The organism is Streptomyces zaehneri (assembly GCF_032248645.1).
Taxonomy (GTDB): domain Bacteria; phylum Actinomycetota; class Actinomycetes; order Streptomycetales; family Streptomycetaceae; genus Streptomyces; species Streptomyces coriariae.
Genome location: NZ_JASTTJ010000011.1, coordinates 1 through 57,671, shown reverse-complemented (window position 1 = coordinate 57,671; position 57,671 = coordinate 1). Strand labels below are relative to the sequence as shown.

Below are 57,671 nucleotides of genomic sequence, written 5' to 3'. Positions count from 1 at the left end.
GCTGCTGACGGCGATCATCGGTGTCGGCATCGGCGTCTCCACCATCACCGCCCTCGCCAAGGCGCTCGACCTCGGCGACACCACCTCCACCCTCGCGTTGATGATCGGCCTCGCGGTCGGCATCGACTACGCGCTGTTCATCGTCTCCCGCTACCGGAGCGAGCTGGCCGAGGGCCGCGACCGCGAGGAGGCGGTCGGCCGCGCCACCGGCACCGCCGGCTCGGCGGTGGTCTTCGCCGGGCTCACGGTCGTGATCGCCCTGGCGGGCCTCGCGGTCGTCAACGTGCCGATGCTGACCAAGATGGGCCTCGCGGCGGCGGGCACGGTCGTGGTGGCCGTCCTCATCGCGCTGACCATGATCCCCGCGCTGCTCGGCTACGCCGGCAAGCGGGTCAGGGCCACGGGCGACAAGCGCAGGTCGACCGGTGACAAGACCGGTGCCGGCACCGGTGAGAAGGGCAAGCAGGCCAAGCAGGCCAAGCCCGGTCCGGGGGTCCGCTGGGCGAGCTTCGTCATCCGCCGTCCGGCCGCCGTGCTGCTGCTCGGCGTGGTCGGGCTGGGCGCGATCGCCGTCCCCGCCACCCAGCTGGAGCTGGGCCTGCCCGACGACGGCTCGCAGCCGACGTCCACGACGCAGCGCCGGGCGTACGACCTGCTGTCGGAGGGCTTCGGGCCCGGCTTCAACGGACCCCTGATGATCGTGGTCGACGCCAAGAACAGCGACGACCCCAAGGCGGCGGCCACCAGCGTGACCGACGGGATCAAGGACCTCCAGGACGTCGCGACGGTCACCCCGGCGATGTTCAACAAGGCCGGCGACACCGCCACGATCACCGTGATCCCGGGCTCCAAGCCGTCCTCGACCCAGACCGAGGACCTGGTGCACGCCATCCGTGGCCAGGGCGCCGACGTCAGGGCCGACACCGGCGCGCAGGTACTGGTCACCGGCACCACCGCCATGAACATCGACTTCTCGCAGAAGCTCAACGACGCGCTGATCCCGTACCTGGGCCTGGTCGTCGGCCTGGCCTTCCTGCTGCTGATCGTGGTCTTCCGCTCCATCCTGGTCCCGCTGAAGGCGGCCCTCGGCTTCCTGCTCAGCGTGCTCGCCGCGCTCGGCGCCGTCGTCGCGGTCTTCCAGTGGGGCTGGCTCGGCGGCCTGATCGGCGTCGAGGAGACCGGCCCGATCATGTCGATGATGCCGATCTTCATGGTGGGCGTGGTCTTCGGCCTCGCGATGGACTACGAGGTGTTCCTCGTGACCCGGATGCGGGAGGCGTACGTCCACGGCGAGAGCCCGAGCCAGGCCATCGTCACCGGCTTCCGGCACAGCGCCAAGGTGGTGGCCGCCGCCGCGATCATCATGATGGCCGTCTTCGGCGGCTTCATCAGCTCCACCGAGTCGATGATCAAGATGATCGGCTTCGGCCTGGCGATCGCCGTCTTCTTCGACGCGTTCATCGTGCGCATGGCGATCGTGCCGGCGGTGCTGGCGCTGCTCGGCAAGAAGGCCTGGTGGCTGCCGAAGTGGCTGGACCGCGCCCTGCCCAACGTGGACGTCGAGGGCGAGGGCCTGAAGACCCAGGCCGACGCCGCCTCGTCCCGTGACGGCGACGAGGACCGGGAACTGGTGCGCGCCTGACGTACCGGTCCACCGCACAAGACCGCCGGTGAGGGTTCCGTGGGGACGGGGCGCCCTCACCGGCTTCTTTTCGCGGTCTGCCACCGGCCTGCCACCGGTCGGCCGAGGCCGTCGTCTACGGTGTCCGGGTGGCTCACCGCATCGGCGCTCTGATCTCGTCCTTCGGCGTTCTGGTCAGCGTATTGCTGCTCGTCCTCGCCGTCCGTGAGTACCGCGACGGGGCATCCGCGCTGTGGATCGGGGCCGGAGCCGCGATCCTGCTCAGCGCTTCGTGCGTGCTCGCGCGGGACGTACGACGGCTCCGCGCGGGCCCGGCGTCGTGAGACGGGACAACTCGCTCGCCTGCCCCGTACACGCACCGCTAGCGTGCCGTGCATGACGACGACAGTTGCGCATCCCCGATTCGCCGAGGCACTGCACGACCTGGGCCTCGACCAGCTGCACGCCCGGGTCCGCCGGTTCCCCGAGGCGACCAGGACCGCCGCCGAGGCCGCCGCCGCGATCGGGTGTGAGCTGAGCCAGATCTGCAAGTCGCTGATCTTCGCCGCGGACGGGGTGCCCGTGCTGGTGCTGATGGACGGCGCCTCGCGCGTCGACGTGGAGCTGGTGCGCCGGGAACTCGGCGTGGCGAAGGTGACCCGGGCCGCCGCCGACGTCGTACGGGAGACCACCGGGTACGCGATCGGGGGTGTACCGCCCTTCGGGCACCGGACGCGGACGCGGGTGCTGGCCGATCGCAACCTCCTCGCGCACGACGTCGTGTGGGCCGCCGCCGGGAACCCGCACGTCGTCTTCCCCATCGCGCCCCAGGACCTCGTAGAGAAAGCCGACGCGACCCTCGTGGACGTGCGCGAGCGCACGGCGTGACCCCGCTGGTCACCGCGGCCGTCCTGGTCGCCGCGATCACCCACGCCAGCTGGAACGCCATCGCCCACCGGATCACCGACAAACTCGTCGGGTTCACGCTGATCGCCGGCGGAGGCATGCTCATCGGGCTCGCGCTCGTGCCCTTCACCGCGTTCCCGGCGGCCCGCGCGTGGCCGTACCTGCTGTCCTCCGCTCTCATCCACATCGCGTACTACGTGCTGCTGATGCGGTCGTTCCGGCTCGGCGACTTCGGGCAGGCCTACCCCATCGCGCGCGGCTCCGCGCCGCTCGTCGTCACCGTCCTCGCCGCCGTCTTCGCACACGAGGTGCCGGACGGCTGGGCGGCCGCCGGAGTCGCGCTGTCCTGCGCGGGGCTGACCGGCGTCGCCCTCTGGGGGCTGCGCGGCCGACGGCCCCACTGGGCGGCGATCGGCGCCGCGCTGGCGACCGGGCTGACCATCGCCACGTACACCGTCGTCGACGGACTGGGCGTCCGCGCCTCCGGGTCCTCCCTGGGGTACATCGCCTGGCTGATGGCCGTACAAGGGGTCTTCATCCCGGCGTACGCGGTCCACCGCTGGCGCGGGGAGACCCTCGGCGTGCTCCGCCCCTACGCCGCCCTGGGCCTGCTCGGCTCCGCGCTGTCCGTCCTCGCGTACGCCCTCGTCCTGTGGGCGCAGACCCGCGCCGAACTGGCGCCGATCGCCGCGTTGCGCGAGTCGTCGATCATCGTCGGAGCGGCCATCGGCGCGGTGGTCTTCAAGGAGCGGTTCGGCGCGCCCCGGCTCGTGGCAGCCGGACTCCTCGTCGTCGGTATCGGCCTGATGCTGCACACGGGCTGACCCGCTCGCCCACTCCTCCGCCCGCCCGTCCGTCCGCTGTTCCGTGCTTCCGTCGTCCGGTGCCCGGCTGGTCAGGGTGAAGTCATGCCCGGGACAACGGCGTTCGGCCCTGACGATCTCGACTCCTACCTGAGGAGGATCGGCTGGGAGGGGGAACGCCGTGCCGACGCGGCGACCCTGCGGGGTTGCACCAGGCACGGCTGCTGCCCCGCCGAAACCCACGTCGGCCAGGTACGGCTGCGGATCGCCCCGACGGAACGCGGCTGCTGCCCTGAGCCGACTGGGTGCGTTCGTCCGTTCTCGGGAGCACCCTGGAAGGAGAGTCCCGGAGGTGACCTCATGACCACTATGCACACCACTGTCGGATGGCATGTCGAGCTGGAGTTCGAGGAGGACGGTCGGCACACGCGCGCGGTGGCGCTGGTACGCCTGCCCGACGGGACCGAGATCAAGACCCACGGCCATGCCACCCGGCACAACGTGGACGTCGACCAGCCACGGGTCGGCGAGGAGATAGCCGGTGCCCGCGCCCTCAACGAGATCGCCATGCAGCTGCTGACCAAGGCCCATGTGGAGATCGACGACGACTCGGGCCACAGGTCTCACTCGATCAACGTGTGAGATGCGTGAAGCGGGCGAGGCATGCGATACGCGTGCGATGGGCGCGAGGCCCGTAAGACGCGTGTGACGCGACGCCCGTAAGACGCGTGTGAGACGTGTGGGCGTCAGCGCTCGGCGGCCAGGGCCGTCCGCAGCGCTCGCAGCAGTGACTGCGCGCGCGGGTCCGCCGTCACGCTCGTCCGGAAGCCGTTGGTGACATAGCCGAAGGCGACGCCGGACTCGGGGTCGGCGAGACCGAGTGCGCCCCCGCGGCCCGGGTGGCCGAAGGAGGTGGGGGACAGCAGTGGGGACGCGGCTCCGTGCAGCATGGGGCCGAGGCCGAACCGGGTGTTGACGACGAGCACCCGGTCGGGGCCCGAGGACTGCTCGCCGCGGGCCAGTTCCACCGTCTCCGGACGCAGCAGCCGCACCCCGCCCGCCACCTCGCCGATCAGCGACGCGTAGAAGCGGGCCAGGCCGTCGGCGGTGGCGATGCCGTTGGAGGCGGGGAGCGCCGCCGCCCGGTAGGCGGGGTCGTTCTCGTCGGGCATCGGGGTGATCGCGGCGAAGGCGCGGCGGGTGAGGGAGGCGGGATCGGCGTAGGCGGCGGTGACGGCCGGCTTGGGCCGGGTCTTCAGCGCCCCGCTCGGCGCGGGCGCGTCCACCTGCCCCACGCGCCCCACCCGCGCGCGCTGCGCCCGTGGCAGCCCGAGCCACAGGTCTGCCCGCACCGGGCCGGCGATCTCGTCGGCGATCCACTCGCCGATGGTCCGACCGGTGATCCGCCGCACCAGCTCGCCGGTCAGCCAGCTGTACGTCTGCGCGTGGTACCCGTGGTCCGTTCCGGGCTCCCAGGCCGGCGCCTGCGCCGCCACCGCCGCCGCGCCGAGGTCTGGGTCGGCGGCCTCGGCGGGTGTCAGCGGCCGGTCCAGCACGGGGACGCCCGCGCGGTGCGCGAGCAGGTGCCGGACGAGCGTCCGCTCCTTGCCCGCCGCCTTGTACTGCGGCCAGTACGCCCCCACGGGCGCGTCCAGGTCCAGTTCCCCGCGCTGGTGCAGCAGCAGGAGCGCGACGGCGGCGACGCCCTTGGTCGCCGACCGCACGATCTGCGCGGTGCCCTGTTCCCAGGGCGCCCCGCCGGCCGCACCGACCGCGCCGTCGACGTCCCGCGTGCCACCCCACAGGTCGACGACCTTGTGCCCGTCCCGGTAGACGGCCACCGCCGCGCCCCGGTCCCCGAGCACCTCGAAGTTCCGTACGAACGCCTCCCGGACCGGCTCGAAGCCCTCGGCCACCGCACCGCTCACGTTCACGCCCGCACGCCCTCTCGGAGATCGCCTTCGACTCCCGGGGGAACACCCCTGGCCAGCCTGCGATTCCTTCGTTTCACTAGCCGAGAATGATCGTTACATCGATGTTGCCGCGGGTGGCGTTCGAGTACGGGCACACCTGGTGCGCCGCGTCGACCAGCTTCCCGGCGAGTTCCGGGTCGAGAACGGGGAGCGAGACGCTGAGCGCGACGGCGAGCCCGTAACCCTTGGTCTTGTTGGGGCCGATCCCGACCTTCGCCGCCACCGTGGACCCGGTGAGGTCGAAGCCGGCGCGGTTGCCGACGAGGATCAGCGCGTTGTGGAAGCAGGAGCTGTAACCGGCGGCGAAGAGCTGTTCCGGGTTGGTGCCGTTGCCGTCGCCGCCCAGCTCCGGCGGCATCGCCACCTTCAGCTCGATCTGGCCGTCCTGGCTGGTCACGTATCCGTCGCGGCCGCCGTGCGCGGTTGCCTCGGCGACGTATGCGATCTTCGTCGGACGGGTGTCGACGGTGTCGACGGTGTCGACGGCGCTGCCTTCGGTCACGGCGGGACCTCCCCCGGGAACTTGCCCAATAACCTTGCCCAATTACATCGTGCACAAGGTACCGGCTGGTAGGTAGGCGCTCGCTTGCCAGGGGGGTCGTAACCGTGGGTAACTCCAGGCGTGGGGCGACCGCCGGGCCGTCGCCCGGCAGCCGTGTCGCCATCGCGGAGCAGCCGTGAGGCTCAGTCGGATCCAATCCGGATCCAGTCGGATCCGGATTCAGTCGGATCCGGATTCAGGCGCACTCAGCGGGTGCGGTCCGCCGCGCCCTGTGCCCGTTCCGCGAGCTCCCACAGCTCCTCACGCAGCCGCGTGACCTCAGCCGTCCCGAGCCCCGTCGTCGCGAGCAGGGAGGCGGGCACGCGCTCCGCGCGCCCCTTCAGTTCCTCCCCGCGTCCGGTACACGCGACGAGCACCGAGCGCTCGTCCCGCGCCGAGCGCTCCCGGCGCACCAGCCCCGCCGTCTCCAGCCGCTTCAGCAGCGGCGACATCGTGCCGTAGTCGAGGCGCAGGGCCGACGCCAGCTCCTTGACGGTCGTCTCACCGCGCTCCCACAGGACAAGCAGCACGAGGTACTGGGGGTAGGTGAGCCCCAGTTCGTCCAGGAGCGGCCGGTAGGCGGCGGTCACCGCCCGCTGGGCCGCGTACAGCGCGAAGCACAGCTGCTCGTCGAGGAGCGGCGTGCCGTCGGCGGTCGGTGCCTCGTTCGTCACGCGCCCATTGTTCACGCGCCCATTGTTCACGCGCCCATTGTCGCGGAGCGCGGGTCGAACCCGAAGGGCAACTCCAGGCGATGGGCGCGCATGAGGGCGTCGTCGGCGAGCAGGTCGCCGGTCCGGCCGTCCGCGGCGATCACGCCCTCGCTCAGGATGAGCGCGCGCGGGCACAGCTCCAGGGCGTACGGCAGGTCGTGCGTGACCATGAGCGCGGTGACGTCCAGCGACCGCAGGATGTCGGCCAGTTCACGGCGCGAGGCCGGGTCGAGGTTGGAGGACGGCTCGTCCAGGACGAGGATCTCCGGTTCCATCGCGAGCACCGTCGCGACGGCCACCCGGCGGCGCTGGCCGAAGGACAGGTGGTGCGGCGGGCGGTTCTTGAACTCCGCCATGCCGACCTGTTCGAGGGCGTGGTCGACCCGCGCCTCCAGGGCGGCCCCCTTCAGCCCGGCGGCGGCCGGCCCGAACGCCACGTCCTCACGGACCGTCGGCATGAACAGCTGGTCGTCCGGGTCCTGGAAGACGATGCCGACCTTGCGGCGGATCTCGGCCATGTGCTGCTTGCCGACGGGCAGTCCGGCCACCGTCACGGTGCCCGCGCCGCCGGTCAGGATGCCGTTGAGATGCAGCACGAGGGTCGTCTTGCCGGCGCCGTTGGGGCCGAGCAGCGCGACCCGCTCGCCTCGCGCGACGGAGAAGTCCACGCCGAACAGCGCCTGGTGGCCGTCGGGATAGGCGAAGGCCAGCCCGGCCACTTCCAGGGAGGGCGAGGGCGTCACGGAAGGCGTCACGGCGTCAGTCACAGGGACCATCCCAACACGCAGACCAGAAGAGCGACGAACGGGAGGGTCAGTGCGTACGACCACTGCGCCCGTGACGCGGTCACCTCGTCGATCACCGGCATCGAACCGGCGTACCCCCGGCTGATCATGGCCAGATGCACGCGTTCGCCGCGCTCGTAGGAGCGGATGAACAGCGCGCCCGCCGACTTCGCGAGCACCCCCCAGTGCCGTATGCCGCGCGCCTCGAACCCGCGCGACTCGCGGGCGATCCGCATGCGCCGCATCTCGTCCGTGATGACGTCGCCGTAGCGGATCATGAAGGAGGCGATCTGCACGAGCAGCGGGGGCAGCCGCAGGCGCTGGAGGCCGAGGAGCAGTTCACGCAGCTCGGTGGTGGACGCCAGCAGTACGGAGGCGGCGACGCCCAGGGTGCCCTTCGCGAGGACGTTCCAGGCGCCCCACAGGCCGTTGACGCTGAGCGACAGGCCGAGGACGTCCACCCGCTCGCCCTCCGCCACGAACGGCATCAGTACCGCGAACGCGACGAACGGCACCTCGATCAGAAGCCGTTTGAGCAGGAAACCGGCGGGCACGCGCGCGTGGCGTGCGACGAGGGCCAGCAGGACCGCGTACAGGCCGAACGCCCACATCGCCTCCCGCGGCGTCGACACCACGACCACCACGAAGGCGAGGACGGCGGCGAGTTTGGTGTGCGGCGGCAGGCCGTGCACGGGCGAGTGCCCGTGCCGGTAGAGCCGGTGTGCGTGTCCCGCGCCCATGACGTCAGACGTTCTCTACGGCCGTCGGTGACACGTCGTCGCCCGTCCGGCGCCTGCGCACCGCCCAGAACACCGCGCTGCCCGCGACGACGGTCGTGCCGACGCCGATCACGCCCGCGAGGCCACCGGACAGACGGGCGTTGGTCACGTCCTCGACGCCGTAGTCGGCGAGGGGGGAGTCGGCGGACGCGTGCTCCTCGGCCTTCTTGTCGATGCCCTTGTCTGCGGCGACCTTCTCCAGGCCGTCGGGGTTCGCGGAGGCGTAGAAGCTGACGAAGCCGGCCAGGACGAGAGAGGTGACCAGGCCCGTCACCCACAGCGTGCGCCGCGAGGTGCGCGCCGCCACGGGTGTGCGCGCGCCGGCCGGCGTCTCCTCGGCCGTCGGGGCGTCGACGAGTTCGCCGTGCACCCGCAGCCGGAGCTTCTGCCGCAGATCGCGCGCGCCGTGGACGAGATCCGGCCGGACGGCGACGACGGCGCCCACGGTCAGCGCGGTGATCACGGCCTCGCCGATGCCGATCAGCACATGCACGCCGATCATCGCGGTCGCCACCTTGCCGATCGACACGTCGGTGGTGCCGCCGATCCAGTAGATGAGCGTGAAGGCGACGGCGGCGGCGGGCACGGACAGCACGGCGGCGACGAAGGACGCGGCCGTGACGGCCCGGCGGCCGCGCGGCAGCACCTTCACCAGGCCGCGGAAGACGGCGTACGCCACGACGGTCGTCACGATCGCCATGTCGGTGATGTTCACGCCGAGCGCGGTCAGACCGCCGTCGGCGAAGAGGATGCCCTGCATCAGCAGGACCACGGACACGCACAGGACCCCTGTGAAGGGGCCCACGAGTATCGCGGCGAGCGCGCCGCCGAGCAGGTGGCCGCTGGTCCCCGCGGCGACCGGGAAGTTCAGCATCTGCACGGCGAAGATGAACGCCGCCACCAGGCCGGCCAGCGGCGCGGTCCGGTCGTCCAGCTCGCGGCGCGCGCCGCGCAGGCTCACGGCGATGGCGCCGGCGGCGACGACCGCGGTCACGGCGGAGGTCGGGGCGTTGATGAATCCGTCGGGTACGTGCACCCGACGATGATAGTGGCTTAATGCGAACGGTTCGCAAGAGCGAGAAGATTGTCTCTTCGGGCTTGCGGGTTCGCGGGTTCGTGGGGGCGCGCCTGGCCCGCCTGGCTCGCGGCGACCCCGTGACGGGGTCATGCCGAATCCGTGTATCGCACATGTGAGATACGCCTGCGCGGAAGGGCGCAATCCGCAAAATATGCGACATTGGAAGGGGAGTGGACGCACAGCTTCCGCACAGGTCACGCTGCGTGAGAGGGTCGGCCGATGTCCGTAGTCGAACAGTACGCGCGAGCCCACATCGTCACCGACGCCGATCTGGCCGAGGAAGAACGCACTGCCGTACCCGTCGTCCTGCGCTACGACCCCGAGGACCCCCGGTCGGTCCGCGTCGGGCTGCCCGACCGGCGGGAGTGGACGTTCTCCCGCACCCTGCTGGAACAGGGGCTGCGCGCCCCGACCGGGACCGGCGAGGTCCGGGTGTGGCCGTGCGGGCGCGTCCAGACCGTCGTGGAGTTCCACTCCCCGCACGGCGTCTCGGTCGTCCAGTTCGAGTCGAAGACGCTGCTGCGGTTCCTGCGCCGCACCTACATGGCGACGGCGCAGCAGCCCGTCACGCACTAGGCGGGCGTGCCGGGCCATGTACCGGCGGGCGTTGCGGACTGTGTTCCGACGGGAGTTCCGGCGGGTGTTGCGGTCGGGGTGTCAGTCGCCCAGGCGCAGCAGTGAGGCCACGATGGGTCCGGCCGTGTCGCCGCCGTGGCCGCCGGCCTGGACGACGCCCGCGGCCGCCAGATCGCCGCGGTAGGCGGTGAACCAGCCGTTGGGCTTGTCCTGGTTGTCGACCTCGGCCGAGCCCGTCTTGGCGCCGTAGTCGGGGCCCAGACCGGACATCGCCTCGGCGGCGGTGCCGGCCGCGGCGGTGTAGCTCATCAGCTCGCGCAGCTGCGACAGCGTGGACGGCGACATCGTGCGCGAGGCGGTCGCCAGCGTGCGGTCGTCCACGGACGGGGCGACCAGATACGGCTGGTGGAAGGCACCCGCCTTCACGGTGGAGGCGACCGACGCCATGTTCAGCGGGTTCATCCGCACCCCGCCCTGACCGATCAGCGACGCCGCCATCTGGGCCGCCGACTGCACCGGAACCGAGCCGTCGAAGGACGGCACGCCGATCGCCCAGTTGTTCATCGACAGGCCGAAGACCTGCTGCGCCTGCTTGGTCAGGCTGTCGTTGTCCAGGTCGGGCGCCTGGCTGATGAAGGCGGTGTTGCAGGAGCGCGCGAAGCTCGCCTTGAAGGTGCCGCGGGTGATCTGGAAGTCGTCGTCGTTGTGGAACTTCCAGCCGCCGTACGTGAACGTCTTGGGGCAGGGGTGCACCTTGTCCGCCGACGCCAGGTCCTTCTCGATGAGCAGCGACGAGGTGATGACCTTCATCGTGGAGCCGGGCGCGAGCGAGCCGTTGAACGCGGTGTTGAAGCCGTGGCTCGCGTTGGCCACCGCGAGGATCTCGCCCGTGGAGGGGCGCATCACGACGACCGACGAGCGCGCGGTCTTCGCCACCTGCTGCTCGGCGGCCGCCTGGAGGGTCGGGCTCAGCGTGGTCTTCACGGTGCCCGGAGTGCCCTTGCTGAGCTCCAGCAGCGTCTTGTCGGAGGCCTTCTTCGCCTTCGACGCCTTGCCGCGGACGACCTGGAGCTCCACGCCGGCCTTGCCGCCCGCCTTCTTGCCGTACTTCTCCCGCAGACCGTCCAGGACCGGCTCGAGGGAGGGGTACTCGGCGGCGGTGAGCTCGCCGCCCGCACTGTCGACGGCCTTGACCGGCGGGGTGCCGGACTCGCCGGTGACGAGCGTGTCGCCGTCCTGGAGGTCCGGGTGGACGACGGACGCGTGCCAGTCGACCCGCGCCTTGCCGTTCTCGGGGTCACGGACGACGGTGAGGGCGCTGGCGTACGTGAGCGGCTTGCTGACGCCCTTGTACTTCACCGTGCCCTTCACGGAGAACGGCACCTTGGCGCCGGCGGCCTTGCCCGCGGTGAAGGTGGCGCCCGTGACGTGGGCGTCCTTGGTGTAGCCGGTCAGGAGGGCGGTGGCGGCCGCCGGGTCGTCCGTGGCGGCGGCCGCCCCGGACACCTTGCCCTGCTGCCAGGCGGTCAGGAACCGGGCGGCCGTGGTCTTCGCCTCGGTCGCCGACGGCGCGTCGGCCCTGACCCGCGGCACCTGCGTGCCGTTGGCCGCGGCGGCCGAACCCTCGTCGGCCGCCGCTCCGCCCCCGTACAGCGCGTAGACGCCGATGCACGCCCCGCCGACCACGACGGCGATCATGCCGCCGGCGACGGCGGGCCGCCGCTTCTTGCGCCGCTCTTCGACACGCCTTCTCTTGCCCACTGCCAGATCCTCCGGATCCCCAGGGGCCTCCCCCCAGCCCCGCTGCCCTCGTTGCCCTCACTGACCCCAACGACGGCTACCACCCTAGAGTCCCGTCCTGTGAGGGGTGACGTCATGTGTGACGTCAGCCACCGTTCCGTCAGCCACCGTTCCGTCAGCCACCGTTCCGTCAGTCACCGTTCCGTCAGTCACCGGCCCGTCAGTCACCGTTCCGGCGGTCACCGGCCCGTCGGTCACCGTTCCCGCGGCCACCGTGACGTCGGTCACCGTCCCGCCGGCTCAGCCCGCCCGCAGCACGTCCACGACGACAGGGCCGGACGCGTCGACTCCGTGACCGCCGTCCTGGGTCATCGCGGCGGCCGCGACATCGCCCCGGTACCCCGTGAACCAGCTGTCCGACCTGTTCTGCCCGTCGACCTCGGCGGAGCCGGTCTTCGCACCGATCCGGCCGCTCAGTCCGGCCATCACCTCGGCCGCGGTGCCGCTGGTCGCGGTGCGGTTCATCATGGAGCGCAGTTGCTGCACGGTGCTCGACGACAGGCCACGCGCGCGTGCCGGTTCCCGGCCGTCGAGGCCGAGCGGCACGATCACCGGCTGCCGGAAGGTGCCCGTCATCGCGGTCGCCGTGACCGACGCCATGTTCAGCGGGTTCATCTGGACCTGGCCCTGACCGATCAGGCCGGCCGCGGTGTCCGGGCCGCCGGCGGCCGGCACGGAGCCGTCGAAGGACGGGATGCCGGTCTGCCAGTCGAGGCCGATCCCGAACCGGTCCCGGGCCTCGTTCGTCAGCGAGTCGACCTTCACCTCGTCCGCGAACTTCACGAACGCCGTGTTGCAGGAGCGGGCGAAGCTCTCGGCGAGGGTCGCGTTCTCGTTGGGCTTCATGCCCTTGATGTTCTGGAAGGTCTGGCTCTCGGAGACGGCCGAAGGCGGACACGGCGCGGGGCCGTTCGCGGTGGTCAGCCCGTTGTCGATGAGGGTGGCCGCGCTGACGATCTTCATGGTGGAGCCGGGCGCGACCTCTCCCAGGAACGCGGCGTTCCAGCCGTCCGTCCGGTTGTTGGCGACCGCCAGCACCTCGCCGGTGCTCGGCTTGACGGCCACCACCGACGACTGGTTGTACTTCTGCACCGCCTTCTCCGCGGCCGCCTGCACGTCTGCGCTGAGGGTGGTGGGCACCTTGCCCGCCTTGCCCTCGGCGAGAGTCAGCAGCGGGGTGTCGGCGGTGTCCTGGGCGGCGTGTCTGATCGCCAGCTCGACGCCCGCCGTCCCGCCCGCCTTGCTTCCGTACTTGGCGCGCAACTGGTCCAGGATCGGCCCCAGGGAGGGGTACTTCTCCTTGGTGAGCACCTTGCCGTCACGGTCCACGGCCTCGATCGACGGCGCCGCCGACGAGCCCGTGACCAGGGTGTCGTCCATGGACTTCAGCTCGGGGTGGACGACCGAGGGGGCCCAGTCCACCAGCGCCTTACCGGTGGTGACGCCCCGGACGACCGTCACCCTGCTCCGGTAGGCGAGCGGCTTGGACTTCCCCTCGTACGACACCGTCGCCTTGACCGAGAAGGGCACGCTGTCGCCCACCGCGGCGCCCGGTGTGATCTTCACGCCGGTGATGTGCGCCGCCTGGCCGTACGAGGTCAGCAGCGGCTCGGCCTTCGCGGCGTTGTTGGTGAGACCGGCGGCCGCAACGGCCTGCCCCTTCTCCCAGGCCGCGAAGAACCTGGCGCTGGTGTCCTTCACCTCGGATCCGCTGGGCGGCCCGGTCTTCACGGCCACCGGCTCGCTGCCCCCCGGCCCGTCGCCCCCGCCCCCGTTCAGCGCGTTGACGATGTTGAAGGCCCCGTACCCGGCCCCGCCCACCATCACCGCGAAGACCGAGCCGACTATCGCTGCCTTGGCCCCCTTGCGCATGTGCGCCCTCCCCGTTGTCCCCGTCGCCGCCCTCGTGGGCGTTTCTGAACGCGTTCAGAAATTTCTTCTCAGGCTCACAGTAAGCGGAAAGGGTGGCGCGTGGGGCGCGAGTTTCCGCAATCGTTAGGCCTGTACATCCAGCCACGTACGTGAACGCCGGTCGTCGACCGGGATGGCCTGTCTGTCGGTGTGACGCCCCGGGAGTCCCGCATGTCGCGCCGATGAAGGTCGATCGGGCGTGCCGTCCGCCTTCGGTCGGGACCGTGTATGCCCCTTGGGTGCCGCCGTGCGGCGCGCCGCCCGCTCCTTGGGGGCCGATCTGACGGCTGAACGGACCGTGCCGCACAGGCGGCACCAGTCGCTGCGGCGCGCCTCTGCATGCGGAGGGACGCGCGGCCGGAGTCGGAGTCGGCGCGGGCGCGGCCGCGGTGCGGTCTTGCCGGGGCGGAGTGTTGTGGGTGGGATGGGGCAGGAACAGCATGCGAAGTGGGCGATATCCGGCAAGGGGGGACTGGTGCGAGATCCGCTATCGGGGGACGGCACGCGTAATCAGGTGTCGGGCGTGGGTGCGGGTGCGGTACAAGGACGGGACTTCCAGGGCAACACGATCCATCTGCATTCCGGCGGGGTGCAGACGCCGAGGCCTCGTCAGTTGCCGCGTGACGTCTCCTGCTTCACGGGGCGGCACCGTGATGTGGCGGCTCTCGACTCACTGCTCGACGAGTCGGCATCGCGGTCCGTCACCATGATCGTCTCCGCTGTCGCGGGGGCGGCGGGCGTCGGGAAGACGGCGCTCGCCGTCCACTGGGCGCATCGGGTGAGGGATCGGTTCCCTGATGGGGATCTGTACGTGAATCTTCAGGGATATGGCTCGAGCGAGCCGCTTCGGCCCGGGGACGTGCTCGATGGATTCCTGACCGCCATGGGTACGGCGCCCGAGCGTATCCCGCGGGATGTCGAGTCGAGGGCGGCCATGTTCCGCACGCTGGTGGACGGGCGGCGGATGCTGATCGTTCTCGACAACGCCAACAGTGCCGAGCAGGTGCGACCCATGCTGCCCGGTTCACGGGGGCCGCTGGTCCTGATCACAAGCCGTAGTCGGCTGGCTGGGCTCGTCGCCCGTGACGATGCGTTCCGAGTCGACCTGGATCTGCTGGCCCCTGATGAGGCGAGCATGCTGCTGGGCAGGATCGTCGGCCCGGACCGCGTTGCCGCCGAGTCGGAAGCGGCCATGCGCATCGCCCGGTTCTGTGCGCACCTTCCACTGGCGCTGCGGATCACGGCCGAGTATCTGGCGGCACATCCGCGTAGGCCGCTCGCCGAATTCGCGCAGACTCTCGCCGGTGAAGACGACCGGCTGGACATCATGGCCACCGGCGATGACGAGACGACTGCGGTGCGCAACGTGTTCTCTTGGTCGTATCGCGCCCTTCGCCCTGAACTTGCCCGTACCTTCAGGCTGTTGGGTCTGCATCCCGGTCCTGACATGTCCGTCGACGCCATCGCGGCGCTGTGCGGTACGGGAACGGTCGCCACGCGCAGGCTTGTCGACGGAGTGGCGGCCGTGCACCTCATCGAAGAACCCGTCGACGGCCGCTATCGATTCCACGACCTGCTGCGGGTCTACGCCGGTGAGTGCGCCATCGCGGACGAGCCGGGGGTGGCCCGTGAGGAGGCCGTGGAGCGAGTACTCCTGTGGTATTTGCACGCCACCTCGGCGGCCAGGACCGTGCTCACGGTCGGCCGGCCCCGGAGCCCGTTCATGTTGCCCTCCGCATTCGGCCTCCCACCTGCTTCCGTTCCCGTGTTCACCGGTCACAAGGAGGCGTTGGCATGGTGTGATGCCGAACTGGCCAACATGGAGGCGGCGATAGGGCAAGCCGCAGAGCAAGGTCGCGACGACGTGGCTTGTTGGCTGCCTGTGGTACTTCAACCCTATTTCCAGCGCCGAAATCCCTTCCGCGCTTGGATCGCCACGCATACGGCCGGTCTTGCCGCCGCCCGGTCGGTGAACGACTCTCAGGCAGAGGCCGAACTGAACCGGGGCATCGGCGGCGCCTATTACTACCAGGGCCGTTTCGAGGAATCGTACGAGCATCAGCGCCGGGCCCTCGACGGCTATCGGGCGCTGGGCCGGGAAGGGGAGATCGTACTGGTCAACCTGGGGAGCGTCTGCGCCGCTCTGGAACGATACGACGAGTCCTTCGCCCATCTCCGAGAGGCGCTCGGCGTATCCCGGCGGAGCGGTCACCGCAATGCGGAGGGATTCGCTCTCCAGAGCATGGGGTCGACCTACCAGCGGCTGAACAGGTTCGAGGAGTCGGTGCCCTACTGCCGGGACGCCGCCGAGGTGTTCCGCGAGACGGGTGACCGTTTCGGTTTCGGTATCGCTCTCGCCCGGCTGGCCTATGCCCTTTTGCGGCAGCGTAAATTACCGGAGGCGATCGACCGCTTGCGGCAGGCGCTCGGCAATTCCCGGGACATCGGGGACCATCCTGGCGAGGCGTGGATCCTCGAGACCCTGGGGGCCGCCACGTACGAGATCGGCCAGAAGGATTCGGCACTGGAGAACTGGCGGAACGCGCTCCGTGTCTACGAAAGGCTGCTGGACGACGACGGCGCGGCCCGCGTCCGTACGCAGCTCTCCGGTCCCGTGGTCCCGCTGACCACTCCGCTTCCGCGCCTATGAGGCACCCGGTGGCTCGGGCGGGGCGACAGGAGGGTGCGCGGGGGCGGATCCGGTGACGAACGAGTTCCCGGAGAAGTTCCTGCCTTGCAGCACCGGCCCGTGAAAGGTGCCTCCGCTGATGGCGTTGTGCGTGCCACCGGCACCCGCATCGACGAGCTTCGCCTGCTCATGCCATCGCTGTAGCGCCAGGTGGAAGTCTGCGTCCACGGCCGCCCGTACCGCCAGCACGGTACTGAGTGCCTGAGCCAGGGTCGGATCGCCTGGCGTTCGAACCAGTCGCGCCAGTTCGGCTTCACCCGAACTCACTGCCGGAGCACCAGGGTCCTCGGCTCCTCGGAACGGACGCCGCACCAGCGAACCGAGGCCGGCCCACACTTGCCGACCGATTTCCCCGCCGGCGCCACCCGCCAACGCCGCAAGCAACCCCACCGACACCGGATCCACGCCGCACCGCCTCTCGTATCTGGCATTCACCACAAGTGGACCACCCTGGGGTAGAGGGCATGGCCCATTCCGGTCATCTGCCGGGTGAAGAGGTCGCGAGGGCGGGTGCGATCGAGCGGTGCGCCGGAATCCGCGGTGACCATGGCCCCGGGCCGTCTCCGAAGCCCCTGGGGCGGCCCGCAGAGGTCGTCGACGGCCAACGATGCCCACGACGACTGAATGTTCGCCGTGGGCACCGTGACGGGTCGGCCCGGCTAGACCCAGGTGTCCAGCCACATCCGTGATCGCCAGTCGTCGATCGGGATCGCCTGGCCGGTGTACAGGGGCCAGAAGTAGATGAAGTTCCAGGCGATGAGCAGGACGAGGACGCCCGCGCCGGTGGCGCCCGCCACGCGGCGGGTGTCGCCGGCGCCCGGCGGACCGATGAGCGCGCCGATCATCATCGCCACCGCCAGGCACAGGAACGGCAGGAAGACGACGGCGTAGAAGAGGAAGATCGTGCGTTCCTGGTACATGAACCACGGCAGGTAGCCGGCCGCGATGCCGCAGACGATCGCGCCGGCGCGCCAGTCGCGGCGCAGGAGCCAGCGCCACAGGACGTAGAGGACCGCGAAGCAGGCCGCCCACCACAGCAGGGGCGTGCCGATCGCGAGGACCTCGCGGGCGCACTTCTCGCCCGCGTCCGTCGGGCAGCCGTCCTGGCCCGGGGTGGGGGACTCGTAGAAGTACGAGACCGGGCGGCCGAGGACGAGCCAGCTCCACGGGTTCGACTGGTACGTGTGCGGCGAGGTGAGGTGGGTGTGGAACTCGTAGACCTCGTGCTCGTAGTGCCACAGGCTGCGCCACCAGTCGGGGAACAGCCAGGTCCAGTTGCCGCCCTTGCCGTCGGTGGCCGCCCAGTTGCGGTAGTAGCCGCCCTTGCCGTCGGTGGCGGACAGGATCCAGCCCGTCCACGACACCAGGTAGGTGACCAGCGCGACCGGGACCGTGGCCAGGAAGGCGAAGCCCGTGTCGCGCTTCAGCACCGCCAGGTACGGGCGGCGGGCGCCCGCCACCTTGCGCGAGGCGACGTCCCACAACACCGCCATCAGGCAGAACGCGACCAGGATGTACAGGCCGTTCCACTTGGTGCCGATGGCCAGGCCCAGCATCAGACCGGCGCCCCAGCGCCAGGGGCGCCACCCAAGGCGGGTGGTCTCCGCGATGTGCGGGTCGGGGCGGCAGCGGCCGTCCGCGTCCAGGGGGAGCGCGGCGGCGAGTCTCTCGCGTGCCTTGTCCCGGTCGACCACCAGGCAGCCGAACGCCGCCAGCACGAAGAACATCAGCACGCCGTCGAGCAGCGAGGTGCGGCTCATCACGAAGGCGAGCCCGTCGACCGCCATCAGCGCGCCCGCCAGGCAGCCCAGGAAGGTGGAGCGGAAGATCCGGCGGCCGATCCGGCACAGCAGCAGGACACTGAGCGTGCCGAGCACCGCCGTCATGAACCGCCAGCCGAACGGGTCGAACCCGAAGAGCAGCTCGCCCAGCCCGATGACGTACTTGCCGACCGGAGGATGCACGACGTACGCCGCGTCCGACGGGATCGTGACGTGCCCGCCGGAGGAGAGGATGACGTCGTTGGCGTTCTTGTCCCAGTTGACCTCGAACCCGCGGTGGACGACCGCCCACGCGTCCTTGGCGTAGTACGTCTCGTCGAATATCACCGCCTTGGGGCTGCCCAGATGCCAGAACCGCAGCACGCCCGCCAGCAGCGTGATCAGCAGCGGACCACCCCACGAGGACCAGCGCGCGATCCGGTCCGCCCGCTGGTGCGAGATGCCCAGCGCCTGCCACAACCGGGGGCTGGGCTGCGCGAACGGCGGCACCAGCCGCTCCCGGACGTCGGCGGAGGGCTCCGCGGTGTATCCGAAACGGCGCAGCCGTTGCTGCCACGACGGCCGCTGGTCTGGCGGTGTCTGGCCCTGCCGGTAGTCCGTGGAGTCCATGGAGGACGCGGTACTGGTCACCGCGCCATCGTAGGGAACAGGTCTGTGTGAGTCCCGTGCATGGGCCCCAACCGGCCTGGTCGATCGAGTGGGGCCCCGCCCTGCGAGGATGGAAACGTGACAGCTACGCCCGGAATCCTCGTTCTCGCCGGTACTCCCATCGGTGACGTCTCCGATGCCCCGCCCCGTCTCGCCGAGGAGCTGACCGGCGCCGATGTGATCGCCGCCGAGGACACCCGCCGGCTGCGGCGGCTGACCCAGGCGCTGGGGGTGACGCCCAAGGGGCGTGTCGTGTCCTACTTCGAGGGGAACGAGTCCGCCCGTACCCCCGATCTGGTCGCGGATCTGGTGGGCGGCGCGCGGGTGCTGCTCGTCACCGACGCCGGGATGCCGTCGGTCTCCGACCCGGGGTACCGGCTGGTCGCCGCGGCCGTCGAGCGGGACATCCGCGTCACCGCGGTCCCCGGTCCGTCCGCGGTGCTCACCGCGCTGGCCCTGTCCGGGCTGCCCGTCGACCGGTTCTGCTTCGAGGGGTTCCTGCCGAGGAAGGCCGGCGAGCGGCTGTCCCGGCTGCGGGAGGTCGCCGGGGAACGCAGGACCCTCGTGTACTTCGAGGCCCCGCACCGGCTCGACGACACCCTCGCCGCGATGGCCGAGGTGTTCGGCGCGGACCGGCGGGCCGCCGTGTGCCGGGAGCTGACCAAGACGTACGAAGAGGTCAAGCGCGGCCCGCTCGGCGAGCTGGCCCAGTGGGCGGCCGAGGGCGTGCGGGGCGAGATCACCGTCGTCGTCACCGGGGCGCCCGAGCGCGGACCCGAGGAGCTCGACGCGACGGAGCTGGTGCGGCGGGTGCGGGTGCGCGAGGAGGCGGGCGAGCGCCGTAAGGAGGCCATCGCGGCGGTGGCGGCGGAGGCGGGGCTGCCGAAGCGCGAGGTGTTCGACGCGGTGGTCGCGGCGAAGAACGCCGGGGGCCTGTGACGGGCCGTCGGCAGCCGTTCCGTGACGGCCCCCGCCGGGGATCCGTGACGGTTGTCGCCGCGGATGTGACGGTTGTTGCCCGGGTGCTGTGAAGGGACTCACACCCCCTCTGAGCAGGGCGCATGTCGTCTGAGCGTGCGCCCCATGTGCGGGCAAAGGGCGCCGGGCGTTGTGGCAAGGGACGCCCAAATCGCCTTCAACAGTGCACAGGTCGGGTGCATTCGCTCCGGGCGAGGCGTCCACTGGATGACGGGACTTGAGCGGTCCCACCAGCGGACACCAGGAGCGGTCATGAGTGAGACCACAGGGCAGACCGGCCTCCGCGGCGGCGCGAGCGCCGTCGTCAACGAGTCGTACTCCTTCGCCTGCATGCGCTGCGGGCACGGCTGGGAGCAGGCCTTCGAGATAGAGCACCACACCGACGCCGAGGGTCACGAGTTCGTCCTCTACGTGGCGGACGGGCGGGTGGTGCCGTCGCCGCTGAGCCGCCCCGCGTGCCAGAACTGCGACGGGCACGTCGTGCGCATCATGCGGGCGGGGCAGGTCTCGTCGGTGCTCAGCGCGGCCCGGCAGCACAAGGCGTCCCCGGCCGGACCGGTCCAGGCGCCGGTCCCGTCGGCCGAGGAGCCGTCCGACGCCCGGCCCGACGGGCGCAAGGCGCCGGAGCACCACCACTGGCACCTGTCCGACCTTCTGCACCCGTTCCGCAAGGCGAGCTAGCCGGGCGGGCCGGTCGCCCGCCGAGGAGGGCGCGCCCCCTTCCGTAGGATCGGGGCATGCCTTCGAACGCCGACAAGAACGCCGACAAGAACGCCGCGCCGCCGCTTCCGGCCCCCCTCGGGGTGCCGGTCGCCGACTCCCACACCCACCTCGACATGCAGTCGGGCACGGTGGAGGAGGCCCTCGCGAAGGCCGCGTCGGTCGGCGTGACGACGGTCGTCCAGGTCGGCTGCGACGTACGGGGCTCCCGGTGGGCGGCCGAGACGGCGGCGGCCCACGGCAGCGTCCACGCCACGGTCGCCCTGCACCCGAACGAGGCGCCGCGCATCGTGCACGGCGACCCCGACGGGTGGTCCCGTCAGGGCGCGCGGACGCCGGGCGGCGCGCAGGCGCTCGACGAGGCGCTCGCCGAGATCGACCGCCTGGCCGCGCTACCGCACGTCAAGGGCGTCGGCGAGACCGGACTCGACCACTTCCGCACCGGACCCGAGGGCAAGGAAGCCCAGGAGAACTCCTTCCGCGCCCACATCGAGATGGCGAAGCGGCACGGCAAGGCCCTGGTCATCCACGACCGCGACGCCCACGCCGACGTGCTGCGCGTCCTGAAGGAGGAGGGCGCCCCCGAGCGCACCGTCTTCCACTGCTACTCCGGCGACGCCGAGATGGCCGAGATCTGCGCCCGCGCCGGATACTTCATGTCCTTCGCCGGCAACGTCACCTTCAAGAACGCCCAGAACCTCCGGGACGCCGTCGCGGTGGCCCCGCTGGAGCTGCTCCTGGTGGAGACCGACGCCCCCTTCCTGACCCCGGCGCCCTACCGCGGACGGCCCAACGCCCCGTATCTGATCCCGGTCACGGTGCGCGCCATGGCCGCCGTACGGGACATCGACGAGGACACGCTGGCCACCGCCCTCGCCGCGAACACCGCACGCGCGTTCGGCTACTGAGGGCGCCCGCCACCCGTCGAACACAACTCTCGGTAGTCGCGCCACTTTGGAGAGTGACCGTCGCTCCGCTAGGTTCTGGGGGCCCGATCCGGACCCCTCCCCTGGAGTGTCGGCGTGAGCAACTCGCAGTACTTCGAGTACGAGCCGTACGCCGGTGGCGGGTCGTACGTCGACCTGCACGACGCCGAGACGATCGCGTACGGCGTGTACGCGGCGCCCGGGACGTACGACGACACGTACCGCCCCGCGTACGAGACGTACGAGGCGTACGAAGCGCCGCCCCCGCCTCCCGAGACGCCCCAGCTCCCCGAGACCCTCCAGCTCCCCGAACCGGTCCGGTTCGCCGAGACGGTCCAGCTCACGGGGGCGTCCCCGTACGCCGAGACGGTCCAGCTCACGGGGGCGTCCCCGTACGCCGAGACGGTCCAGCTCACGGGGGCGTCCCCGTACGCCGAGACGGTCCAGCTCTCCGGACCGGTGCTGCCCCGGCAGGCTCCGCCGGCCCAGCCTGTTCCGCCGCACCGGCTGCCGCCGCTGCCGGGGCAGGACGGGGGGCCGGACGGGGGGCGGGCCGCGCGCCGGCGCCGGACGCGCTCCGCCGAGCGTCCGGAGTCCACGATCCGCCGGCTGGTCCCGCAGGCGCTCGTCGTCGCGTTCCTGGCCGGCGGCACCACCGCCTTCGTCGCCGAGGACAAGGCGGTCGAGCTGACCGTCGACGGCAAGCCGCGCACGCTGCACACCTTCGCCGACGACGTGAGCGAACTCCTCGCCGAGGAAGGCGTGCGGGTGGGCGCGCACGACGTCGTGGCGCCCGGCCCCGACACCGCCCTCACCAGCGGTGACGAGATCGCGGTGCACTACGGGCGGCCCGTCAGGCTCACCCTGGACGGACACCGGCACGAGGTGTGGACGACGGCGCACACCGTGCAGGAGGCGCTCCGGCAGTTCGGGGTGCGCGCGGAGGGCGCCTACCTGTCCGTCCCGCGCTCCCGGCCGATCGGCCGCGCGGGGCTCGCGCTGGACGTGCGCACCGAGCGCTCGGTCACGGTGATGGCCGACGGCCGGGCCCGCACCGTCCGCACCAACGCGGCGACCGTGCGCGAGGCCGTGGCGGCGGCCGGGATCACCCTGCGCGGCCAGGACACCACGTCCGTCGCGCCCGGCAGCTTCCCGCGCGACGGGCAGACGGTCACCGTGCTGCGGATCACCGGCAGCAAGGAGGTGCGGGAGGAGGCGATCCCGTTCGACGTGCGCCGCACCCACGACCCCTCGCTGTTCAAGGGCACGGAGGTGGTGGAGCGGGCCGGACAGCCCGGCCTGCGCCGGATCACGTACGCGCTGCGCACCGTGAACGGCGTACGCCAGACACCACGGCGGATCCGCGACGAGATCGTGCGCCGACCGCGCGACCAGGTGGTGAAGGTCGGGACGAAGCCGCTGCCGGCCTCCGTGCGGGGCGCCGACGGCCTGGACTGGGAGGGCCTCGCGGTCTGCGAGTCGGGCGGCCGGCCGAACGCGGTCGACCCCTCGGGCACGTACGGCGGGCTGTACCAGTTCGACACCCGCACCTGGCAGAGCCTCGGCGGCAGCGGACGGCCCCAGGACGCCCCGGCGGCGGAACAGACGTTCCGCGCGAAGAAGCTGTACGTGCGACGCGGGGCGAGTCCCTGGCCGCACTGCGGGACGCGGCTGCACGGGTGAGAGGTGCGGCGGCGGACGGTGTCCGTGCGCCCCCGTACCCTTGTCCCGTGAGTACCAGCCCCGCCCCCGACGCCCTGCTGGGCCCCGCCGACATCCGTGAGCTGGCGGCGGTCCTCGGCGTGCGTCCCACCAAACAGCGCGGCCAGAACTTCGTGATCGACGCGAACACGGTCCGCCGTATCGTCCGCACCGCGGAGGTCCGGCCCGACGACGTGGTCGTCGAGGTCGGCCCGGGGCTCGGCTCGCTCACCCTGGCGCTGCTGGAGACCGCCGACCGGGTCACGGCCGTCGAGATCGACGACGTCCTGGCCGGCGCGCTGCCCGCGACGATCGCGGCACGCATGCCGGAGCGCGCGGAGCGCTTCGCGCTGGTGCACTCCGACGCGATGCAGGTGACCGAGCTGCCCGGCCCCGCCCCGACCGCGCTGGTCGCGAACCTGCCGTACAACGTGGCCGTCCCCGTGCTGCTGCACATGCTGGAGACCTTCCCCAGCATCGAGCGCACCCTCGTCATGGTCCAGTCCGAAGTCGCCGACCGGCTCGCCGCCGGGCCCGGCTCGAAGGTGTACGGCGTGCCGTCGGTCAAGGCCAACTGGTACGCCGAGGTCAAGCGGGCCGGCGCCATCGGGCGCAAGGTGTTCTGGCCCGCGCCGAACGTGGACAGCGGGCTGGTGTCGCTGGTGCGGCGGACCGAGCCGATCGACACCACGGCGTCGCGGCGCGAGGTGTTCGCCGTCGTCGACGCGGCGTTCGCCCAGCGCCGCAAGACCCTGCGGGCCGCGCTCGCCGGATGGGCGGGCTCCCCGGCCCGTGCGGAGGAGGCCCTCGTGGCGGCCGGCGTCTCGCCGCAGGCGCGCGGCGAGGCCCTCACGGTCGAGGAGTTCGCCCGCATCGCCGAGGCCGCGCCCGACCGGGAGACGCCCGTCGCCTCCCCGGCGCCCCTCGCGACCCCGCGGCGGAGGGACTCCGAGTGAGCGTCACCGTGCGTGTGCCCGCCAAGGTCAACGTGCAGCTCGCGGTGGGCGCCGCCCGCGCGGACGGCTTCCACGACCTGGCGAACGTCTTCCTCGCGGTCGGTCTGTACGACGAGGTCACGGTGACCCCGGCCGACGGACTCCGCGTCACCTGCGAGGGCCCGGACGCCGGTCAGGTGCCCCTGGACCGTACGAACCTGGCGGCGCGGGCCGCGATCGCGCTGGCCGAGCGGTACGGCCGTACGCCCGACGTGCACCTCCACATCGCCAAGGACATCCCCGTCGCCGGGGGCATGGCGGGCGGCAGCGCGGACGGCGCGGGCGCGCTGCTGGCCTGCGACGCGCTGTGGGGCACCGGCGCCACCCGTGACGAACTCCTCGAGATCTGCGCCGAGTTGGGCAGCGATGTGCCGTTCAGCCTGGTCGGCGGGGCGGCTCTGGGCACCGGGCGCGGCGAGAAGCTGGCGGCCCTGGAGGCAGGCGGCACGTTCCACTGGGTGTTCGCGATGGCCGAACGGGGGCTGTCGACACCGTCGGTGTTCCGGGAGTTCGACCGGCTGGCGCAGGGCCGGGACATCCCCGAACCGGTGGCCTCCCGGCGCCTCCTCGACGCCCTGGCCGAGGGGGACCCCGACGCCCTCGCCGCCACCGTCTCCAACGACCTCCAGCCGGCCGCGCTGTCGCTCTTCCCCGAACTCGCCGACACCCTCGCCGCGGGCCACGCGGCCGGCGCCCTCGCCACGCTCGTCTCGGGCTCGGGCCCGACCACCGCCTTCCTCGCCCGCGACACCGCAGCCGCGCAGAAGATCGCGCAGGCGCTGCGCACGTCGGGCACCTGCAGGAGCGTGCGCGTGGCGGCGGGACCGGCGCCGGGCGCGACGGTCGTCGGGGGCGCGCGGTAGTCCGGCCGCACGAGTCCTTCGGCCACCGGACGTCGGGCCGTGGGGCATCGGGCCGCCGGTGATCCGGCGGCCCCGAGGGGCCCGCGCCCTCTACCGGTCCGGCGGCCCGGCCCGCTCGCGAGCGTGCCCGGTCCGCCCCGGCGTGCGCGAGGGGGCGTCCGCCCGCGCGCGCAACCGTTCGTCGCCCTGGGGGAGGCGGCGTCCGTACGGCGGAGTCCGGGGGCGTGAGCGGCTCGCGCACGCGCCGTTCGTGAACGGCGCGCACGACCATCGCGCGCCCTGCCGCAAGCCGCTGCCGCCCTCATGGCCGCGAAGGACCGCGAAGGAAGCCGGGCCCCGAAGCGCGAAGGACCGCGAAGGAAACCGGGCACCGAAGGGTGTCCGCCGCGCGGACTACCCTGGAGGGTCGAGCATCCCCCGTGGCAGGAGAGAAATGGCCGTCAATCTGGTCAATGTCGAGAACGTCAGCAAGGTGTACGGGACCCGTACCCTCCTCGACGGCATCTCGCTCGGCGTGTCCGAAGGGGACCGGATCGGCGTCGTCGGCCGCAACGGCGACGGGAAGACCACGCTGATCCGCATGCTCGCCAAACTGGAGGACGCGGACTCCGGCCGGGTCACGCACTCCGGCGGGGTCCGCCTCGGCGTACTCACCCAGCACGACTCGCTCGACTCGGCCGCGACCGTCCGGCACGAGGTCATCCGGGACATGGCCGACCACGAGTGGGCCGGCAACGCCAAGGTCAGGGACGTGCTCACGGGGCTCTTCGGCGGGCTCGACCTGCCGGGGTTCCCGCAGGGCCTGGACACCGTGATCGGCCCGCTCTCCGGCGGTGAGCGCCGCCGGATCGCGCTCGCCAAGCTGCTGATCGAGGAGCAGGACCTGATCGTCCTGGACGAGCCGACCAACCACCTCGACGTCGAGGGCATCTCCTGGCTGGCCCGGCATCTGCGCGAGCGCCGTTCCGCGCTCGTCTGCGTCACCCACGACCGCTGGTTCCTGGACCAGGTCTGCACCCGCATGTGGGACGTGCAGCGCGGCGACGTCCACGAGTACGAGGGCGGCTACTCCGACTACGTCTTCGCGCGCGCCGAGCGTGAGCGGATCGCCGCGACCGAGGAGGTCAAGCGGCAGAACCTGGTCCGCAAGGAGCTCGCCTGGCTGCGCCGCGGCGCCCCCGCGCGGACGTCCAAGCCGCGGTTCCGCGTCGAGGCCGCCAACGAGCTCATCAAGGACGTGCCGCCGCCCCGCGACAGCAGCGAGCTGATGAAGTTCGCCTCCTCGCGCCTCGGCAGGACCGTCTTCGACCTCGAGGACGTCACCGTCCAGGCCGGTCCGAAGGTGCTGCTCAAGCACATCACCTGGCACCTCGGCCCCGGGGACCGCATCGGCCTCGTCGGGGTCAACGGCGCCGGCAAGACCTCGCTGCTGCGGGCCCTGGCCGAGGCCGCCCGCACCGAGGGCGAGGTGCAGCCGGTGGCCGGCCGGGTCGTCGTCGGCAAGACCGTCAAGCTGGCCTACCTCTCCCAGGAGGTCGGCGAACTCGACCCCGGGCTGCGCGTCCTGGAGGCCGTCCAGCAGGTCCGTGAGCGCGTCGACCTGGGCAAGGGGCGCGAGCTGACCGCCGGGCAGCTCTGCGAGACGTTCGGCTTCGGCAAGGACAAGCAGTGGACGCCGGTCGGGGACCTGTCGGGCGGCGAGCGCCGCCGGCTGCAGATCCTGCGCCTGCTCATGGACGAGCCCAACGTCCTCTTCCTCGACGAACCCACCAACGACCTCGACATCGAGACCCTGACCCAGCTCGAGGACCTCCTCGACGGCTGGCCGGGCTCGATGATCGTCATCTCCCACGACCGCTTCTTCGTCGAGCGGACCACGGACCGGGTCTTCGCCCTCCTCGGCGACGCCGCCCTGCGGATGCTCCCGCGCGGCATCGACGAGTACATCGAGCGCCGGCAGCGCATGGAGGAGGCCGCGGCCGCCTCGGCTCCGGCGGCCGTCGCGAAGCCGGTGACCGAGAAGAGCGCCGCCGACCAGCGCGCCGCCAAGAAGGAACTCCAGAAGATCGAGCGGCAGTTGGACAAGGTCTCCGAGAAGGAGACCAAGCTGCACGCCCGGATCGCGGACAACGCCACCGACTTCGAGAAGGTCGCCGAACTCGACGCCGAGCTGCGGGGATTGGTGGGCGAGCGCGAGGAACTGGAGCTGCGGTGGCTGGAACTCGCCGAGGACGCGTGAAGGGCGGGTGAAGGCGCATAACGACGGCATCACGGGCCGGTCCTCCCTTGGGAACAGGGGTGGAGCGGCCCAGGGAGCCGTCCGTGGCGGGTGATAGAAAGAGCCGTCTGAGAACTCTCTGAAGACGGCTCCGGGCGGTCACTGACCTGGGGGCGTGGCTAAAAACCAGTGACATAGGGGGAACACGCTGATGGCTCAGCCGCCCAATCAGCCGCCGCAGCAGGGTGGTTTCGGAGCACCGCAGGACCAGCCGCAGCCGTCGCAGGCATCGCAGCCGCCGCAGGCGCCACAGGGCGGCTTCGGCGCGCCCCAGATGCCGCCGCAGCCGCCCCAGGGCCCGCCCGCCCAGCCGCCGCAGCCGGGTTACGGCTATCCGCAGCAACAGCCGCAGCAGTCCGGTCCGTACGGCCAGCCGACGCAGCCGGGTCCTTACGGCCGGCCGCCGCAGGCCGGTCCGTACGGTCAGCCGCAGCAGCCGGGCCCCTACGGCCAGCCCGGCCCCTATGCCCAGCCGGGTCCGTACGGCCAGCAGCCGGGTTACGGCTATCCGCAGCCGCCCCAGTTCCCCGGCGCGCCCGGCGCGCCCGGTACGCCGCCCGGTGGGCGCAACCCCTTCAAGGGGCGGCCCGCGCTGGTGGTCGGGGCCGCGGTGGCGGCGCTGCTGGTGATCGGCGGGACGGTGTTCGCGGTCACGAACGGCGACGACGGCGGCAAGAAGCCGGTCGCCGAGCCGAGCGACGACGGCAAGGCCACGTCGAGCGGCGCCCCGGTCAACCCCGGTGACGGCAGCGGCGACGGCGGCGAGGACACCGAGGACTTCAACGCGGACCGCAAGGCCGGCGAGGCGAAGGTGCTCTGGTACAAGGAGGCGCCCGACGCGCCCGCCTCCGGCGCCGACGCCCCCGGGATGTGGATCACCTCCAAGACGGCCGTGAAGGCGGCGTACAAGGAGGTCGTCGCGTACGACGTCGCCGACGGCAAGCCGACCTGGGACACCATCGCCCTGCCACAGAAGATCTGCGCGGTCACCCCGCAGAAGACGGCGGACGACAAGGTCGTCGTGGCGTACATGAGCGGCACCAGCGACCGCGCCAAGTGCAACCAGCTCCAGCAGATCGACCTCAACACCGGCGCCCAGGGCTGGAAGGGCGTCGTCGCGGACGGCGCGCTGTTCGACAGCGCCATCAGCATCGAGCTGTCGCTGGCCGGCAACACCCTGATGGTGGGCCGCTCGCAGTCCGGCACGGCGTACGACGTCCGCACCGGCAAGAAGCTGTACGACAAGCAGAAGTACGGCGACGCCTGCTTCCCGACGGCGTTCGCCGGCGGCACCCGGCTGATCGCGGTGGCGTCCTGCGACGCGACCGAGGCCAACGAGCACGACGAGATCCAGGAGCTGGACCCGGCGACCGGCAAGGTCAGGTGGACCCAGAAGTTCGACAAGGGCTGGTCGGTCGCCAAGACGTACTCCGTCGACCCGCTGGTGGTCTACAGCACCAACGACGACAAGAACACCTGGAACATCGCGACGTTCAAGCCGGACGGCTCCTACCGCTCCCAGGTCGGCTTCGACGAGGACTTCGCGCCCGAGTGCGACTCCGGCTTCCTCCAGCGCAACCTCACCGGCTGCGCGGGCACGGCCTCCGACGCCAACACGCTCTACCTGCCGACCGAGTCGAAGAGCGGCCCCAACGAGATCGTGGCGATCGACCTCTCCACCGGCAAGGAGAAGTGGCGTGTGAAGTCCCCGACCGACGAGGCGATGCTGCCGGTGAAGGTCGAGGGCGGCAACCTCGTCGCGTACGTCGAGCCGTCGTACGACGCGGCCGGCCGGGTGGTGGGCATCCCGACGGCCGGGTCCGCCCACACGCCGACGACGCTGATGCAGCTGCCCCAGAGCACGGCCGAGATCGAGGACAGCTTCTACTCGCGTGACCTCGCCTGGGTCGACGGGCGCCTCTACCTCTCCTCCACCCGGCTGACGGGCAACGACGAGACGAAGGAGAAGCTGATGCTCGCCTACGGCAAGTGAGGCGACCCACCGCCTTCCCCGCCCCGTCCAAGTCCCCGCCCGTCCGCCCGAGCTTTCCGAGCGTTCTCCCGAGGTATCCACACCATGACCCAGCCGCCGCCCCCGCCGCCGAACGAGCCCTCGCAGCAGCCGCAGCCGCCGCAGCAGGGCGGTTTCGGCCCGCCCCAGCCGCCGCAGGACACGCCGCCGCAGGACGCCGTGCCCAAGGACGCGGCCCCGCGGGACGCCGCGCCGCAGCCGCCCGCCCCCGACCTGACGAAGGCTCCGGAGCCGGGCTACGGCTACCCGCAGGCACCCCAGCCGGACCAGGCGCCCCAGGCCCCGGCCCAGGCGGCTCAGCACCCCCAGCCGCCTCAGCCGCCGCAGACGCCTCCGCCCCCGGCCCCGTCCGGCCCCCCGCAGCAGCCCCAGCCGGGGTACGGCTACCCGCAGGCGCCCGGACAGCCGGCGCCCCCGGCCGCCGCCCCCGGTTACGGCTACCCGGCCCAGCCGGGCACGCCCGCGCCGTACGGTCAGCCCCAGCAGCCGGGCCCCTACGGCCAGCCGACGCTCCCGTACGGCCAGCAGCCCGGTTACGGCTACCCGGGGCAGCCGGGGCAGCCGGGGTATCCGGGGTATCCGACCGTTCCGGCGGGTTACGGCTACCCGGGTCAGCCCACCATGCCCATGCACCCGCAGGCCGGCGGCCCCGGCCAGGGAGCGGGCGGCGTCGGCAGGAAGTTCAACGCGCAGGTGGCGATCATCGTCGGGGCGGTCGTCGCGATCGCCCTGATCGTCGGCGGCGGCGTCTGGTACGCGAAGTCCAGCGACGGCGGCAAGAAGGAAGAGGCGGGTACCGCGGGTCCGACCGGCGGCGGGGGTGACACCGGCGGCACGGGAGGCACCGGCGGCACGCCCTCCGGCGGCAAGGAGAAGGTGCCGGCCGACCCCGCCTCGGACGTCCTGTTCAAGGTCCCGATGCCCGTGATCAAGAAGGACGACAGCGTCGGCGTCAAGGGCTCCTGGCTGACCGACAAGGCGTACGTGAAGACGGGCGTCAGCGAGATCGCCGGCTACGACCTGGACAAGGGCACCAAGCTCTGGTCGGTCCCGCTGCCCGGACCGGTGTGCGAGGCCAGCAAGTTCGCCACCGACGACTACCGCACGGCGGTCACCTTCCAGGCGAGCGCCGCCGAGACGGCCTCCTGCGACCAGGTCGCGGCGATCGACCTGGCCGCGGGCAAGCAGCTGTGGAAGAAGACCGTCAACTCCGGTGACTACCCGATCAGTTTCAATAACGTGACGGTCAGCGCGAACACGGTGGCCCTCGGCAGCACCAACGGCGGCGCCGCCTTCGACATCGACTCCGGCAAGGTGCTGTGGTCGCCGAAGCCCGCCGACACCTGCTACGACGCCGGCTACGGCGGCGGCCCGAAGCTGGTGGCCGTGCGCAAGTGCGGCGCGTACGACAACCCCGAGCTGCACATCCAGACCATCGACCCGGTGTCCGGGAAGGTGATCTCCGAGTACAAGCTGGCCACGGGCATCGACTACGCGTCCGTCGTGTCCAGCGACCCCCTGGTGGTGGCCGCCGACGTCGGCGACAGCGCCGGTGACGGCAGCGGCATCTCGGACTTCTTCTCCATCGACAACAAGACCGGCAAGCTGCGCACCCGGATCTCGGTCCCGGGCGACCAGTACGCGGCCGACTGCGAGGGCATCACCAGGATCGAGGCCTGCACGGGACTGGCCGTCGGCAACGACCGGATCTACGTCCCGACCGAGGAGCACGACGGCACCGGCGACTACAGCCGGACCAACGAGGTCATCGCCTTCGACCTGGCCACCGGCAAGCAGACCGGCCAGCGCGCGGACGCCGGCGACGGCTACACGATCTACCCGCTGCGCATGGACGGCAGCAACCTGATCGCCTACAAGCGGCCGCCGTACGACAAGGGCGGGCAGGTCGTCAGCATCGCCGGAGGCTCCTTCAAGGAGACCAAGCTGCTGGAGAACCCGGCCACGGACGCGGTGCACGACCTGGAGACCAGCATGTCCCCGGAGTACTCCGAGGTCCTCTACTCCCAGGGACGCCTGTTCATGTCCGAGGTGTACGCCGACGACGGCTCGCTCTCGAGCGGCGACCCGCAGTACCTCGCGGTCGCGTACGGCGCGGGCAGCTGATCGTCCTAATCGCCGTCACGGCCCCGTCCCTGCTCAGGGGCGGGGCCGTTCACTTACCGCCCATGCCCCTCGAATGTGAGGAATTTCGACGATCCGGGGCACTTCTCACCGGTAGGGGGAGCGCAACGTCGAACAAGCGTGTAGCTTCCGGGGGCATGAAGGACAGGGTGCCGGGGGGCACCCTTTGTTGGTCCGTGTGAGTCCGTGTGAGCCCGTGAGGGCATCCATGGGGGGACTGGGGGGTTGCTCGTTGGGAGTGCGGCTGATGGTGGTCGACGACCACCGACTGCTTGCCGAGGCACTGGCCTCGGCGCTCAAACTGCGGGGGCACCGGGTGCTCGCCGCGGCGGCACCTGCCGCGGGCGCGGCCGAACTGGTGATCACCCGCGCCCCGGAGGTGTGTCTGCTGGGCACGGCGGTCCCGGCCGAGCCGGGCATCTTCGACCCGGTGGTCCGCATCAAGCGGGAGCGGCCGCAGGTGGCGGTCCTGGTCCTCGGCCCGGTGCCGAGCCCCCGGGGCATCGCGGCGGCCTTCGCCGCGGGCGCCTCCGGCTACGTACGCCACGACGAGCGCATAGAGGGCGTCGAGCGGGCCATCATGAAGGCGCGGGCGGGCGAGGCGGCGGTGGCTCCGGCACTGCTGCAGGGCGCCTTCAGCGAACTGCTGAACCCGGCGGCCCAGCCGGACGACGAGGGCCAGCGGCTGCTCCAGATGCTCACGCCCCGCGAGGTGGAGGTCCTGGTCCGGGTCGCGGACGGCGAGGACACCCGCCTGATCGCCGCCGGTATGGGCATCGCCCCGTCCACGGCCCGCACGCACGTCCAGCGGGTCCTGATGAAACTGGGCGTCGGCTCCCGCCTGGAGGCGGCGGCGCTCGCGGCCCGCACGGGCCTGCTGGACCGCGCGGGCCCGCTGCCGCACACCTCCCGGGACACGGAAACGGGCCCGGGGCCGGAGTTCTGACGAACTCCGGCCCCGTAGCGGGGAGTTGCGGGCGGGTCAGCCGAAGCGCAGCTTCGTCGTCGCCCACGCGCTGTCCGCGCTGATCACCGCCGTGCCCGTGCCGATCACCGCGGCGCCGCCCTTGTAGAAGTAGATGCTTCCGGCGCTGGACAGGGCCCAGAGGTCGGGGATGCCGTCGTCGTTGACGTCCGGGGTGCCGTAGAGGTGGCTCGTGGGCACCGTGGTGGTCGACCATCCCTCGGCGTAGACCTCGTCGGCGCCCGTCTTGGATGCCGCTGCCGTCGACAGGGAAGCGATGGTGGAGCCGCCGGCGCTGTCCTTGACGCCGAACCGCAGGTAGAGACGGCTGGAGGAGCCGGAGCGCCACAGCAGGTCGGGCGCGCCGTCGGCGTCGTGGTCGCCGACCGAGACCAGGTCGCGGTCCAGCCACGCGGTGCTGGCGATCTTGGTGACCGTCAGGAACGTGGCGCCGGTGTAGCCCTCGAAGGCCCACAACTCGCCGCCGGTGGCGGTGGCGAACAGGTCGACGCGGCCGTCCGCGTCGTAGTCGCCCACGATGATCTGGTCGAAGGTCGCGGGGTCCGGGGAGCCCGAGGGCAGCCGGAGGGTCATGCGCCGGGAGATGTCGACGCTGCCGTAGCCGTCGCCGGGGTACACGTACAGCTTGCCGTCGGGCATCCGGGCGAAGACGTCGCCGATGCCGTCGGCGCCGAGCGCGTCGCCGCCGTGGGCGATCAGTGCCGCGGTGCCGTCGGCGCCCGTCCAGTAGGCCGGCGCGTGGTCCACGCCGTCCTCGTCCGGGTCGGAGAGCAGGCCGACGCCGTCGTCATGGGCGGCCTCCATGCCGACGTGCAGGTCACCGGCGGTCGACGAGGGGTACATCCACAGGTTGCCGCCCGAACTGATCGCGAACAGGTCGGGGGTGCCGTCCCCCGTGGTGTCGCCGGCCACGTCGGCGGTGTCGCGCGGGGTGACGTAGAACAGGTACTTCGTGCCGATCGAGACATTGCCCGCGCTGTCCACGGCCCGCGCGTACAGCACGTTGGGGCCGGCCAGCGGCGGCGGCAGCGACACGGTCGTCGAGGCGCCCGCGGTGACGGTCTTGCTGCTCGCGTAGGTCGTGGTGTTGAACGACCACTGGAACTTGGTGACGTCGGTGTCCTCGTCCGGCGCGAAGGTGAAGTTGCCGGACGTGCCGAACTTCACCGTCGACCAGACCGTGCCGTCCTCGTCCGCCGCCGGGAAGGCGGTGGAGGTGATCAGCGGCTCGTTGGGCACGCTGCTGTCGTAGACGAACCGGCACACGTACGGGTCGGAGGTCGGCGCGTACGGTGAGGCGGCCCCGCTGGAGTCGATCGCGCGCACCCGCCACGAGTACTGGTAGCCGTTGGTGAACGACGACTTGGCGACCGTGACCGACGCCTTGCCTGCGCTGGTGACCGTGACGTTCCTGTCGAGGATCTTGCTGTCGCCGTAGCCGGTCCGCCACAGCTCGAAGTCCAGGTACTTCAGGTCCTGGCGGGTGGAGGTGTCGTCCGCGTCGGAGGAGGCGGCCGACAGCACGAGGTCGCGCTTGCCGATGTGGAGGTAGGGGGTGGTGCGGTCGCAGGTGCCGCCCGGGGTCTGGACGACCGAACTCGGCGTCTTCGGCTTGCGGTTGTAGACGAGGGTGAGCTTGGGGGCGCTGTCGCCCTCCGCGCGGAACTTCTTCCAGGCGTACGCCGAGTCCTCGGTGCTGGCCCGCAGCCCGATGGTCATCGAGGACCAGCCGCCGTCCGCCGCGTCCTGTGCGACCGACTTCGCGTCGTAGCTGACGTAGGAGTCCGGGCAGGAGGAGTTGTAGCCGTAGGCGAAGGACTTGGTGCCGATCTCCGACTTCCAGTCCGGCTGGTTGTTCCAGGTGGTCTTGGAGGAGATGCCGGAGGTCAGCCAGACCTGGGTCTCGCGCGCGGAGCACGACCAGGAGTAGGTCTCGCGCAGCCGTATGGAGGCCGACGAGATGCCGGCTCCCTTGATGTCGGTGGACCAGCCGAGCTTGAAGAAGGAGCGGGACAGGCCCCAGGTGGTGGACTCGAAGCCGACGCGGGCCTCGGTGGTGCCGCTGTTGTAGTTGGCGCCGTCGTAGAAGCTGGAACTCGGGTACTTCTTGTAGGCCGTGGTCCAGTTCTTCGTCTTGCCGTAGATCGTGGGGTCGACGAAGACCGGGTAGACGGTGTCCGCGTCCGCGAGCAGGTCGGCGTCCGGCACGATCGACAGGGCGGTGGAGGCGGCGCCCGGGGCGCTCAACGCGGTTCCGGCGACGGCCATATGGGTGCCCGGGTCGGGTCCGGCGAGGCCCGGCAGGGCGAACACCTGGGCGTCGGTGAGGGCGGCGGACGACGCCGGGTGGAAGGCGGCCGGGTCGGCGGTGGCCGCGCCGGTGTCCCCGGTGTCGCCGTCCTCGGTGTCGCCGCTCTCGGTGGCGGTCGCCGTCGGCGCGTCGGTGTCCTGCCCGTCCTCGGGCGCGGCGCTCTCCTCGCCGACCGGCGCGCCGGGCTCCTCGGAGTAGGACGGCGCCGGCGCGGCGCTCTCCTCGGCCGGCTCGGGGTCGGCGCCCTCGGTGACCGCGTACGTGCCGGCCGAGTCCCACAGGTAGGGGGTGGGGGAGACGGCGATCTCCTGGCCGTCGCGGTCCGTGCCGGTGACGATCTTCGTGACGGGGTCGAGGTGGAAGGTCAGGTCGGGGGAGGAGAGCCCGTAGGACAGCCGGGTGAGGGCGGGGTCGGCCGCGGCCTCGGCGCTGTGCACGACGAGGACGTGGCTGAAGCCGCCGGCCTGGGCCGTCAGCATCAGGTCGACGCCGTCGAGGACCTCGCGGTACAGCGCGCTCGACCCGCTGATCGTGGGCTCGGGCAGGGCGCCGGGCCAGCTCAGGGTGATCTCGTGGCCGCCGCTGGTGAGGGTGGCAAGCTCGGAGAAGCCCTCGGTGGCGTCGGCGACCCGCACGGCGTCACCGCCGCGCGCGACGGTGTAGACGGCTGCCTCGACGCTCTGGCCGGTCTTGCCGTTCCTGCCGGTCCTACGGTTCCTGGCGCTCTCGCCGCCGCCGGTCCCGGCACCGCCGCCAGCCGAGAACACCACGGGATCGACGGTCGCCCTGGCGGCCCAGCCCTGTGCGGTCCGGGCCAGGCTCGTGTCGATGGGCTTCCAGGCGCCGTTCACCCGGGCCCGCACCGGCGCTCCGTGGGCGACCAGCTCGAAGCTGCCGTCGGGGCGCGCGTACGTCGTGGACGTCTCGTCGCGCAGGGCGGTGACCTCGACGCGCCTGCCCGCGGCGACGGCCTGCTGCTGCGCGGTGTCCTGGTCCAGCGGACGGGCGGCGGCCTGCTTCGTCCCGGCGGGGGCGTCGGCGGTGCCGGGGTCGTCGAACAGCGGCACGGCCAGCAGCCCGACGCCGATCGCGCCGGCGACGGCTGCGGCGACCCCTGCCCGGCCGCGCCCGGACGCGGGCAGGCCGAAGCGACGACGTTCCATGGGCTTGCGCCCCCTCCCCCTGAAATCCCGGGCGAGCCAGGATTCTGTGAATGAGCTATGCCGCAACCGGGGGCCTGCTTTTCGCATCCCACGCCCGGAAAGCGCGCACCAGAGCATTGCCGATGCCGAGGAGATTGCGCCACACCACTCGATCGCCTTTGCCTTTCCGTGACCTTGAAGGTGAGGCGGGACGGCCCTCGCATACGTCTAACAGGTAGGGCTGACCAGGGAGTTCGCTTCCCGGGCGTCTTGCGCCAAACGATCACAATTTACCCACGCGTGGCAGTGCATTGACCGGTATTTGACCTGGTCTTTCAGTGATTGAGTCGTGCTCATATCTTTTTATTCGGACTGCGGAATTTCTCCGGTGAGCTAAATCACGCGCCTTCTTGGACCTGTTGACTTTCCATGAAGATTTGCCAGAACATTCGTGCTCATCAATGGCCGGAACTGTGGGCGCGGGGGCTGTCGCTGTGTGGGGATCGCTGTCATGGAGCGGCAGAGGGTGGCGTGTGAGCACGCGTGCCGAACGCCGCAGACGGGCGCGGATGCGTGCCGGTGTGGTCGGTGTGCTCGCCGTGGCACTGGTGGTGGGCATCTCGCCCGCCGCCGTGGCGCTGCCGCCGGGTGACGACCGCAGTGGCGTCGACCTGGTCGACCTGCCGGACGCGGAGCAGGCCGAGGGCGAGGCCGGCGGTCAGCTCGCCGAACTGACCACGGCCGAGGCCGAGCAGCCCCTCGAGTACGACCCGAGCCAGGTCACCGCGCCGGTCGGCGGCACCGCGACGAAGGACCTCACGGGCCTCGCGCCCGGCGATCTGGTGCCGCTCACCCAGGCCGACGGCACCGCGCTCCCCGTCGAGGTCGGCGCCCCCGAGGACGCCACCGCGACCGAGGCCACGGCCCTGGAGGGCGAGTGGCAGGTCACCCTCGCCGGTCAGGGTGAGCTCGCCACCACCGCCATCGAGGGCGTGGCCCTCACGGTGACCCCGCCGGCCGAGGCGACCGGCGACGCCGTGATCGCCCTGGACTACACCGACTTCTCCGAGCTGTACGGCGCGAACTGGGCGGACCGGCTGTCCTTCGTGCAGTACCCGGCGTGCTTCCTGACCACCCCGGACACCGAGGGCTGCTCGGAGCCGACCGAGGTCTCCACCGACAACGTGGTCGCGCAGACGGGCACCGACGCCGACGGCGGCGCGGTGTTCGAGCGCCGCATCCTGGCGACCGTCGACACCGAGGTCCTCGCGGCGGGCGGTACCAGCGCCTCGACCGCGTCCACGGCCGCCGCGTCCGGCACGGGCACGGTCACCGACGGCGTGTACCGGAAGTCCGGTACGCAGGCAGGCACCCGCCTGGCGACGCTCGCCGCCGCGACCGCCGACGGCTCCGGCTCCTCCGTCCTGCTCGCCACCGACTCCGGCTCCGGCTCCAAGGGCGACTTCGGCGCGACCCCGCTGGTCAGCGCCGGTTCCTGGTCGGCCGGCGGCAACTCGGGCGGCTTCACCTACTCGTACGCCCTGCAGACCCCGAGCGTCCCCGGCGGCCCCTCGCCCTCGGTGTCCTTCGGCTACAACTCGCAGGGCGTGGACGGCCGCACCTCCGCCTCCAACAACCAGCCCTCCTGGGTCGGCGACGGCTGGGAGTACAACGCGGGCTCCATCACCCGCACCTACGCCTCCTGCCGCGACGACCAGACGAACGGCAACAACACCAAGAAGACCAGCGACCTCTGCTTCGGCTCGTACAACGCCACGCTCACGCTCGGCGGCACGACGACCGAGCTGGTCCTGCCCGACGGCGCGAGCAGCCCCTACGGCGACAAGTGGGTCACCGCGAACGACGACGGCTCGCGCGTCGAACTGCTGCGCGACACCGCCCTGGACAACGGCGACGCCGACGGCGAGTACTGGCGCGTCACCACCCGCGACGGCACCCAGTACTACTTCGGCAAGCACAAGCTGGCCGACGACTGGGCGAGCGGCGACCCGGTGACGAACTCGGTCCTCACCGCGCCCGTCGCCGGCAACCAGTCCGGCGAACCCTGCTACAAGTCGGGGGACTTCGCCGGCTCCTTCTGCGACCAGGCCTGGCGCTGGAACCTCGACTACGTCGTCGACACCAACGGCAACGCGATGACGCTGTGGTGGGCCAAGGAGACCAACCACTACGCGAAGAACAACAAGTTCAAGACGCCCGTCTCCTACGACCGCGGCGGCTACCTCAAGCGCATCGAGTACGGCCTGACCAAGGCCGACCCGTACGCGGCCCCGATCTCCAAGGTCACCTTCGACGTCGACGAGCGCTGCTTCAAGGAGGGCGAACTCGCCTGCACGGCGGAGGGCGACGAGAACGACAACTTCGCCTCCGGCGACTTCGCGAAGAACCGCATCTGGTACGACACCCCGGCCGACCTGTACTGCGCCGCCGGCAAGGAGTGCTACGTCCCCGTCCCCACCTTCTGGTCGCGCAAGCGGCTCGCCCAGGTGACGACGTGGACGCAGCGCACCCAGGGCTCGACGGCCCTGTCGAAGGTGGACAGCTGGACGCTCCAGCAGTCGCTGCCCGCCGACCTCACCGACGAGGGCACCGCCCTGTGGCTGGAGTCGATCACCCGCACCGGCTACGACACCGAGGGCGAGTCGCTCACCCTCAACCCGGTGCAGTTCCTCGCCAACAGCCAGCCGATGCCCAACCGGGTCAGGGAGGGCGCGAACGACCCGAACCCGGCCTTCGACCGGCTGCGGATCGCGCGGGTCGTCAGCGAGTACGGCGGCGAGACGGTCGTCACCTACAAGGCGCCGTCGGGCGTGTGCAGGACGGGCAGCGGTTTCCCCGCACCGGACGCGAACACCGGGCTGTGCTACCCGGTGTTCTGGAACGCCGACCCGGACGTCGAGACCACCGACTGGTTCAACAAGTACGTCGTCGAGTCCGTCCAGGAACTCCCGGCCCTCACCGGCGTCGAGGCGATCACGACCACCTACGACTACCTCGGCGACGCGGCCTGGGCCCTGAACCAGGCGGAGTTCAGCAAGAAGAAGACCCGCACCTGGGACCAGTGGCGCGGCTTCGCCCGCGTGCGCACCTACACGGGCGCCGACAGCGACGCCGCTTACGTGTCCACCAAGCGCGGCATGACGGAGACCCGCTTCTTCCGGGGCATGGACGGCGACCCGCTGTCCGGCGGCGGCACCCGCTCGGTCACCGTCAAGGACTCCGAGGGCGCGACCATCGCCACCGACGAGGAGCCGTTCGCCGGCCGCGTCGCGGAGTCGCTCACCTACGCCTCCGCGACCGCCGACACCTGGCTGACCAGGACCGTCGACAAGCCGAAGGCCGTGAAACTGGCCTCCCGCGCCCGCTCCGGCGGCATCCCGGACCTCAAGGCCTGGCGGGTCCTGACCCCCGAGTCCCTCACCTACACCCGCTCCTCCGGCACCGGCGACGACAAGCGGACCGTGCGCGTCCTGCGCACCGTCACCGAGTACGAGGACACCTACGGCCTGCCGACGCAGGTCGCCGCGTACAACGACTGGTCGGCCGACGCCGCGACCGACAACACGGACGACGACACCTGCACGGTGATGTCGTACGTCCACAACACCGCCAAGCACCTCATCGGCCTGGACCGGCAGACCCTCACCACCGCCGGCACCTGCGCGCAGGCGGCCACGGCGACCGCCGCCGACTGGATCGACGGCTCGCGGGTCGCCTACGACGGCCAGGCCTACGACGCCGCTCCCACCAGCGGCAACGCCACCACCACCTGGGCGATCACCGGCGCGGGCGGCGGCTGGGTGAAGGACGGCGAGGTCACGTACGACGACTACGGCCGTACGACGTCCACGAAGAACGCCCTGGCCATCGCGAACAGCGACACCGCGAAGGCGGTCACGACCTACGTCCCGGACAAGGGCCAGGTCTTCCAGATCACCACCACCAACGAGCTGAACCAGAGCGAGACCAGCACGCTGGAGCCCGGCCGCGGGGTCGCCCTGACCGACCAGGACGTCAACGGACGGGTCACCACCTACACGTACGACGCCCTCGGCCGCGCCACCCAGGTGTGGAACCCGTCCCGGGCCACGTCCAAGTCACCGTCGGCGAAGATCAGTTACGACACGACGATCGGCCAGCCGGTCTCGATCACCACCGAGTCGCTCACCGACGACGGCGACTACGGCGTCTCCACCGTCATCTACGACGGCCTCGGCCGCGAACGCCAGAAGCAGGAACCGGCGGTCGGCGGCGGACGCCTGATCACGGACACCCTGTACGGCGCCAACGGCACCATCCGGCAGACCAACAACGCCTACTACGACAAGGACGACCCCTCCACCGTCCTGTTCGAGCTGGAGTCGGACTACCAGGTCCCCAACGCGACCCTGTACGCGTACGACGGCCTGGGCCGCACCCTCACCGAGACCCCGTACCTCAACGGCACCGAGGCCCCGGCGAAGGCGAGCCGCTACGAGTACGGTCTCGACAACTCCACGGTGATCAACCCGACGGGCGCCGCCGCCCAGCGCACCTGGTCCGACGCGATGGGCCGCACGGTCCGCGTCGACACGTACACGGACGCGCTGCGCGCCGCCTACCGGTCGACGACGTACGAGTACGACGAGCGCGGCGACCGCGTGAAGGTGCAGGACTCCGAGGACAACGTCTGGACCTGGAAGTACGACGCCCGGGGCCGGATGACCGAGGCGGTCGACCCGGACACGGGCACGACCACGACCCGGTACGACGTCCTGGACCGGCCGGAACTGGTCACGGACGAGAACGCGGCCGTCTACACGGTCTACGACAAGCTGTCCCGGCCGACCGAGCAGCGCGAGGACTCCGCCACCGGAACCCTCCTGATGAAGACCACGTACGACACGCTGATCGGCGGCGTCGGGCTGGCCACCTCGCAGACCCGCTACACGGACGGACTGGCGTACACCACGGCGGTGAGCGGCTTCACGGCCGACTACCAGCCGACCGGCCAGAAGATCTCCATCCCCGAGTCGGTGGCGCTCTCCTACGGCCTTCAGAAGGAGTACTCCTACAGCTTCGAGTACTCGGAGTCGGGCGTCATGGAGGCGGTCAACCTGCCCTCGGTGGGCACCCTGCCCGCCGAGCGGCTGGTGATCCGCTACAACGAAGACGGCATGCCGGTATCCACCTCGGGTCTCGCCTGGTACACCGCGCAGACCTCCTACTCCCCGTACGGCCAGGTCCTGCGCACGGCCAGCGGCGAGAATCCCAACCGGGTGTGGACCACGAACCTGTACGACGAGGCGACGGGTGAGCTGACCCAGAGCATCGTCGACCGTGAGTCGACCAGCGACACCACGGCCGTCACCGGTCACCGCGTCAACTCCCGCAGCTACGCCTACGACTCGGCCGGCAACGTCACGTCGATCGCGGACACCGCGAACTCGACGACCGACCGCCAGTGCTTCACCTACGACGCGCTGGGCCAGCTGAGCGAGGCGTGGACGGCACCCACGTCCTGCACGGCGACGGGCAAGACGACGGCGGCCGCGAAGTACTCGGACGGCACGACCAACGTCACGGCGGCGAACAGCGGTTACTGGCAGTCGTACACGTACGACGCGATGGGCAACCGGAAGAAGCTCGTCGAGCACGACCCGGGCCTGGACACCACCAAGGACGCCACGACCGACTACACGTACGGCAAGGCGGACGGCACCCAGCCGCACACGCTGACGGGTACGTCGTCCACGTACAAGGCGGACTCGGGCGCACAGGTCACCAAGGCCACGGGCCTCACCTACGACGACGCGGGCAACACGCTCACGCGCACGTACGACGGTTCCGAGCAGGCGCTGACCTGGACCTGGGACGGTCAGGTCGAGAAGGTCACCGGCTTCGGGGAGAACGGCGCGGGCGCGTGGAAGGGCCTCGCGAACAAGTGCCTGGACCTGGCCGGCGGTCTGACCACGGCCGGTACGCCGCTCCAGCTCTACACCTGCAACGGCTCCAAGGCGCAGAAGCTGCGCATCGCCCCGACTTCCTCGGCGGATCCGTCGACGGGCGCGTTGAAGGCGATGGGCAAGTGCGTGGTCCCGAAGGACGGCGGCACGGCCAGCGGCACGCTGGTCGTCATCGCCGACTGCACCGGCGCGGCCGCCCAGCAGTGGACGGCGACGTCCACCGGCACCCTGAAGCACGTCTCCTCGGGCAAGTGCCTGGACGTCCCGAGCTCCAACTCGGCCGACAGCACCGACCTTCAGCTGAACACCTGCGGTACCGCCGCGAACCAGCAGTGGGTGCCGGACAAGGAGACGAAGTACGTCTACGGCGGTGACGGCGAGCGCCTGATGGCGATCTCCGCGACCGAGCGCACCCTGTACCTCGGCGAGTCGACGATCTCCGTCAACGCGGCCGGCGGTCCCGCCTACACCGAGCGCTACTACTCCCAGCCGGGCGCGCCGACCGTGATGCGCCACGCGCAGGGCACCGGCACGGCGGAACTGTCCGTACAGATCGCCGACCAGAACGGCACGGCGTACGCCAACGTGGCGCTGACGTCGGGCAACAAGGTCAAGTTCTCCAAGACCGACCCGTTCGGCGTGGAGCGGTCGGAGCCGGGGACCTGGCGCTCCCACCAGGGCTACCTCGGTGGCGGTGAGGACGCCGGGAGCGGTCTGGTCCACCTGGGTGCGCGGGAGTACGACCCGGACACGGGCCGCTTCCTCTCCCCGGACCCGGTCCTGGACCTGGCCGATCCGGTGCAGATGAACGGCTACGTGTACTGCGAGAGCAACCCGGTCACCTTCAGCGACCCGTCGGGTCTGGCGTCGGAGGGCGGCAGCTCGGAGTACGGAGGCCCCTCGGCGTCGGACGAGGCGTCGGCGAAGAAGACGCTGGGCACCTCCGTGGCGGATGTGATCCTGTCCATCGGCTGGGCGGCTCTGAAGGAGTTCGTGGGCTGGGACAGCGTGGTGGGCTGCTTCTCCCGGGGCGATGTCTGGGCGTGCGGTGAGCTCTTCCTCAACGCCATCCCGTGGACGAAGGCGTACAAGGCCTTCGGCATCGCCAAGGCCGCAGCCCGGATCGCCAAGGCGATCAACGCGCTGATGAAGGCCAAGGAGAAGGCCCGCAAGGTCATCGAGCTCGCTCGCAAGGCCCGCGAGCTGGCCCGCAAGGCGGCCGAAGCCAAGAAGAAGGCGGCCGCGCTGGCGGCGCAGCTGAGGAAGAAGGCCAAGGAAGCGGCTACCCGGCAGGCCAAGAAGGCCGCGCAGAAGACGGGTAACGCGATCCAGAAGGCCCGCAAGACGGCCGCGAAGAAGGTCGAACCGAAGCCGCAGCAGGCCAAGGCGAGAAAGCAGTCGTCCGGGGGAGGCGGAGGCGACAGCGGTGCGTCCGGCGCCAGCTGCCCGATCAACAACAGCTTCCTCCCCGGCACCCGGGTCCTGATGGCCGACGGCACCACCAAGCCGATCGAGGACGTCGAGAACGGCGACAAGGTTTTGGCGACGGACCCGGAGACGGGCGAGACCGTCGCCGAGACGGTCACCGGCGAGATCGTCGGCGAGGGCGTCAAGCACCTGGTCAAGGTGACCGTCGCGACCGGTGACGGTACGACCGCCCAGGTGACGGCCACCGAGGGTCACCCCTTCTGGGTTCCGGAGCTGGGCGACTGGATCGACGCCACGGACCTGCGGACGGGCGAGTGGCTGCGCACCAGCGCCGGCACGTACGTCCAGGTCTCGGCGGTCGAGCGCTGGACGACGCAGCGGGCCAGGGTGCACAACCTCACCGTCGGCGAACTCCACACGTACTACGTACTGGCGGGCCGAACACCGCTCCTCGTTCACAACTGCGGTACCGGTGGCGCCGACGTCGACCACCTCACCGACATGGTGGACGACATGACGGACGTGGCCGGAGCCGGAGCGGGATGGCGCACGATGGGCGCGCTCCACGCCGACGTGCCCGGCAGTGCCCAGGGACTGGACATCGTCGCGGTCGGCGCTCGCGCGGACCTGACGGCGGGGCAGTGGCAGCGGCTCCCGGACCTCGGTGCCGGAACGCTCGCCATCCGGGTTCCGCAGCCGTTGAAGACCGTGCCGAAGGAACACCTCTGGCACGCGGAGACCAAGATGTTCTTCGAGGCGGCCGGAATTCTCCAGATCAAGCCGAGACTTCTGGTGGTGAGCCGGCCGATCTGCCCCGCATGCCAGAACTTCCTCTCACGGGTGGGAGCGAGGGTCACATCGGATACAACGGCCGAATGGCCATAAAGATAGGATGCGGGTCGTGCTCGGAGTGTCTCGCTCCGAGCACAACCCCGTCGTCCCGGAGGTGAGTTCTTCCCATGCCGTCCCTGAATGGTGAGAAAGCGGTGCTGTTCGGCTGTTCCGCGGCTGCTCGCGTGGGTGGGGCCGTTTTCGTCGTCGCTTCCGACGAGGAACGCCTCCAGCAGCTCTACTACCGGGTCGACGCCGGGATCAGCGCCATCTGGCGGGCATTCCGCGGATATGACCTGCGGGAGAGCGTGCTGGCGGACGCGGCATCGGCGAACGAGAAACTCTCGGGTGGGTTTCCGCCCGCGTGGCTGCCACGTGAATTCGTGGCCGATTACTCGCGGCTGGTCAGGAAGCTTTTCGGGGCGCTGCCCGCGGCGCAGAGCGCGGCGACCGGGACGGAGTTCTCCGAAATCGCTCTCCGCGCGGCGGAATGCCTCGCGGAGAATGTTTCCCCGGCCCGGCAGGCCGTCGAGTTCGAGCAGGCCTGCCAGGAAGACGCGGCACGCATTCTCTCCGGTGACGGTCCTGTCGAGGAGAGCGCCGTCAGAGAGATCCGCAAACGCTCCGGTGCGTGGGCGCTGGACTACCAAAGGCTCGTACGCCCGCGATGACGACGGCTGAAGCGAAGGAGACCCGGATGACGCGACGGCGTTCGGCAGCCGCTGCCGTCGTGCTGTGCGCGCTGCTGTCGGCGTGTGACGTGGCGAGCGGTGGCGCCGGCGGTGAGGACGGTCTGCTGAAGCCCACCGCCCAGCCCGGTGCCACCGCGCGGGCCGGCGGCCTCGGCAGTGCGGCGCTGGTCTCGCGTGACACGAACGGCTTCACCGTGTCCACGCCGGACGACCGCCGCAAGGTGCGGGTCACGCAGGGCGCCTGCGCCCCGCTGGCCTACGCCCTGTCGGGCACAGCCGTCGGCAAGCCGGCCACCACGGTCGTACGGAAGGCCACCGGCGAGGAGGCCGAGGTCACCGTCGTCCTCGCCGAATACGCCTCCGACCAGGCCCAGCAGGCGATGGACGCGATCGCCACCGCCCTCGACGAGTGCGCGGCCGGCTTCACGGCCACCGTCGACGGCAAGGAGCACCAGGTCGGCAAGGTCGCTCCGGAACTCGTCCCCGAGGGCGTGGACCAGGCGATGGGCGTGGGCGCGACGGTGACCCGGTCCGGCAAGGCGGCCCCGGCCAAGGCCGTGATCCTCCGCTCAGGCAACGCGATCGCCTATCTCAGCGGCACCCCTTCGATTCCGGCGACGGTCCTGGACGCCCAGTTGGTGAAGCTGCGAGGCTGACCCGCATGCAGCTGCGAGCGACGGTCCGGCGGGGAGCGCGCCTCGGTGTGCTGATCGGCGCGTGGCCCGCGGGCATCACCGGCGGCCTGTGCCTCGTGACGGCGTTCGTCTTCCTGGTCGGCGGCCACGACGGGACCGCGTGGGCGCTGACGTCCGCGGCCGCGTTCGCCGTCCTGGGCAGCATGGCGGTGGGCGTCACCCTGGGCACGGTCACCGGCCTCGCCCTGGCGCTCGCACCGCGGGGCCTCCTCACGCGCGTCCCGCTGCGCGGCCTGCTGGCGGCACTCACCGCGGGGCTGCCGGTGGCGGCCCTCTCCGTCGCCGCCCTGACCGGAGACGGCTACGCCCTCGCGAGCTACCCGCCCTCGATCCACGTCCTCACCTGGTCGGCGATCCTGACGATCGCCCTGGTGGCGGCGGCCCGCAGTGGCGACATAGCCGACTGTGGCGCTGATCACTGAGGGAACGGCGATGAGTTTCGCCGCGTCTCCCGGTCGAAGCTCATGACTGAACCGGCCCCGACACCTTGAGGAAATTCAGATGCGCACCCTGATCAGCACCGCTTTCATCTCGCTCGACGGCGTCGTGGAGGCCCCGGGCGGCGAGCCCGGTTACCGGAACGCCGGATGGACCTTCAAGGACATCGAGTTCCTCCCCGAGGCCTTCGAGATCAAGGGCCGGGAGCAGACCGAGGCCACCGCGATGCTGCTGGGCCGGACCAGCTACGAGGCGTTCAGCCCCGTGTGGCCCGACATGGCGGACTTCGCCGACTACAAGGCGATGCCGAAGTACGTCGTCTCCACCACCCTCACCGAGGACGACCTCGTGTCGAACTGGGGCGAGACGACGATCCTGCGCTCGCTCGACGACGTCGCCGCGCTGAAGGAGACCGAGGGCGGCCCGATCATCGTCCACGGCAGCGCCTCCCTCAACCAGGCCCTCTCGGACGCCGGCCTGATCGACCGCTACCACCTGCTCGTCTTCCCGCTCCTGCTCGGCGCGGGCAAGCGGCTCTTCAGCGCCACGGACAAGGACACCCAGAAGCTGAAGCTCGTCGAGCACGAGGCGTACGCCAACGGCCTTCAGAAGAACGTGTTCGACGTCGTCCGCTGAGGCGCGAGGCCGGTACGTATCCCCGCCAGGAGGTGAGCGAGGGCGGCGGGCGTGGCGGTGAGGGCCGTGTCCGGGGTGTCGCTCTCGCGGAGGTGGAGGGCCGCGGGGGCGGCGGAGGCGGCGAGTTCGACGCACGTGTTCCCTTCGCCGCCGTCGGAGAACGTCGACTTCTGCCAGGACGCGGCGAGTTCGACGCAGGCGTTGCCCTCGGCGCCACCCGAGAATGTGGACTTCTGCCAATGCAGGGCCTGGGTCATGGGGTGCGCCTCACAGTTCCTTCGACAAGCGGTGGACGAAGTCCCGGGACGCTTTGGGGTCCAGCGTCACCTTCTCCACCTTACGGAAAAGCGTTCGAAGCGTGGTGAGCTGGGGTTCGGCGTCGATGAACGCGGTGCCGGTCGCGCCTTCCCTTAGTCCGGTGTCGAGTTGGGGTACCGGACCGCTCATGTACATCATCGAGGCTCCGGCGCCGCCGAAGCCGTCGAGGTCGGTGGGGATGACACGCATGGTGATGTGTTCGTGTTCGATCTGCCCCAGGATCTGCAGGAGTTGAGCGCGGGAGACGTGCCGGTCCGCCACGCGGATGCGTAGAGCGAACTCGTGGATGATCGCCTCGTACGAGGTGGGGTTGTCGTCCGCGATGACAGTGCGTCTCCGCATGCGGTGTTCCACCCGGGGGATCAGCTCGCTCTCGGGCAATTCCGGACGCATGTATCCGAACACCGCGCTGGCGTACTCAGGGGTCTGGAAGAGCCCGGGAACGTATGTGATCGCGACTTCGCGCAGGAAGGTCGCATGGTGCTCCGTCTCGGCCAGGTCCAGGTTCACCGGCGGCAGGACTCCCCGGTACTCCTCCCACCAGCCGCGTGTCCGATCGGATGCCATGGCCATCAGGGCCTCGATCAACGCCTCGTCCGCGCAGGCGTAATGGGCCGCCAGGCGGCGGACACGCTCCGGGCTCACCCCCGCGACGCCGGACTCGATCTGGCTCATCTGGACCGCGTCGGCACCGAGCAGCGCAGCGGCTTCCCGCGCCTTCATGCCCGTCGCTTCGCGGAGTTTGCGCAGTTCAGCGCCCAGTCGCACCCTGCGGGCCGTGAGATGCCTCTTGGGTGGCACGCGGCGCACCTCCTCGTCTCAACTGCCCTGGTGGCATACCTCGTTCGAGGGTCAGGATAGGCCAACCGCTTGCGGCTTCCTAATGTTAGGAAATACCGTCGGTGACGCACCGCACACGCTGCGGAAGTGCACCGCTTCGTCCTGCCATGACGGCTGCGGCAGTGCCACCGCGCGTAAATCCCCTCACGCCACTCGGAGTTGACGCATGTCCGACCCCTGGGAGTACTCCCTCTGCATCCCCGGTGACCCCCGCGCGGTCACCGTGTGCCGCCGCACCCTGCGCCTGATCCTCACCCTGCACGGTCTGATCCACCTCGTGGACACGGCGGAGCTGCTCGCCTCGGAGCTGGTCTCCAACGCCGTACTGCACACCAAGGGCCCGGCCTGCCTGCGCCTGCGCTTCCGGGACGGGGTCCTTCAGATCGGCGCCTGGGACGCGGACCCCGAGCCGCCCGAGCCGCCGGGACGGCTGGAAGGGCTGGCCGAGGCTGAGAGCGGGCGCGGGATGGCCCTCGTTCGGGCCTGTTCCGACCTCTGGCACTGGCAGCCGCTGACCCGGATGGGGCATCGCGGCAAGCTCGTCTGGTGTGAGCTGGCGGTGGCACAAGGCCCAGCCTGTGGTGCAAAGCGGATAATCACGACATACGGTGCGTAACCGTAATGTCTCGCTCTGTAGCGGGACACGCCATCCAGACGGAAAAGGGTATGCAATGCGCAAGCTCCGCAACACCGCTCTCGTGGCCGCCATGATCGGCAGCCTCGGCATGGCCGGCGCCGGATTCGCCTCCGCCGCCGCCTACGGCGCGGACTCCAGGGAGTGCTCCAACCACGTGGAGAACATCTCGTTCGGCCTCATCAACATCCCGAACCTGAACCTCCCGCTGCTCGGTCTCTCGGCGAACCAGGACGCGACGCAGCAGATCTGCAACAACGGGGACGACGCCATCAACGCGAACGTCGCCGAGCGCTAGCGGACGGACTGAGCCGGCTCCGGGATCCGGCGCAACGGATCCAGGAGCCGGCTCGGCTTCGTGACCTGCGCCTGCGGCCCGCGGCTACTCGGCGCGCGGGGGCTTCTTCCCCTCCAGCGCCTCGGGCGGCAGCGTCGGGGTGACCGGGGCCACGGGCCGCAGCTTCAGCCAGGCCAGGAAGAAGATGCCGAGGGCCAGCATGGCCAGGCCGGTCCACAGGTTGATGTTGATCCCCTGGGCCTTGTCGATCTCCGCGTCGCTGTCCGTGATGCCGGCGATCGTCACGATCACGCCGTAGACGACGAACAGGCCGCCGATGATGCGGCGCAGGTCGAAGATGCGGGCCGCGGTCGCGGACTTCTCCTCGAGTTCCGTGACCTCACGCTGGACGTCGGCCTCGGAGTACCCCGCACGCCGCAGCCGCTCGGCGGCCTCGGCGCGCTCGGCGGCCTCGGCCCGTTCGGCGGATTCGGAGGGTTCGGAGGGTTCGAATTGCTCGGACATGGTCTCTCCAGTCTCCCGCGGTATTCGCGACCGGGCTCAGAACGAGAACGGGATGTAGCACAGGGCGGCCAGGATCAGCGCGCTCCAGCCCAGCAGTGCCGGGCGCCGGTACCACGCGTCGTCGCCCGCCGCCGGCGGCTCGGCCATGCCGGGGGAGACGGTGCCGTAGACCAGGCCCTGGAGCTCCTCGTCCCGCTTGGGGGCCGTGAACAGCGACACCGCCACCATCACGACCGCGCCCGCCACGAAGCCCGCGATCGCGGAGACGAAGTTCGCGCCCTGGTCGGTGGGGATGCCGATGATGTCCTGCTTGTAGAGGACGAAGTAGTTGACCATCGCGGCCGTCGTGCCCGCGAGCAGGCCCCAGAAGCCCGACTTCTTCGACGCCCGCTTCCAGAACATGCCGACGATGAAGACGACGAACATCGGCACGTTGAAGAAGCTGAACAGCGTCTGGAGGTAGCTCATGATGTTCGAGAAGGACGAGGCGAGGAACGCCGTGCCCACCGAGGCCGCGACGCCGATCGCCGTGATGAGACGGCCGAAGCGCACGTAGTAGGTGTCCTCCCGGCCCCGCACCACGTACTTCGCCCAGATGTCGGTCGTGAACACCGTGTTGAAGGACGAGACGTTCGCCGCCATGCCCGCCATGAACGCCGCCAGCAGGCCGGTCACCGCGATGCCCAGCACACCGTTGGGCAGCAGCTCCTGCATGAGGTAGGGGATCGCGTCGTTGTACTGGAGGTCGGAGTCGGCCGTGCCGATCTTCGGCACCAGCACCGCCGCCACCAGGCCCGGGATCATCACCAGGAAGACGATGAAGATCTTCGGGAACGCGGCGATGAGCGGGGTGCGCTGGGCCGCCGACAGGTTCTTCGCCGACAGGGCGCGCTGCACCTCGGCGAAGTTCGTCGTCCAGTAGCCGAAGGAGAGGACGAAGCCGAGGCCCAGCACGATCGTCAGCCAGTTCGCGCCGAGCGGGTTGTCGCTGCCGATGCCCGTGCCGCCCCAGGCGGTGACGAAGTCGTCGCCGTGGGCCTCGGTCAGGGAGTCCGTCAGGCCGTCCCAGCCGCCCACCTTCTTCAGGCCGAGCACCGACAGCGGGATGAGCGCCGCCAGGATCACGAAGAACTGGAGGACCTCGTTGTAGATCGCCGAGGAGAGGCCGCCGAGCGTGATGTAGGCCAGCACGAAGGCGCCGGCGACCACGATCGCCACCCACTGCGGCCAGCCCAGCAGCGCCTCGACGACGATCGCGAGGGCGTACAGGTTCACGCCGGAGATCAGGATCGCCGCGAAGGCGAACAGGGCCGAGCTCAGCAGGTGGGCGCCCCGGTCGAAGCGCAGCAGCAGGAACTCGGGGACGGAGCGGACCTTGCTGCCGTAGTAGAACGGCATCATCACGATGCCCAGGAAGACCATCGCCGGGATGGCGCCGATCCAGTACCAGTGCACGGTGTACGCGCCGTACTGCGCGCTGTTCGCGGCCATGCCCAGGATCTCGGTGGCGGCCAGGTTGGCCGAGACGAACGCGAGGCCCGTGATCCAGGCGGGCAGCGAGCGTCCGGAGAGGAAGAAGTCGAGGCTTGTCTTCACCGATCTGCGAGCGGCGAAGCCGATGCCCAGGACCACGACGAAGTAGATGCCGAGGATCGTGTAGTCGAGCCAGTTCGTCGGCAGCCGCAGCTCTGCCGCCAGCTGTGCTGCCGTGTAGGCCGGGTCTGTGGGGGTTCGCATGCCCTGCTCACTTCGTTTGGTGTTCTTTGTTTGGTTGTGGTGGTGACTCGCGTGGGGGTTTATGGTTTTATGTGTTTGGTTCTGTTGGAAGCTTCGCTAGGTGTACGGATCTAGGTCTGCGGGTCTAGAGGTACGGATGGAGAGTCGCGGTGAAGAAGACCTCGACCCGCTTGGCCGACGGTCGTGAGCTGATCTACTACGACCAGCGGGACGACTCGGTGCGCGACGCGGTGGACAGGCGTCCGCTGGACCCCACGGTCACCACTTCGGAGGTACGGCGGGACCCCCTGCTCGGCGATTCCATCGCCGTGGCCTCGCACCGGCAGGGGCGCATCTACCACCCGCCGGCCGACGAGTGCCCGCTCTGCCCCTCCCAGGGCGACCGGCTCAGCGAGATCCCGGACTCGTCGTACGACGCCGTGGTCTTCGAGAACCGCTTCCCCTCGCTGGCTGGCGACTCGGGGCGCTGCGAGGTGGTCTGCTTCACCTCCGACCACAACGCGTCCTTCGCCGACCTCACCGAGGAGCAGGCACGACTGGTCCTCGACGCGTGGACGGACCGGACGTCCGAGCTGTCGCATCTGCCCTCCGTGGAACAGGTGTTCTGCTTCGAGAACCGTGGCGCCGAGATCGGTGTGACCCTGGGTCACCCGCACGGGCAGATCTACGCCTACCCGTTCACCACTCCGCGCACCGCCCTGATGCTGCGTTCGGTCGCGGCGCACAAGGAGGCGACCGGCGGGGAGAACCTCTTCGACGCCGTCCTGGCGCGTGAACTCGCCGACGAGCGGGTCGTCCTGGAGGGTGAACACTGGGTCGCGTTCGTGCCGTACGCGGCGCACTGGCCCTACGAGGTGCACCTCTACCCGAAGCGCCGGGTGCCGGACCTGCTCGCCCTCGACGAGGAGGCGCGCACAGAGTTCCCCCAGGTCTATCTGGAACTCTTGAGGCGCTTCGACCGGATCTTCGGCGAAGGTGAACCGCCCACGCCGTACATCTCCGCCTGGCACCAGGCGCCGTTCGGCGCGCTGGAGGAGTTCGAGGGTGTCAACCGGGACGACTTCGCGCTCCATCTCGAGCTTTTCACCATTCGCCGCACTTCCGGCAAGCTGAAGTTCCTCGCGGGCTCCGAATCGGGCATGAACGTCTTCATCAACGACGTGCCGCCGGAGTCAGCGGCCCAGCGACTGCGAGAGGTAGCGAGTTCATGAGCGGCACCACCGGCACGGGCGGCAAGTATCTGGTCACGGGTGGCGCGGGCTACGTCGGCGGCGTGGTCGCGCGGCATCTGCTGGAGGCCGGCCACGAGGTCGTCGTTCTCGACAACCTCTCCACCGGTTTCCGCGAGGGTGTCCCGGCGGGTGCCTCGTTCATCGAGGGCGACATCCGCGACGCCGCCAAGTGGCTCGACGACTCCTTCGACGCAGTCCTCCACTTCGCCGCGTTCTCGCAGGTCGGCGAGTCCGTCGTCAAGCCCGAGAAGTACTGGGACAACAACGTCGGCGGCACCATGGCGCTGCTCGGCGCCATGCGCGAGGCCGGCGTGCGCAAGCTGGTCTTCTCGTCCACGGCGGCGACGTACGGCGAGCCGCAGCAGGTCCCGATCGTGGAGAGCGCGCCGACGCAGCCCACGAACCCCTACGGCGCCTCCAAGCTCGCCGTCGACCACATGATCAGCGGCGAGGCCGCCGCCCACGGGCTCGGCGCCGTCTCCCTGCGGTACTTCAACGTGGCCGGCGCGTACGGCGCGCAGGGCGAACGCCACGACCCCGAGTCGCACCTCATCCCGCTCGTCCTGCAGGTCGCGCAGGGCCGCCGGGAGGCCATCTCCGTCTTCGGCGACGACTACCCGACCCCCGACGGCACCTGCGTCCGCGACTACATCCACGTCGCCGACCTCGCCGAGGCCCACCTCCTCGCCGTCGCCGCCGCCAAGCCCGGCGAGCACCTCATCTGCAACCTCGGCAACGGCAACGGCTTCTCCGTGCGGGAGGTCATCGAGACGGTCCGCGAGGTCACCGGCCACCCGATCCCCGAGGTCGTGGCCCCTCGTCGCGGCGGCGACCCGGCCGTCCTGGTCGCCTCGGCTGCCACCGCCCGTGAGCGGCTGGGCTGGAACCCGTCCCGCGCGGATCTCGCGGGTATCGTCGCGGACGCGTGGGAGTTCGCGCAGCACATCGCAAGCAGCGCAAGGGAGTCGTAGTGGGGGCACAGGAAGTTCGCGAGGGTTTCGTCCGGCTGTACGGGGCCGAGCCCGAGGGCGTCTGGGCGGCGCCCGGCCGCGTCAACCTCATCGGTGAGCACACCGACTACAACGACGGCTTCGTGATGCCCTTCGCGTTGCCGCACATCGCGGTCGCGGCGGTCGCCCGGCGCACCGACGGCGTGCTGCGGCTGCACTCGGCCGACCTCGACAGCGGAGTCGCCGAGCTGCGGCTCGACGACCTGGAGCCCGAGTCCGACGGCAACTGGACGGCGTACCCGGCCGGAGTCGTCTGGGCGCTGCGCGAGGCCGGCCACCAGGTGGGCGGCGCCGACATCCACCTGGCCTCGACGGTCCCGTCGGGCGCGGGCCTGTCGTCGTCCGCGGCGCTGGAGGTCGTCGTGGCCCTGGCGCTCAACGACCTCTACGACCTCGGGCTCCAGGGCTGGCAGCTCGCCCGCCTGTGCCAGCGCGCCGAGAACGTCTACGTCGGCGCGCCCACCGGCATCATGGACCAGACGGCGTCCGCGTGCTGCGAGGCCGGCCACGCGCTGTTCCTCGACACCCGCGACCTCTCGCAGAAGCAGATCCCCCTCGACCTGGCCGCCGAGGGCCTGCGCCTGCTGGTCGTCGACACCCAGGTCACGCACGCCCACAGTGGTGGCGAGTACGGCAAGCGGCGGGCCGGCTGCGAGAAGGGCGCCGCCCTCCTCGGCGTCGACGCGCTGCGCGACATCGCGTACGCCGACCTCGACGCGGCCCTCGCCCGGCTCGGTGACGAGGAGGAGGTCCGACGCCTGGTCCGCCATGTGGTGACGGAGGACCAGCGCGTGGAACAGGTCGTCGCCCTCCTGGAGTCCGGCGGTGACAGCCGTGCCGTCGGCCCGATCCTGACGGCGGGTCACGCCTCCCTCCGGGACGACTTCCGGGTCTCCTGCCCCGAGCTGGACCTCGTCGTCGACACCGCTCTCGCCCACGGGGCGCTCGGTGCGCGGATGACCGGCGGGGGTTTCGGCGGCTCGGCGATCGTGCTGGCCGAGGCCACCGACGTCGAGACGCTCACCAAGGCCGTCGAAGAGGCGTTCGCCGCCGCGGGGTACAAGGCTCCGCGGGTGTTCGAGGCGGTTCCGGCGGCGGGGGCGCGTCGGCTGAGCTGATTGCCTCCCGGCGGGGCGGTGGGGTGTGCGAGTGGATCTCGCCCCCGCCGCCCCTTCCCTTTTCCCGTCCCTGGGGCTTACCCCAGTCTCTTCGTCAGGGTGAACTCCGTCAGGCCCGGGGGGTAGTCCTCGATCACGCAGACCACCTCGTAGCCTCGGCGCCGGTAGAACTCCGGGGCCTGGAAGTCCCAGGTCTCCAGGCGTACGCGGTCGCAGCCGCGCTGCTCGCGGGCGATGCGCTCCGCCTCCGCGAGGAGGGCGCTGCCCAGGCCCGTGCCCCGGTGCCGGGCGTCCACCCAGAGGTAGGTGACGTGCAGCCAGGTCGTCCAGGTGTGCCCCACCAGACCGCCGGCCAGCCCGCCGCCCGGCTCCGAGGCCCAGACGTGCAGCGCCGATTCGCGTTCCGCGGGGGTGCCGCGCAGTGCGCGCAGGACCGGGGAGGCCTCGGTGTTGGTGGCGAGAAGCCGCGAACGGAGAAGATCGCGGCGAGTCCTGTCGACTTCTGTCTCAAGACGAAACATGCGGCACACCATAAACGCGGTGGCCGAACCAATCCTGCAATTTGCCTTCCGCTCTACGCCCGCGGCCCTACCCTGTGAACAGTGCCGGTGGGGGCCGGTGCTGATCAGGGGGCGAGACAGTCGGGTACGGCGCCCGCGGTGGGGGTAGCAGTCTCTGCACGGCGGCGGCCGTTGCGGTGGTGGCCCCTTCTCCGGGCGTCGTGTCCGCGCGGTCGTCGTTCTCCGTCTCCGGACCTTGGGGTATCCCCTGCTCTGTCAAGGAGCTTGGGGGAGGGGGTTTCGTGGTTCGCATTCGTGTACTGGTCGTCGACGACCACCGTATCTTCGCCGAGTCACTCGCCGCGGCACTGGCCGCCGAGCCCGACGTCGACGTGTCCGCGGCCGGCAGCGGCCCGGCGGCACTGCGCAGTCTGGAGCGCGCGGCCGCCGAGGGGCGCCGGTACGACGTGCTGCTCGTCGACGCCGACCTGGGCGCCGCGCTGCCGGGCATACGGCCCGCCGTGCCCGTGCGGGAGGTGGGGGAGGACGGGCTCGTCGACGGGATATCGCTGGTCGTGGGGGTCCGTGCCGCGCACCCCCACGTCCGCATCGTCGTCCTCGCAGAGAAGGACGAGCCGCGCCGTGCGGCCCTCGCCCTGCAGGCCGGGGCGTCCGGCTGGGTGGCGAAGGACTGCTCGCTGTCCCGTCTGCTCACCGTCATCAGAGGCGTGCTGCGTGAGGAGACCCACCTCCCGCCCGCCCTGCTCACCGGCGTCCTGCGGGAGTTGACGGCCGCCCGCAAGCACCGCACCGAGAGCGAACGGCTGGTCGAGTCGCTCACTCCGAGGGAGCGGGAAGTGCTGCGCTGCATGGTCGCGGGACTGGGCCGGAAGGCGGTCGCCGACCGGCTGTTCCTCTCCCCGCACACCGTCCGCACCCATATGCAGAACGTCCTCGGCAAGCTGGGCGTGCACTCCACCCTCGCCGCGGTCGCCCTCGCCCGCCGGGCGGGTGTCGGACCCGTCGACCTAGCCGGGGATGTTGTCGAACGGGGCGGTCAGCTGGCGTAGCAGGCCCGCCAGTTCGCCGCGCTGGGCGCTCGAGAGCTCGGCCAGGATCGCCCGTTCCTGGTCGAGCAGTCCGGCGAGGGCCTGGTCGGCGCGGTCCTTGCCGTCGTCCGTGAGGCGGACCAGCACACCCCGGCGGTCGCTCGGGTCCGGCAGCCGCTCCACCAGGCCCTTCTTCGCGAGCCGGTCGATGCGGTTCGTCATCGTGCCCGAGGTCACCAGCGTCTGCGTCAGCAACTGGCCCGGCGAGAGCTGGTAGGGCGCCCCCGCGCGCCGGAGCGCCGTCAGGACGTCGAACTCCCAGGGCTCCAGCTGGTGCTCGGAGAACGCCAGACGGCGTGCGCGGTCCAGGTGCCGGGCCAGTCTGCTCACCCGGCTGAGTACTTCCAGCGGCTCCACGTCGAGGTCCGGGCGCTCCCGGCGCCACGCTGCGACCAGCCGATCGACCTCGTCCTCCATGACGATCAGTGTAGTGGTTGTGTCGATGTGAAGTCTCTTGATATCAAGTCTCTTGACATCGAGATAAAGGGGCGGGGAAAGTACCCAGGCATGACGACCAACCCCAGCTGGGACCCCGCCCAGTACCTGCGTCACGCCGGCCACCGCGCCCGCCCCTTCGGCGACCTCCTCGCCCGCGTCCCCGGCCTGCCCGGCGACCCGCCGCGGATCGCCGACCTCGGCTGCGGCCCCGGCGCCCTCACCGCCGTCCTCGCCGACCGCTGGCCCACCGCCCGCGTCACCGGCTACGACAACTCGCCGCAGATGCTCGCCGACGCGGCGGCGCACGCGGGCGCGCGCCTCGACTTCGCCCACGCCGACCTCGCCACCTGGGCGCCGGACGAGACGTACGACCTGCTCGTCTCCAACGCCGCCCTCCAGTGGGTGCCCGGCCACCTCGACGCCTTCGCCGGCTGGCTGGACGGCCTCGCCCCCGGCGGCACCTTCGCCTTCCAGGTCCCCCACAACATCGACGCGCCCCTGCACGCCCTCATGCGCGAACTCGGCAACAGCGTCCGCTGGAAGGGCCGCCTCGGCCGTGTCCTGCGGCACGAGGACTCCGTCCACGCCCCCGGCGTCTACCTCGACCGGCTGGCCCGCCTCGGCTGCGCCACCGACGTCTGGACGACGACCTACCTCCATGTGCTCCAGGGCGACGACCCGGTCCTCGACTGGGTCAAGGGCACCGGCCTGCGCCCCGCCCTCGACGCCCTCGCCGACGACCCCGAGGCCCGCGACGCCTTCGTCACCGACTACCGCGACCTGCTCCGCGAGGCCTACCCGAGCGCGGAGTACGGCACCGTCCTGCCGTTTCGCCGCCTGTTCGCGGTGGCCGTGAAGGGGGCCTGACGTGCTGGCCGCCGTCGACCATGTGCAGCTCGCCGCCCCGCCCGGCTCCGAAGACCTGCTGCGCCGCTTCTACCTCGGCACCCTAGGGATGACCGAGGTCCCCAAGCCGCCGGTGCTCGCGGCGAAGGGAGGGTGCTGGTTCCGGGCGGGAGCCGTGCACCTGCACCTGGGGATCGAGCCGGGCTTCGAACCGTCCGCGAAGGCCCACCCCGGGCTGCGGGTCACCGGCATCGAGGCGTACGCCGCCCGGCTGGAGGCCCACGGCACACCGGTCACCTGGGACGCGGACCTGCCGGGACACCGCCGCTTCTACGCCCTGGACCCCGTCGGCAACCGGCTGGAGTTCCTGGAGCCGGTCAGCGAGGTTTGAGGGGCGCCGGACGGGTCACTCGCGGTACTGAGACCACACGCAGACCTGACTGGGAGTGATGGACAGTGGCAGGCGAGCAGAAGTCCAAGGCGAAGATGGAACAGGCCAAGGGCAAGGCGAAGGAAACGATCGGCCGCACCGTGGGCAACGAGCGGATGGAGGCCGAGGGCCGCGCCGAGCAGGCGAAGGGCGACGCCCGTCAGGCCAAGGAGAAGGGCAAGGACGTCTTCAAGCACTGACGACGTCGTGAGCCACTGACGCGCCGCGGGCGCCGAAGGGCACATACATGCGGGCGGGGCCCCGACCACGAAGGTCGGGGCCCCCCCCGCATGT

The 57,671-nt window shown here is 71.0% G+C and carries 47 protein-coding genes (1 of these 47 running past the window's edge); 31 read left to right on the top strand and 16 right to left on the bottom strand.

The window, feature by feature from the left end; all coding sequences use genetic code 11:
• The 5 genes from QQM72_RS19720 to QQM72_RS19700 form a co-directional block, all read left to right on the top strand.
• Window positions 1-1,642 carry the 3' portion of an MMPL family transporter gene (locus tag QQM72_RS19720; protein ID WP_314222184.1) on the top strand. It extends 608 nt beyond the left edge of the window, so the window shows 1,642 of its 2,250 coding nt (coding positions 609-2,250); the start codon falls outside the window, past its left edge; the stop codon is at window positions 1,640-1,642.
• A gap of 128 nt (window positions 1,643-1,770) precedes the next feature.
• Complete coding sequence (locus QQM72_RS19715) at window positions 1,771-1,965, top strand: hypothetical protein (protein WP_314222183.1); 195 nt, start codon at window positions 1,771-1,773, stop codon at window positions 1,963-1,965.
• A 52-nt stretch (window positions 1,966-2,017) separates the two neighbouring features.
• Window positions 2,018-2,509 (top strand): YbaK/EbsC family protein, encoded by a 492-nt coding sequence (locus tag QQM72_RS19710; protein WP_314222182.1) that lies wholly within the window; start codon window positions 2,018-2,020, stop codon window positions 2,507-2,509.
• On the top strand, window positions 2,506-3,351 hold the full coding sequence (locus QQM72_RS19705; protein ID WP_314222181.1) for a DMT family transporter: 846 nt from the start codon (window positions 2,506-2,508) through the stop codon (window positions 3,349-3,351). Before QQM72_RS19710 ends, QQM72_RS19705 begins: the two co-directional genes overlap by 4 nt.
• A gap of 348 nt (window positions 3,352-3,699) precedes the next feature.
• On the top strand, window positions 3,700-3,972 hold the full coding sequence (locus QQM72_RS19700) for a DUF1876 domain-containing protein (protein WP_314222328.1): 273 nt from the start codon (window positions 3,700-3,702) through the stop codon (window positions 3,970-3,972).
• A 104-nt stretch (window positions 3,973-4,076) separates the two neighbouring features.
• Here QQM72_RS19700 and QQM72_RS19695 read toward each other — a convergent pair whose 3' ends face one another.
• From QQM72_RS19695 to QQM72_RS19670, 6 genes are all read right to left on the bottom strand, one after another.
• The gene (locus QQM72_RS19695) at window positions 4,077-5,264 is read right to left on the bottom strand and encodes a serine hydrolase domain-containing protein (RefSeq protein ID WP_314222180.1); all 1,188 of its coding nucleotides are present in this window, start codon (window positions 5,262-5,264) and stop codon (window positions 4,077-4,079) included.
• 76 nt (window positions 5,265-5,340) lie between these two features.
• On the bottom strand, window positions 5,341-5,805 hold the full coding sequence (locus QQM72_RS19690; protein WP_314222179.1) for an organic hydroperoxide resistance protein: 465 nt from the start codon (window positions 5,803-5,805) through the stop codon (window positions 5,341-5,343).
• 245 nt (window positions 5,806-6,050) lie between these two features.
• Window positions 6,051-6,518 (bottom strand): MarR family winged helix-turn-helix transcriptional regulator, encoded by a 468-nt coding sequence (locus tag QQM72_RS19685; RefSeq protein ID WP_314222178.1) that lies wholly within the window; start codon window positions 6,516-6,518, stop codon window positions 6,051-6,053.
• Window positions 6,519-6,544: 26 nt separating this feature from the next.
• A complete protein-coding gene (locus QQM72_RS19680) occupies window positions 6,545-7,333 on the bottom strand; it encodes an energy-coupling factor ABC transporter ATP-binding protein (protein ID WP_199920295.1) in 789 nt (262 codons plus the stop codon).
• Complete coding sequence (cbiQ, locus tag QQM72_RS19675) at window positions 7,321-8,082, bottom strand: cobalt ECF transporter T component CbiQ (RefSeq protein ID WP_314222176.1); 762 nt, start codon at window positions 8,080-8,082, stop codon at window positions 7,321-7,323. Before cbiQ ends, QQM72_RS19680 begins: the two co-directional genes overlap by 13 nt.
• A 4-nt stretch (window positions 8,083-8,086) precedes the next feature.
• Window positions 8,087-9,157 (bottom strand): energy-coupling factor ABC transporter permease, encoded by a 1,071-nt coding sequence (locus QQM72_RS19670; RefSeq protein ID WP_314222175.1) that lies wholly within the window; start codon window positions 9,155-9,157, stop codon window positions 8,087-8,089.
• 261 nt (window positions 9,158-9,418) lie between these two features.
• Between QQM72_RS19670 and QQM72_RS19665 the strand changes: the two genes are divergently transcribed.
• Window positions 9,419-9,775, top strand: coding sequence for an SsgA family sporulation/cell division regulator (locus QQM72_RS19665; RefSeq protein ID WP_314222174.1), 357 nt, complete (start codon window positions 9,419-9,421; stop codon window positions 9,773-9,775).
• An 81-nt stretch (window positions 9,776-9,856) separates the two neighbouring features.
• On the opposite strand, the gene QQM72_RS19660 is transcribed toward QQM72_RS19665, so the two are convergent.
• Window positions 9,857-11,536, bottom strand: a complete 1,680-nt coding sequence (locus QQM72_RS19660) for a penicillin-binding transpeptidase domain-containing protein (protein ID WP_314222173.1) — start codon at window positions 11,534-11,536, stop codon at window positions 9,857-9,859.
• Between the two features lie 279 nt (window positions 11,537-11,815).
• Complete coding sequence (locus QQM72_RS19655; protein ID WP_314222172.1) at window positions 11,816-13,447, bottom strand: penicillin-binding transpeptidase domain-containing protein; 1,632 nt, start codon at window positions 13,445-13,447, stop codon at window positions 11,816-11,818.
• A 463-nt stretch (window positions 13,448-13,910) separates the two neighbouring features.
• On the opposite strand from QQM72_RS19655, the gene QQM72_RS19650 reads away from it, so the two are divergent.
• Complete coding sequence (locus tag QQM72_RS19650) at window positions 13,911-16,136, top strand: ATP-binding protein (RefSeq protein ID WP_314222171.1); 2,226 nt, start codon at window positions 13,911-13,913, stop codon at window positions 16,134-16,136.
• A 698-nt stretch (window positions 16,137-16,834) separates the two neighbouring features.
• On the opposite strand, the gene QQM72_RS19645 is transcribed toward QQM72_RS19650, so the two are convergent.
• Window positions 16,835-18,586 (bottom strand): dolichyl-phosphate-mannose--protein mannosyltransferase, encoded by a 1,752-nt coding sequence (locus tag QQM72_RS19645; RefSeq protein ID WP_314222170.1) that lies wholly within the window; start codon window positions 18,584-18,586, stop codon window positions 16,835-16,837.
• Window positions 18,587-18,682: 96 nt separating this feature from the next.
• Here QQM72_RS19645 and rsmI point away from each other — a divergent pair, with 96 nt between their 5' ends.
• The 10 genes from rsmI (at window position 18,683) to QQM72_RS19595 (ending at window position 32,185) form a co-directional block, all read left to right on the top strand.
• A complete protein-coding gene (gene rsmI, locus QQM72_RS19640; RefSeq protein ID WP_314222169.1) occupies window positions 18,683-19,543 on the top strand; it encodes a 16S rRNA (cytidine(1402)-2'-O)-methyltransferase in 861 nt (286 codons plus the stop codon).
• A gap of 291 nt (window positions 19,544-19,834) precedes the next feature.
• Entirely contained in the window at window positions 19,835-20,263 is a 429-nt protein-coding gene (locus QQM72_RS19635) for a hypothetical protein (protein WP_314222168.1), read from the top strand.
• A 56-nt stretch (window positions 20,264-20,319) separates the two neighbouring features.
• Window positions 20,320-21,210: a TatD family hydrolase gene (locus tag QQM72_RS19630; protein ID WP_314222167.1), complete on the top strand. Its 891-nt coding sequence runs from the start codon at window positions 20,320-20,322 to the stop codon at window positions 21,208-21,210.
• Window positions 21,211-21,324: 114 nt separating this feature from the next.
• On the top strand, window positions 21,325-22,911 hold the full coding sequence (locus QQM72_RS19625) for a ubiquitin-like domain-containing protein (protein ID WP_314222166.1): 1,587 nt from the start codon (window positions 21,325-21,327) through the stop codon (window positions 22,909-22,911).
• Between the two features lie 47 nt (window positions 22,912-22,958).
• Entirely contained in the window at window positions 22,959-23,885 is a 927-nt protein-coding gene (gene rsmA / locus QQM72_RS19620) for a 16S rRNA (adenine(1518)-N(6)/adenine(1519)-N(6))-dimethyltransferase RsmA (protein WP_314222165.1), read from the top strand.
• A complete protein-coding gene (locus QQM72_RS19615) occupies window positions 23,882-24,787 on the top strand; it encodes a 4-(cytidine 5'-diphospho)-2-C-methyl-D-erythritol kinase (RefSeq protein WP_314222164.1) in 906 nt (301 codons plus the stop codon). The genes rsmA and QQM72_RS19615 overlap by 4 nt, the downstream gene beginning before the upstream one ends.
• Window positions 24,788-25,220: 433 nt before the next feature.
• Window positions 25,221-27,026, top strand: a complete 1,806-nt coding sequence (locus QQM72_RS19610; protein WP_314222163.1) for an ABC-F family ATP-binding cassette domain-containing protein — start codon at window positions 25,221-25,223, stop codon at window positions 27,024-27,026.
• Between the two features lie 190 nt (window positions 27,027-27,216).
• Window positions 27,217-29,058 (top strand): outer membrane protein assembly factor BamB family protein, encoded by a 1,842-nt coding sequence (locus QQM72_RS19605; RefSeq protein ID WP_314222162.1) that lies wholly within the window; start codon window positions 27,217-27,219, stop codon window positions 29,056-29,058.
• 84 nt (window positions 29,059-29,142) lie between these two features.
• The gene (locus QQM72_RS19600; protein ID WP_314222161.1) at window positions 29,143-31,221 is read left to right on the top strand and encodes an outer membrane protein assembly factor BamB family protein; all 2,079 of its coding nucleotides are present in this window, start codon (window positions 29,143-29,145) and stop codon (window positions 31,219-31,221) included.
• Window positions 31,222-31,486: 265 nt separating this feature from the next.
• On the top strand, window positions 31,487-32,185 hold the full coding sequence (locus tag QQM72_RS19595; protein WP_314222160.1) for a helix-turn-helix transcriptional regulator: 699 nt from the start codon (window positions 31,487-31,489) through the stop codon (window positions 32,183-32,185).
• Between the two features lie 36 nt (window positions 32,186-32,221).
• On the opposite strand, the gene QQM72_RS19590 is transcribed toward QQM72_RS19595, so the two are convergent.
• Window positions 32,222-35,698: a DNRLRE domain-containing protein gene (locus tag QQM72_RS19590; RefSeq protein WP_314222159.1), complete on the bottom strand. Its 3,477-nt coding sequence runs from the start codon at window positions 35,696-35,698 to the stop codon at window positions 32,222-32,224.
• Window positions 35,699-36,246: 548 nt separating this feature from the next.
• On the opposite strand from QQM72_RS19590, the gene QQM72_RS19585 reads away from it, so the two are divergent.
• The 5 genes from QQM72_RS19585 to QQM72_RS19565 all read left to right on the top strand — a co-directional run bounded on the left by QQM72_RS19585 (window position 36,247) and on the right by QQM72_RS19565 (window position 46,363).
• On the top strand, window positions 36,247-43,956 hold the full coding sequence (locus tag QQM72_RS19585; RefSeq protein ID WP_449657434.1) for a ricin-type beta-trefoil lectin domain protein: 7,710 nt from the start codon (window positions 36,247-36,249) through the stop codon (window positions 43,954-43,956).
• A gap of 74 nt (window positions 43,957-44,030) precedes the next feature.
• Window positions 44,031-44,573, top strand: a complete 543-nt coding sequence (locus QQM72_RS19580; protein WP_314222157.1) for a hypothetical protein — start codon at window positions 44,031-44,033, stop codon at window positions 44,571-44,573.
• Between the two features lie 26 nt (window positions 44,574-44,599).
• Complete coding sequence (locus QQM72_RS19575; protein WP_314222156.1) at window positions 44,600-45,250, top strand: hypothetical protein; 651 nt, start codon at window positions 44,600-44,602, stop codon at window positions 45,248-45,250.
• Between the two features lie 5 nt (window positions 45,251-45,255).
• Window positions 45,256-45,711 carry a hypothetical protein gene (locus QQM72_RS19570; protein WP_314222155.1) on the top strand — a complete coding sequence of 152 codons (456 nt, stop codon included), beginning with the start codon at window positions 45,256-45,258 and terminating at the stop codon, window positions 45,709-45,711.
• A gap of 79 nt (window positions 45,712-45,790) precedes the next feature.
• On the top strand, window positions 45,791-46,363 hold the full coding sequence (locus tag QQM72_RS19565; protein WP_314222154.1) for a dihydrofolate reductase family protein: 573 nt from the start codon (window positions 45,791-45,793) through the stop codon (window positions 46,361-46,363).
• Here the strand turns inward: QQM72_RS19565 and QQM72_RS19560 are convergent.
• Together QQM72_RS19560 and QQM72_RS19555 are read right to left on the bottom strand one after the other, a co-directional pair.
• Window positions 46,333-46,620 (bottom strand): DUF397 domain-containing protein, encoded by a 288-nt coding sequence (locus QQM72_RS19560; RefSeq protein WP_314222153.1) that lies wholly within the window; start codon window positions 46,618-46,620, stop codon window positions 46,333-46,335. The genes QQM72_RS19565 and QQM72_RS19560 overlap by 31 nt on opposite strands.
• A gap of 10 nt (window positions 46,621-46,630) precedes the next feature.
• Window positions 46,631-47,482 (bottom strand): helix-turn-helix domain-containing protein, encoded by an 852-nt coding sequence (locus QQM72_RS19555; RefSeq protein ID WP_314222152.1) that lies wholly within the window; start codon window positions 47,480-47,482, stop codon window positions 46,631-46,633.
• 205 nt (window positions 47,483-47,687) lie between these two features.
• On the opposite strand from QQM72_RS19555, the gene QQM72_RS19550 reads away from it, so the two are divergent.
• Both QQM72_RS19550 and QQM72_RS19545 read left to right on the top strand, forming a co-directional pair.
• Window positions 47,688-48,137: an ATP-binding protein gene (locus QQM72_RS19550; RefSeq protein ID WP_314222151.1), complete on the top strand. Its 450-nt coding sequence runs from the start codon at window positions 47,688-47,690 to the stop codon at window positions 48,135-48,137.
• 55 nt (window positions 48,138-48,192) lie between these two features.
• Window positions 48,193-48,453 (top strand): hypothetical protein, encoded by a 261-nt coding sequence (locus QQM72_RS19545; RefSeq protein WP_314222150.1) that lies wholly within the window; start codon window positions 48,193-48,195, stop codon window positions 48,451-48,453.
• A gap of 84 nt (window positions 48,454-48,537) precedes the next feature.
• Here the strand turns inward: QQM72_RS19545 and QQM72_RS19540 are convergent, their stop codons facing one another.
• Both QQM72_RS19540 and QQM72_RS19535 read right to left on the bottom strand, forming a co-directional pair.
• On the bottom strand, window positions 48,538-48,957 hold the full coding sequence (locus QQM72_RS19540; protein WP_314222149.1) for a hypothetical protein: 420 nt from the start codon (window positions 48,955-48,957) through the stop codon (window positions 48,538-48,540).
• A 36-nt stretch (window positions 48,958-48,993) separates the two neighbouring features.
• The gene (locus QQM72_RS19535; RefSeq protein WP_314222148.1) at window positions 48,994-50,694 is read right to left on the bottom strand and encodes a sodium:solute symporter family protein; all 1,701 of its coding nucleotides are present in this window, start codon (window positions 50,692-50,694) and stop codon (window positions 48,994-48,996) included.
• 149 nt (window positions 50,695-50,843) lie between these two features.
• Between QQM72_RS19535 and galT the strand changes: the two genes are divergently transcribed.
• The 3 genes from galT to galK are packed head-to-tail and all read left to right on the top strand — an operon-like array spanning window position 50,844 to window position 54,054.
• Complete coding sequence (gene galT, locus QQM72_RS19530) at window positions 50,844-51,905, top strand: galactose-1-phosphate uridylyltransferase (protein ID WP_314222147.1); 1,062 nt, start codon at window positions 50,844-50,846, stop codon at window positions 51,903-51,905.
• The gene (galE, locus tag QQM72_RS19525; RefSeq protein WP_314222146.1) at window positions 51,902-52,897 is read left to right on the top strand and encodes a UDP-glucose 4-epimerase GalE; all 996 of its coding nucleotides are present in this window, start codon (window positions 51,902-51,904) and stop codon (window positions 52,895-52,897) included. The genes galT and galE overlap by 4 nt, the downstream gene beginning before the upstream one ends.
• A complete protein-coding gene (gene galK / locus QQM72_RS19520; RefSeq protein ID WP_314222145.1) occupies window positions 52,897-54,054 on the top strand; it encodes a galactokinase in 1,158 nt (385 codons plus the stop codon). Before galE ends, galK begins: the two co-directional genes overlap by 1 nt.
• 77 nt (window positions 54,055-54,131) lie before the next feature.
• Here galK and QQM72_RS19515 read toward each other — a convergent pair whose 3' ends face one another.
• Window positions 54,132-54,587, bottom strand: coding sequence for a GNAT family N-acetyltransferase (locus tag QQM72_RS19515; RefSeq protein WP_314222144.1), 456 nt, complete (start codon window positions 54,585-54,587; stop codon window positions 54,132-54,134).
• Window positions 54,588-54,856: 269 nt separating this feature from the next.
• Between QQM72_RS19515 and QQM72_RS19510 the strand changes: the two genes are divergently transcribed.
• Complete coding sequence (locus tag QQM72_RS19510; protein ID WP_314222143.1) at window positions 54,857-55,624, top strand: response regulator transcription factor; 768 nt, start codon at window positions 54,857-54,859, stop codon at window positions 55,622-55,624.
• Here the strand turns inward: QQM72_RS19510 and QQM72_RS19505 are convergent.
• Window positions 55,583-56,080 (bottom strand): MarR family winged helix-turn-helix transcriptional regulator, encoded by a 498-nt coding sequence (locus tag QQM72_RS19505; RefSeq protein WP_314222142.1) that lies wholly within the window; start codon window positions 56,078-56,080, stop codon window positions 55,583-55,585. The genes QQM72_RS19510 and QQM72_RS19505 overlap by 42 nt on opposite strands.
• Window positions 56,081-56,170: 90 nt before the next feature.
• Here QQM72_RS19505 and QQM72_RS19500 point away from each other — a divergent pair, with 90 nt between their 5' ends.
• The 3 genes from QQM72_RS19500 to QQM72_RS19490 all read left to right on the top strand — a co-directional run bounded on the left by QQM72_RS19500 (window position 56,171) and on the right by QQM72_RS19490 (window position 57,577).
• Entirely contained in the window at window positions 56,171-56,968 is a 798-nt protein-coding gene (locus QQM72_RS19500) for a trans-aconitate 2-methyltransferase (RefSeq protein WP_314222141.1), read from the top strand.
• A gap of 1 nt (window position 56,969) precedes the next feature.
• Complete coding sequence (locus QQM72_RS19495; RefSeq protein WP_314222140.1) at window positions 56,970-57,338, top strand: VOC family protein; 369 nt, start codon at window positions 56,970-56,972, stop codon at window positions 57,336-57,338.
• A 65-nt stretch (window positions 57,339-57,403) separates the two neighbouring features.
• The gene (locus QQM72_RS19490; RefSeq protein WP_082413041.1) at window positions 57,404-57,577 is read left to right on the top strand and encodes a CsbD family protein; all 174 of its coding nucleotides are present in this window, start codon (window positions 57,404-57,406) and stop codon (window positions 57,575-57,577) included.
• Window positions 57,578-57,671: the final 94 nt, after the last annotated feature.

What these genes read in the sequence shown, in the direction of transcription:
- QQM72_RS19575 (WP_314222156.1), top strand. Translation starts at nt 44,600, where the DNA reads ATGACGCGACGGCGTTCGGCAGCCGCTGCCGTCGTGCTGTGCGCGCTG.
- QQM72_RS19550 (WP_314222151.1), top strand. Translation starts at nt 47,688, where the DNA reads ATGTCCGACCCCTGGGAGTACTCCCTCTGCATCCCCGGTGACCCCCGC.
- QQM72_RS19595 (WP_314222160.1), top strand. Translation starts at nt 31,487, where the DNA reads ATGGTGGTCGACGACCACCGACTGCTTGCCGAGGCACTGGCCTCGGCG.
- QQM72_RS19630 (WP_314222167.1), top strand. Translation starts at nt 20,320, where the DNA reads ATGCCTTCGAACGCCGACAAGAACGCCGACAAGAACGCCGCGCCGCCG.
- QQM72_RS19600 (WP_314222161.1), top strand. Translation starts at nt 29,143, where the DNA reads ATGACCCAGCCGCCGCCCCCGCCGCCGAACGAGCCCTCGCAGCAGCCG.
- QQM72_RS19665 (WP_314222174.1), top strand. Translation starts at nt 9,419, where the DNA reads ATGTCCGTAGTCGAACAGTACGCGCGAGCCCACATCGTCACCGACGCC.
- cbiQ (WP_314222176.1), bottom strand. Translation starts at nt 8,082, where the DNA reads ATGGGCGCGGGACACGCACACCGGCTCTACCGGCACGGGCACTCGCCC.
- QQM72_RS19565 (WP_314222154.1), top strand. Translation starts at nt 45,791, where the DNA reads ATGCGCACCCTGATCAGCACCGCTTTCATCTCGCTCGACGGCGTCGTG.
- QQM72_RS19545 (WP_314222150.1), top strand. Translation starts at nt 48,193, where the DNA reads ATGCGCAAGCTCCGCAACACCGCTCTCGTGGCCGCCATGATCGGCAGC.
- QQM72_RS19505 (WP_314222142.1), bottom strand. Translation starts at nt 56,080, where the DNA reads ATGGAGGACGAGGTCGATCGGCTGGTCGCAGCGTGGCGCCGGGAGCGC.
- QQM72_RS19710 (WP_314222182.1), top strand. Translation starts at nt 2,018, where the DNA reads ATGACGACGACAGTTGCGCATCCCCGATTCGCCGAGGCACTGCACGAC.
- QQM72_RS19515 (WP_314222144.1), bottom strand. Translation starts at nt 54,587, where the DNA reads ATGGTGTGCCGCATGTTTCGTCTTGAGACAGAAGTCGACAGGACTCGC.
- QQM72_RS19700 (WP_314222328.1), top strand. Translation starts at nt 3,700, where the DNA reads ATGCACACCACTGTCGGATGGCATGTCGAGCTGGAGTTCGAGGAGGAC.
- galE (WP_314222146.1), top strand. Translation starts at nt 51,902, where the DNA reads ATGAGCGGCACCACCGGCACGGGCGGCAAGTATCTGGTCACGGGTGGC.
- QQM72_RS19605 (WP_314222162.1), top strand. Translation starts at nt 27,217, where the DNA reads ATGGCTCAGCCGCCCAATCAGCCGCCGCAGCAGGGTGGTTTCGGAGCA.
- QQM72_RS19590 (WP_314222159.1), bottom strand. Translation starts at nt 35,698, where the DNA reads ATGGAACGTCGTCGCTTCGGCCTGCCCGCGTCCGGGCGCGGCCGGGCA.
- QQM72_RS19535 (WP_314222148.1), bottom strand. Translation starts at nt 50,694, where the DNA reads ATGCGAACCCCCACAGACCCGGCCTACACGGCAGCACAGCTGGCGGCA.
- QQM72_RS19650 (WP_314222171.1), top strand. Translation starts at nt 13,911, where the DNA reads ATGGGGCAGGAACAGCATGCGAAGTGGGCGATATCCGGCAAGGGGGGA.
- QQM72_RS19570 (WP_314222155.1), top strand. Translation starts at nt 45,256, where the DNA reads ATGCAGCTGCGAGCGACGGTCCGGCGGGGAGCGCGCCTCGGTGTGCTG.
- QQM72_RS19610 (WP_314222163.1), top strand. Translation starts at nt 25,221, where the DNA reads ATGGCCGTCAATCTGGTCAATGTCGAGAACGTCAGCAAGGTGTACGGG.
- QQM72_RS19500 (WP_314222141.1), top strand. Translation starts at nt 56,171, where the DNA reads ATGACGACCAACCCCAGCTGGGACCCCGCCCAGTACCTGCGTCACGCC.
- QQM72_RS19680 (WP_199920295.1), bottom strand. Translation starts at nt 7,333, where the DNA reads ATGGTCCCTGTGACTGACGCCGTGACGCCTTCCGTGACGCCCTCGCCC.
- QQM72_RS19560 (WP_314222153.1), bottom strand. Translation starts at nt 46,620, where the DNA reads ATGACCCAGGCCCTGCATTGGCAGAAGTCCACATTCTCGGGTGGCGCC.
- QQM72_RS19635 (WP_314222168.1), top strand. Translation starts at nt 19,835, where the DNA reads ATGAGTGAGACCACAGGGCAGACCGGCCTCCGCGGCGGCGCGAGCGCC.
- QQM72_RS19655 (WP_314222172.1), bottom strand. Translation starts at nt 13,447, where the DNA reads ATGCGCAAGGGGGCCAAGGCAGCGATAGTCGGCTCGGTCTTCGCGGTG.
- QQM72_RS19580 (WP_314222157.1), top strand. Translation starts at nt 44,031, where the DNA reads ATGCCGTCCCTGAATGGTGAGAAAGCGGTGCTGTTCGGCTGTTCCGCG.
- QQM72_RS19585 (WP_449657434.1), top strand. Translation starts at nt 36,247, where the DNA reads ATGCGTGCCGGTGTGGTCGGTGTGCTCGCCGTGGCACTGGTGGTGGGC.
- QQM72_RS19540 (WP_314222149.1), bottom strand. Translation starts at nt 48,957, where the DNA reads ATGTCCGAGCAATTCGAACCCTCCGAACCCTCCGAATCCGCCGAACGG.